General features: G+C 72.4%; 57 protein-coding genes and 1 riboswitch (1 of these 58 running past the window's edge). Of the genes, 25 read left to right on the forward strand and 32 right to left on the reverse strand.

Translation table 11 applies throughout. From position 1 onward, the window contains the following. Positions 1–103: 103 nt before the first annotated feature. From AC07F0_RS25925 to AC07F0_RS25935, 3 genes are all read right to left on the reverse strand, one after another. Positions 104–577 carry a C40 family peptidase gene (locus tag AC07F0_RS25925; RefSeq protein ID WP_307173870.1) on the reverse strand — a complete coding sequence of 158 codons (474 nt, stop codon included), beginning with the start codon at positions 575–577 and terminating at the stop codon, positions 104–106. Between the two features lie 3 nt (positions 578–580). Beyond that, positions 581–752, reverse strand: a riboswitch (cyclic di-AMP (ydaO/yuaA leader). Between the two features lie 376 nt (positions 753–1,128). Continuing rightward, positions 1,129–1,437, reverse strand: coding sequence for a hypothetical protein (locus tag AC07F0_RS25930; RefSeq protein ID WP_478982268.1), 309 nt, complete (start codon positions 1,435–1,437; stop codon positions 1,129–1,131). 7 nt (positions 1,438–1,444) lie between these two features. Continuing rightward, the gene (locus AC07F0_RS25935; protein WP_478982270.1) at positions 1,445–2,080 is read right to left on the reverse strand and encodes an ATP-dependent Clp protease proteolytic subunit; all 636 of its coding nucleotides are present in this window, start codon (positions 2,078–2,080) and stop codon (positions 1,445–1,447) included. A gap of 90 nt (positions 2,081–2,170) precedes the next feature. On the opposite strand from AC07F0_RS25935, the gene AC07F0_RS25940 reads away from it, so the two are divergent. After that, positions 2,171–2,458, forward strand: a complete 288-nt coding sequence (locus AC07F0_RS25940) for a type II toxin-antitoxin system Phd/YefM family antitoxin (RefSeq protein ID WP_436729379.1) — start codon at positions 2,171–2,173, stop codon at positions 2,456–2,458. Positions 2,459–2,535: 77 nt separating this feature from the next. Here the strand turns inward: AC07F0_RS25940 and AC07F0_RS25945 are convergent, their stop codons facing one another. Continuing rightward, positions 2,536–3,528 (reverse strand): ABC transporter permease, encoded by a 993-nt coding sequence (locus AC07F0_RS25945; RefSeq protein WP_478982272.1) that lies wholly within the window; start codon positions 3,526–3,528, stop codon positions 2,536–2,538. Between the two features lie 140 nt (positions 3,529–3,668). On the opposite strand from AC07F0_RS25945, the gene AC07F0_RS25950 reads away from it, so the two are divergent. The 7 genes from AC07F0_RS25950 to AC07F0_RS25980 all read left to right on the forward strand — a co-directional run bounded on the left by AC07F0_RS25950 (position 3,669) and on the right by AC07F0_RS25980 (position 8,956). After that, complete coding sequence (locus AC07F0_RS25950; protein ID WP_478982274.1) at positions 3,669–4,316, forward strand: TetR/AcrR family transcriptional regulator; 648 nt, start codon at positions 3,669–3,671, stop codon at positions 4,314–4,316. Positions 4,317–4,427: 111 nt separating this feature from the next. Beyond that, positions 4,428–4,730 (forward strand): urease subunit gamma, encoded by a 303-nt coding sequence (locus AC07F0_RS25955; protein WP_478982276.1) that lies wholly within the window; start codon positions 4,428–4,430, stop codon positions 4,728–4,730. Positions 4,731–4,743: 13 nt separating this feature from the next. Then, entirely contained in the window at positions 4,744–5,055 is a 312-nt protein-coding gene (locus tag AC07F0_RS25960) for an urease subunit beta (protein ID WP_190050893.1), read from the forward strand. Next, entirely contained in the window at positions 5,048–6,769 is a 1,722-nt protein-coding gene (locus AC07F0_RS25965) for an urease subunit alpha (protein WP_478982278.1), read from the forward strand. The genes AC07F0_RS25960 and AC07F0_RS25965 overlap by 8 nt, the downstream gene beginning before the upstream one ends. Before the next feature lie 9 nt (positions 6,770–6,778). Next, the gene (locus tag AC07F0_RS25970; protein WP_478982280.1) at positions 6,779–7,453 is read left to right on the forward strand and encodes an urease accessory protein UreF; all 675 of its coding nucleotides are present in this window, start codon (positions 6,779–6,781) and stop codon (positions 7,451–7,453) included. Between the two features lie 52 nt (positions 7,454–7,505). Continuing rightward, the gene (gene ureG / locus AC07F0_RS25975; protein ID WP_478982282.1) at positions 7,506–8,195 is read left to right on the forward strand and encodes an urease accessory protein UreG; all 690 of its coding nucleotides are present in this window, start codon (positions 7,506–7,508) and stop codon (positions 8,193–8,195) included. Beyond that, positions 8,177–8,956: an urease accessory protein UreD gene (locus AC07F0_RS25980; RefSeq protein WP_478982284.1), complete on the forward strand. Its 780-nt coding sequence runs from the start codon at positions 8,177–8,179 to the stop codon at positions 8,954–8,956. The genes ureG and AC07F0_RS25980 overlap by 19 nt, the downstream gene beginning before the upstream one ends. Positions 8,957–8,964: 8 nt before the next feature. Here AC07F0_RS25980 and AC07F0_RS25985 read toward each other — a convergent pair whose 3' ends face one another. Then, complete coding sequence (locus AC07F0_RS25985; RefSeq protein WP_478982286.1) at positions 8,965–9,990, reverse strand: NAD-dependent epimerase/dehydratase family protein; 1,026 nt, start codon at positions 9,988–9,990, stop codon at positions 8,965–8,967. A gap of 82 nt (positions 9,991–10,072) precedes the next feature. Next, entirely contained in the window at positions 10,073–10,795 is a 723-nt protein-coding gene (locus tag AC07F0_RS25990; RefSeq protein WP_356923763.1) for a lysophospholipid acyltransferase family protein, read from the reverse strand. Between the two features lie 319 nt (positions 10,796–11,114). Between AC07F0_RS25990 and AC07F0_RS25995 the strand changes: the two genes are divergently transcribed. Further along, on the forward strand, positions 11,115–11,570 hold the full coding sequence (locus tag AC07F0_RS25995; RefSeq protein ID WP_436729369.1) for an RpiB/LacA/LacB family sugar-phosphate isomerase: 456 nt from the start codon (positions 11,115–11,117) through the stop codon (positions 11,568–11,570). 7 nt (positions 11,571–11,577) lie between these two features. Here the strand turns inward: AC07F0_RS25995 and AC07F0_RS26000 are convergent, their stop codons facing one another. From AC07F0_RS26000 to AC07F0_RS26020, 5 genes are all read right to left on the reverse strand, one after another. Then, positions 11,578–12,819, reverse strand: a complete 1,242-nt coding sequence (locus AC07F0_RS26000; protein WP_478982288.1) for a PP2C family protein-serine/threonine phosphatase — start codon at positions 12,817–12,819, stop codon at positions 11,578–11,580. A 94-nt stretch (positions 12,820–12,913) separates the two neighbouring features. Then, on the reverse strand, positions 12,914–15,370 hold the full coding sequence (locus AC07F0_RS26005; RefSeq protein WP_478982290.1) for a SpoIIE family protein phosphatase: 2,457 nt from the start codon (positions 15,368–15,370) through the stop codon (positions 12,914–12,916). 169 nt (positions 15,371–15,539) lie between these two features. Beyond that, the gene (gene rocD / locus AC07F0_RS26010) at positions 15,540–16,775 is read right to left on the reverse strand and encodes an ornithine--oxo-acid transaminase (protein ID WP_478982291.1); all 1,236 of its coding nucleotides are present in this window, start codon (positions 16,773–16,775) and stop codon (positions 15,540–15,542) included. Further along, a complete protein-coding gene (gene ddaH, locus AC07F0_RS26015) occupies positions 16,772–17,593 on the reverse strand; it encodes a dimethylargininase (RefSeq protein WP_478982292.1) in 822 nt (273 codons plus the stop codon). Before ddaH ends, rocD begins: the two co-directional genes overlap by 4 nt. A gap of 126 nt (positions 17,594–17,719) precedes the next feature. Beyond that, positions 17,720–18,235: an Lrp/AsnC family transcriptional regulator gene (locus AC07F0_RS26020; protein ID WP_436729365.1), complete on the reverse strand. Its 516-nt coding sequence runs from the start codon at positions 18,233–18,235 to the stop codon at positions 17,720–17,722. Between the two features lie 122 nt (positions 18,236–18,357). Here AC07F0_RS26020 and AC07F0_RS26025 point away from each other — a divergent pair, with 122 nt between their 5' ends. The 4 genes from AC07F0_RS26025 (at position 18,358) to AC07F0_RS26040 (ending at position 22,490) form a co-directional block, all read left to right on the forward strand. Next, positions 18,358–19,107, forward strand: coding sequence for a LytR/AlgR family response regulator transcription factor (locus AC07F0_RS26025; protein WP_086558796.1), 750 nt, complete (start codon positions 18,358–18,360; stop codon positions 19,105–19,107). 2 nt (positions 19,108–19,109) lie between these two features. Next, the gene (locus AC07F0_RS26030) at positions 19,110–19,469 is read left to right on the forward strand and encodes a hypothetical protein (RefSeq protein WP_436729392.1); all 360 of its coding nucleotides are present in this window, start codon (positions 19,110–19,112) and stop codon (positions 19,467–19,469) included. 106 nt (positions 19,470–19,575) lie between these two features. After that, complete coding sequence (locus AC07F0_RS26035; protein ID WP_478982293.1) at positions 19,576–21,288, forward strand: sodium/solute symporter; 1,713 nt, start codon at positions 19,576–19,578, stop codon at positions 21,286–21,288. Next, positions 21,285–22,490, forward strand: a complete 1,206-nt coding sequence (locus AC07F0_RS26040; RefSeq protein WP_478982295.1) for a sensor histidine kinase — start codon at positions 21,285–21,287, stop codon at positions 22,488–22,490. Before AC07F0_RS26035 ends, AC07F0_RS26040 begins: the two co-directional genes overlap by 4 nt. A 3-nt stretch (positions 22,491–22,493) precedes the next feature. Here AC07F0_RS26040 and AC07F0_RS26045 read toward each other — a convergent pair whose 3' ends face one another. The 7 genes from AC07F0_RS26045 to AC07F0_RS26075 form a co-directional block, all read right to left on the reverse strand. Next, positions 22,494–22,673, reverse strand: coding sequence for a hypothetical protein (locus tag AC07F0_RS26045; protein WP_010041043.1), 180 nt, complete (start codon positions 22,671–22,673; stop codon positions 22,494–22,496). Between the two features lie 13 nt (positions 22,674–22,686). After that, positions 22,687–24,501: a serine/threonine-protein kinase gene (locus AC07F0_RS26050; RefSeq protein WP_478982297.1), complete on the reverse strand. Its 1,815-nt coding sequence runs from the start codon at positions 24,499–24,501 to the stop codon at positions 22,687–22,689. 43 nt (positions 24,502–24,544) lie between these two features. Beyond that, positions 24,545–25,810 (reverse strand): DUF6777 domain-containing protein, encoded by a 1,266-nt coding sequence (locus tag AC07F0_RS26055; RefSeq protein ID WP_478982299.1) that lies wholly within the window; start codon positions 25,808–25,810, stop codon positions 24,545–24,547. Positions 25,811–26,014: 204 nt separating this feature from the next. Further along, complete coding sequence (locus tag AC07F0_RS26060; protein WP_478982301.1) at positions 26,015–26,965, reverse strand: cytochrome c oxidase assembly protein; 951 nt, start codon at positions 26,963–26,965, stop codon at positions 26,015–26,017. A 166-nt stretch (positions 26,966–27,131) separates the two neighbouring features. Then, on the reverse strand, positions 27,132–28,157 hold the full coding sequence (locus tag AC07F0_RS26065; RefSeq protein WP_150479445.1) for a 6-phosphofructokinase: 1,026 nt from the start codon (positions 28,155–28,157) through the stop codon (positions 27,132–27,134). A 195-nt stretch (positions 28,158–28,352) separates the two neighbouring features. Beyond that, positions 28,353–29,081, reverse strand: a complete 729-nt coding sequence (locus tag AC07F0_RS26070; RefSeq protein ID WP_150479444.1) for a type 1 glutamine amidotransferase — start codon at positions 29,079–29,081, stop codon at positions 28,353–28,355. A 23-nt stretch (positions 29,082–29,104) separates the two neighbouring features. Beyond that, positions 29,105–30,343, reverse strand: coding sequence for a MurT ligase domain-containing protein (locus AC07F0_RS26075; protein ID WP_010041034.1), 1,239 nt, complete (start codon positions 30,341–30,343; stop codon positions 29,105–29,107). A 159-nt stretch (positions 30,344–30,502) separates the two neighbouring features. On the opposite strand from AC07F0_RS26075, the gene def reads away from it, so the two are divergent. Beyond that, on the forward strand, positions 30,503–31,042 hold the full coding sequence (def, locus tag AC07F0_RS26080) for a peptide deformylase (RefSeq protein ID WP_478982303.1): 540 nt from the start codon (positions 30,503–30,505) through the stop codon (positions 31,040–31,042). Between the two features lie 96 nt (positions 31,043–31,138). Here the strand turns inward: def and AC07F0_RS26085 are convergent, their stop codons facing one another. Next, a complete protein-coding gene (locus tag AC07F0_RS26085; protein WP_436731199.1) occupies positions 31,139–31,783 on the reverse strand; it encodes a TetR/AcrR family transcriptional regulator in 645 nt (214 codons plus the stop codon). Between the two features lie 173 nt (positions 31,784–31,956). Here AC07F0_RS26085 and AC07F0_RS26090 point away from each other — a divergent pair, with 173 nt between their 5' ends. The 3 genes from AC07F0_RS26090 to AC07F0_RS26100 all read left to right on the forward strand — a co-directional run bounded on the left by AC07F0_RS26090 (position 31,957) and on the right by AC07F0_RS26100 (position 34,447). After that, entirely contained in the window at positions 31,957–33,183 is a 1,227-nt protein-coding gene (locus AC07F0_RS26090; protein WP_478982537.1) for an acyl-CoA dehydrogenase family protein, read from the forward strand. 28 nt (positions 33,184–33,211) lie between these two features. Then, on the forward strand, positions 33,212–33,802 hold the full coding sequence (locus AC07F0_RS26095) for a DUF4352 domain-containing protein (protein WP_478982305.1): 591 nt from the start codon (positions 33,212–33,214) through the stop codon (positions 33,800–33,802). 183 nt (positions 33,803–33,985) lie between these two features. Then, positions 33,986–34,447 carry a hypothetical protein gene (locus AC07F0_RS26100; protein WP_478982553.1) on the forward strand — a complete coding sequence of 154 codons (462 nt, stop codon included), beginning with the start codon at positions 33,986–33,988 and terminating at the stop codon, positions 34,445–34,447. A gap of 135 nt (positions 34,448–34,582) precedes the next feature. Here AC07F0_RS26100 and AC07F0_RS26105 read toward each other — a convergent pair whose 3' ends face one another. From AC07F0_RS26105 to AC07F0_RS26125, 5 genes are all read right to left on the reverse strand, one after another. Beyond that, positions 34,583–34,819: a DUF6213 family protein gene (locus AC07F0_RS26105; protein ID WP_059417701.1), complete on the reverse strand. Its 237-nt coding sequence runs from the start codon at positions 34,817–34,819 to the stop codon at positions 34,583–34,585. A gap of 25 nt (positions 34,820–34,844) precedes the next feature. Next, entirely contained in the window at positions 34,845–36,230 is a 1,386-nt protein-coding gene (locus AC07F0_RS26110) for an NADP-dependent succinic semialdehyde dehydrogenase (protein ID WP_478982307.1), read from the reverse strand. Between the two features lie 76 nt (positions 36,231–36,306). Next, positions 36,307–36,765 (reverse strand): NUDIX hydrolase, encoded by a 459-nt coding sequence (locus AC07F0_RS26115; protein ID WP_478982309.1) that lies wholly within the window; start codon positions 36,763–36,765, stop codon positions 36,307–36,309. Then, on the reverse strand, positions 36,762–38,300 hold the full coding sequence (locus AC07F0_RS26120; protein ID WP_478982311.1) for an ATP-dependent DNA ligase: 1,539 nt from the start codon (positions 38,298–38,300) through the stop codon (positions 36,762–36,764). Before AC07F0_RS26120 ends, AC07F0_RS26115 begins: the two co-directional genes overlap by 4 nt. Positions 38,301–38,411: 111 nt before the next feature. Next, positions 38,412–39,359 carry an NAD(P)/FAD-dependent oxidoreductase gene (locus tag AC07F0_RS26125; RefSeq protein ID WP_478982313.1) on the reverse strand — a complete coding sequence of 316 codons (948 nt, stop codon included), beginning with the start codon at positions 39,357–39,359 and terminating at the stop codon, positions 38,412–38,414. Positions 39,360–39,437: 78 nt separating this feature from the next. On the opposite strand from AC07F0_RS26125, the gene AC07F0_RS26130 reads away from it, so the two are divergent. The 6 genes from AC07F0_RS26130 (at position 39,438) to AC07F0_RS26155 (ending at position 44,778) form a co-directional block, all read left to right on the forward strand. After that, positions 39,438–40,010 carry a helix-turn-helix domain-containing protein gene (locus tag AC07F0_RS26130; protein WP_478982315.1) on the forward strand — a complete coding sequence of 191 codons (573 nt, stop codon included), beginning with the start codon at positions 39,438–39,440 and terminating at the stop codon, positions 40,008–40,010. 116 nt (positions 40,011–40,126) lie between these two features. Continuing rightward, positions 40,127–41,092: an NADPH:quinone oxidoreductase family protein gene (locus tag AC07F0_RS26135; protein WP_478982317.1), complete on the forward strand. Its 966-nt coding sequence runs from the start codon at positions 40,127–40,129 to the stop codon at positions 41,090–41,092. Between the two features lie 20 nt (positions 41,093–41,112). Beyond that, positions 41,113–42,294, forward strand: coding sequence for an acyl-CoA dehydrogenase family protein (locus tag AC07F0_RS26140; RefSeq protein WP_436728291.1), 1,182 nt, complete (start codon positions 41,113–41,115; stop codon positions 42,292–42,294). Further along, a complete protein-coding gene (locus tag AC07F0_RS26145) occupies positions 42,291–43,391 on the forward strand; it encodes an acyl-CoA dehydrogenase family protein (RefSeq protein ID WP_478982319.1) in 1,101 nt (366 codons plus the stop codon). Before AC07F0_RS26140 ends, AC07F0_RS26145 begins: the two co-directional genes overlap by 4 nt. Positions 43,392–43,588: 197 nt before the next feature. Then, positions 43,589–44,512 (forward strand): phosphatidylinositol-specific phospholipase C/glycerophosphodiester phosphodiesterase family protein, encoded by a 924-nt coding sequence (locus AC07F0_RS26150; protein ID WP_478982321.1) that lies wholly within the window; start codon positions 43,589–43,591, stop codon positions 44,510–44,512. A 71-nt stretch (positions 44,513–44,583) separates the two neighbouring features. Beyond that, positions 44,584–44,778, forward strand: coding sequence for a hypothetical protein (locus tag AC07F0_RS26155; RefSeq protein ID WP_387837457.1), 195 nt, complete (start codon positions 44,584–44,586; stop codon positions 44,776–44,778). Between the two features lie 2 nt (positions 44,779–44,780). Here AC07F0_RS26155 and AC07F0_RS26160 read toward each other — a convergent pair whose 3' ends face one another. The 6 genes from AC07F0_RS26160 to xylB all read right to left on the reverse strand — a co-directional run bounded on the left by AC07F0_RS26160 (position 44,781) and on the right by xylB (position 51,320). Continuing rightward, on the reverse strand, positions 44,781–46,019 hold the full coding sequence (locus AC07F0_RS26160; protein WP_478982323.1) for a phosphodiester glycosidase family protein: 1,239 nt from the start codon (positions 46,017–46,019) through the stop codon (positions 44,781–44,783). A gap of 127 nt (positions 46,020–46,146) precedes the next feature. Then, on the reverse strand, positions 46,147–47,319 hold the full coding sequence (locus AC07F0_RS26165) for a bifunctional class I SAM-dependent methyltransferase/NUDIX hydrolase (protein WP_478982325.1): 1,173 nt from the start codon (positions 47,317–47,319) through the stop codon (positions 46,147–46,149). A gap of 3 nt (positions 47,320–47,322) precedes the next feature. Next, entirely contained in the window at positions 47,323–47,718 is a 396-nt protein-coding gene (locus AC07F0_RS26170) for a luciferase domain-containing protein (RefSeq protein WP_478982326.1), read from the reverse strand. 105 nt (positions 47,719–47,823) lie between these two features. Beyond that, on the reverse strand, positions 47,824–48,426 hold the full coding sequence (locus AC07F0_RS26175; RefSeq protein WP_478982328.1) for an N-acetylmuramoyl-L-alanine amidase: 603 nt from the start codon (positions 48,424–48,426) through the stop codon (positions 47,824–47,826). A gap of 224 nt (positions 48,427–48,650) precedes the next feature. Then, positions 48,651–49,859: an ROK family protein gene (locus tag AC07F0_RS26180; RefSeq protein ID WP_478982330.1), complete on the reverse strand. Its 1,209-nt coding sequence runs from the start codon at positions 49,857–49,859 to the stop codon at positions 48,651–48,653. A 15-nt stretch (positions 49,860–49,874) separates the two neighbouring features. After that, entirely contained in the window at positions 49,875–51,320 is a 1,446-nt protein-coding gene (gene xylB, locus AC07F0_RS26185; protein WP_478982332.1) for a xylulokinase, read from the reverse strand. Between the two features lie 116 nt (positions 51,321–51,436). Here xylB and xylA point away from each other — a divergent pair, with 116 nt between their 5' ends. After that, positions 51,437–52,603, forward strand: coding sequence for a xylose isomerase (gene xylA / locus AC07F0_RS26190; RefSeq protein ID WP_478982334.1), 1,167 nt, complete (start codon positions 51,437–51,439; stop codon positions 52,601–52,603). A gap of 198 nt (positions 52,604–52,801) precedes the next feature. Next, positions 52,802–53,140, forward strand: coding sequence for a hypothetical protein (locus AC07F0_RS26195; protein ID WP_478982336.1), 339 nt, complete (start codon positions 52,802–52,804; stop codon positions 53,138–53,140). Here the strand turns inward: AC07F0_RS26195 and AC07F0_RS26200 are convergent. Together AC07F0_RS26200 and AC07F0_RS26205 are read right to left on the reverse strand one after the other, a co-directional pair. Further along, positions 53,129–54,412, reverse strand: coding sequence for an SWIM zinc finger family protein (locus tag AC07F0_RS26200; RefSeq protein WP_478982338.1), 1,284 nt, complete (start codon positions 54,410–54,412; stop codon positions 53,129–53,131). The two genes, AC07F0_RS26195 and AC07F0_RS26200, sit on opposite strands and share 12 nt — an antisense overlap. After that, positions 54,409–55,520: the end of a DEAD/DEAH box helicase gene (locus AC07F0_RS26205; protein ID WP_478982340.1), read on the reverse strand. Its footprint extends 1,708 nt past the window's final position; the window shows 1,112 of its 2,820 coding nt (coding positions 1,709–2,820); its start codon lies beyond the right edge, outside the window; it ends in the stop codon at positions 54,409–54,411. Before AC07F0_RS26205 ends, AC07F0_RS26200 begins: the two co-directional genes overlap by 4 nt.

The raw sequence follows: 55,520 nt of genomic DNA on the forward strand, positions 1-55,520 counted from the left end.
CATCTCCCCCCCCCCCCCCCCCCCCCCCCCCCCCCCCCCCCCCCTCCCCCCCCCCCCCCCCCCCCCCCCCCCCCCCCCCCCCCCCCCCCCCACGCCGGGCGGATCACTTCACGCGCCCGTACCAGACGCTCTTGGTCCAGATCTTCTGCAACCGCACCACGTCCCCGCTCTTCGGGGCGTGCCAGAGCTTGTTTTTACCCGCGTAGATACCGACGTGGTACACGCTGCTGCCCGAGTGGAAGAACACCAGGTCTCCCGCCTTGCGGTTCTTGGCGGAGATGTGGCGCGTCTTGTTGTACTGCTGGGCGGCCGTGCGGGGCAGTTTCTTGCCCGCCTTCTTGAACGAGTACAGCGTGAGGCCGGAGCAGTCGAAACGGTGCGGGCCGGTGGCCCCGTACCGGTAGGGCGAACCCTTCTTCGAGGCCGCGATCTGGAGTGCCTTGGTCGCCGGTGTGGCTGCCGCTGCTTCGGAGGAGAAGCCGGGGGCCACGATCGAGCCGCCCACGGCGGCGATGGTGAGGGCCGAGGCCGTACCGGCCCGGACCATCAGCGACGGAACACGATTGAGCGCAGTCATGCGCAACCCTTCGTCAGCCGCCTGTGAAGGATGACCTGTCGGATTCGGGCTGGCGAAGTTGCCCGGCCGCTGACGCGGCTTCACCCCAAGGGCTGCTCGGGGGCGGTCATGGCGTGACCGTCCCGGCGACCCGTCGTGCTTGGGTCCTCCACTCCTGCCGATGCACTTCTGTCGACCGGTCATCCAGGCGGCGGCAGGACTCGGCGTCCGCCCGGACCGCCCCGCCGCTGTGGCGGGGGCTTGTCGTCAGACAGGGATCTTGGCTCATGCATGTCCGGAAATCCCAACCGAACCGGGGATTTGTGTTGTTACTCACCACTCACCCGTTCGGGTGGACACGTCTGTGTTCGAGCCACCGTCCACGGGGCCATGGACCGCCGGACCAGCGATGGAATGTCCCATTCCGCCCCTCGGCCACGCGCGTTGCGCAACTGTGAGGGCCCAAAAATAGGACTCCCGTCTACTCCGAACAGGGGTACGTCATTCGGTCCGTTTGGACTCAGGTCCGGACGCTCCGCCGGCGGAGCGGGCGTCCGGGCCGGTGCTCGGCGTCAACTGACGGACTGCGGGGGCAGGGTGACGCGTGCCGTGCGCCGCTCGCCGTCCAGCACCCGCAGTGCTCGGCCGAGGGTGCCGGCGTGCAGTTCCGTCTCGCCCCGCTGGTGCATCAGGGTCAATGCGTCACGCAGCGCGGTCGCCTTGCCCACCAGGGCCTGGGCGGCGCGCAGTCCGCGGTAGGTGTCGCCGGGCAGGGCCGGGTTGATCCGGCCGAGCAAGTCCACGACCTCCAGGTAACGGTCGATCAACTCCGCCTCGGCGCGGGTCAGTGCGGGCAGCGGCGGCAGTTCGGGCGGGAGCACCGGCGGCTCACTCTCCGGTCGGCGGGGCCAGGGTGGCGTCGCGGTGGGGGACGATCCGGTCCACCAGGCCGTATTCGACCGCCTCCTGGGCGGTGAGGACCTTGTCGCGCTCGATGTCCGCGCTCACCTGCTCCTGGGTGCGGCCGGTGTGCAGGGCGAGCATCTCTTCCATACGGGCCCGGATCCGCAGCAACTCGTCGGCCTGGATCGCCAGATCGCCGGCCTGCCCGCGGACCGGCTCGGGCAGCGCGGGCTGATGGAGCACCAGACGCGCGTCCGGCAGCACGGATCGCTTGCCGGCCGTGCCCGCCGCCAGCAGCACCGAGGCGGCCGCGCCGGCCTGCCCCAGGCAGACCGTCTCCACGTCACAGGCGACGTACTGCATCGTGTCGTAGAGGGCCGCCATGGCGTGGAAGGTGCCGCCGGGGGAGTTGATGTAGAGCGAGATGTCGCGGTCGGGGGCCTGATGCTCGAGGTGCATGAACTGGGCCATCACGTCGTTCGCCGAGGTCTCGTCCACCGGCGCCCCGAGGAAGACGATCCGCCCCTCCAGGAGCTTGGAGTACGGGTCCATCGTCCGTTGCCCGGACGCCGTGCGTTCGGTGAACTCGGGCAGCACGTAACGGGCGGACGGTCGGGTCATGGTGAACCCCTCCTCGCGGGCAGAGCCGTCTCCGGCGACAGCTGTCTCTGTAAAAAATGTACAGGACGTACGTGACGTTATGATGGGGACATGGCCTACGAGATTCCGGTGACGCAAGCCAGGGCTGAGCTCGCCGACCTGATCAACCGCGTGGTGTACGGCGGTGAACGCGTCGTCGTCACCCGGCACGGCAAGCCCCTCGTCGCCCTCGTCTCGGCCGATGACCTGCGGCGACTCGACGAGACCCAGGAACTCGCGGAGCCCGCGGAGGAGCAGGTGATCAGCGCGGTCTCCACGGTCCGCGAGGTCGCGTCCGCTCCTGGCGAACCCCAGCGGTTCGGTATCGCGGCGGAGCACCGGAGGGCCGGCCCGGCCTGATGAAAGACCGTGCCTCCCCGTCCGCTGGAGCGGGGACGCACGGTCGCTTTCTGTGACGCTGCCCGGCGGGGCGGTGGTCAGCCGACGGCCGACAGTTCCCGCCGGTCGGACGCGGGCTCACTGCCCGACTTCCGTGCCCTGAGCGAGCTGCCGAGCAGTACGGCACCCAGGCCCAGCGCCGCCCACCAGGTCAGGGTCAGTGCGGGGCCGGTCGCCGCCGCGCCGTCGAAGTACGACACCGAGCGCAGCAGTGTCGTACCCGCGCCGGGCGGCAGCCACTGTCCGATCGCGCCGGCCGGCTCCGGCAGCATCTGCGGGGCCGAGGTCGCGCCGGAGAAGGGGTTGCCCAGCAGCATCACCAGCGCGGCGCCGATGCCCGTGCCGGCGGGGCCGACCAGGGCGGCGAGGCCGGCGACGGCACCGCCGACGGCCACCGTGGACAGGCCGAGCGCCGCTGCCTCCGCCCACCAGTCGCCGCCGAGCGCCCCGAGCCAGCTGTGCGCGATCCCGGCCGCGACCACCCCCACCAGGGCGGACGCGCCGAGCAGCGCGAGCACGGCCCGGATGCCGCGCAGCCCCAGCAGGGTGACCAGCGCGCCCGCCGCTATGCCGGCCAGGGCGAGCGGCAGTACGGCGGCATTCAGCACCGCGCCGCGCGGATCGCTGGCGGGGGTGGGCACGACGTCGACCGTCTCGACCTGTGCGCCCCCGGCGGCGGCCTGCTGTGCCACGGCCTGCTGGAGGAACTGTGCGACAGCCGGTCCGGCCGCGGACGCGGTGAGCAGTTCGGGCCCCTGTGGCGTGGCCACGACGGCGCCGTAGACGCTCCGGTCCTCGATGGCGTCCCGGGCGGCGGCCTCGTCGGCGTAGCGGTGGATCTCGAAGGCGCCCTCGTGCCGCTCCAGCTGCCGCTCCACCTGGGCCGCCGCGGCGGGCGATCCGACCACACCCAGCGGCAGGTCGCGGGGTGCTGTGCGGGAGGCCGGCCAGGCGAAGGCCCACAAGGCGAGGGCCGCCAGGACGGGCACGAGGAAGACGACCGCGATCGGTCGGCGGTTGCGGGAAGGCATGAGGGTCTCCTGAAGCGAGCGGAACCGGAGTCGGAGCTGGAGCGGAAGCGCTAAAAGAAGGATCGTTCGTTTTACCTGCTCTCACCGTGCTCCACCGACCGTGGCTTGTCAAGAATGAATATTCGTTTTATGTTGGGATCATGGCCCGCGTGTCCCAGGAACATCTCGACGCCCGCCGCCGCCAGATCCTCGACGGTGCCGCGCTCTGCTTCGCCCGCAACGGCTTCCACGCCACGTCCATGCAGGACGTGCTGAAGGAGGTCGACCTCTCGGCGGGTGCGGTGTACCGCTACTTCAGCGGCAAGGAGGAGTTGATCGGCGCGATCGTCGCCGAGGTGCTCGGGTCGGTCCGCGGCGCCTTCGAGGAAGCGGCCCGGCACAGTCCGCCCCCGCCGCCCGACGAACTCGTGGCCTCCGTCCTCGGCAAGACCCTCGCCGCTCGTGAGTCCCTGGTCGTCGACGGCCGGCCCGCCTTTCCGCGGCTCGTCATCCAGGTGTGGACGGAGACGCTGCGCAACGAGGAACTCGCGGTCGTCCTGCGGGAGGGTTACGGCTCGGTCCGCGCGGCCTGGGGGAGGATCGTCGAGGGCTACCAGGAGGCCGGGATGATGCGGGCGGACGTGGCGCCGGACCATGTGGCCCGCACGATGATCGCCGCCGTGCTGGGGTTCATCGCACAGCAGTCCCTCTTCGGGCCGGCCCCGGTCGAGATCCTCCGGGACGGTCTGCGGGCACTGATGAGCATGGGGGGCGAGGAGACCACAACCGGTGGATCACAGCTCGGTTAACGTGCCCGAAACGCGGTCCAATTAGCCTGCCGCCACGCCACCAGGGCTTTCCCCCCGGGGCTGCGGCAGCCGGGCCCCGCACGGTCCGGAGCGAGGACTGTGAGGTGGGACGTGCAACTGACCCCGCACGAGCAAGAGAGGCTGCTGATCCATGTGGCGGCCGACGTGGCGGAGAAGCGCCGGGCCCGAGGGCTGAAGCTCAACCACCCCGAGGCGGTCGCGCTCATCACGTCGCACATCCTCGAAGGCGCGCGTGACGGCCGTACCGTCGCCGAGCTCATGGCCTCCGGGCGCGAGCTGCTCACCAGGGACGACGTCATGGAGGGCATCCCGGAGATGATCCACGACGTGCAGGTCGAGGCCACCTTCCCGGACGGCACCAAGCTCGTCACCGTTCACGATCCGATCGTCTGACGGGGAGGCCGCCGTGATTCCCGGAGAGATCCTGTTCGCCGACGGACCGATTGCGTACAACGAGGGCCGCGAGGTCACCCGGCTCACCGTCCTCAACGCCGCCGACCGGCCCGTGCAGGTCGGCTCCCACTACCACTTCGCCGAGGCCAACCCCGGTCTTGAGTTCGACCGCGCCGCCGCGCGCGGCAAGCGGCTGAATGTCGCCGCCGGCACGGCCGTGCGCTTCGAACCCGGGATCCCCGTCGACGTCGAACTCGTTCCGCTGACCGGCGCCCGCGTCGTGCCCGGTCTGCGCGGGGAGACCGGAGGTGCCCTCGATGCCTGAGATCTCCCGTGCCGCGTACGCCGACCTGTTCGGCCCGACGACCGGCGACCGGATCCGGCTCGCCGACACCGATCTGCTGGTCGAGATCGAGGAAGATCGTTCCGGCGGCCCCGGGCGGGCCGGTGACGAGGCCGTGTTCGGCGGCGGCAAGGTCATCCGCGAGTCCATGGGCCAGTCGCGTGCCACCCGTGCGGAGGGCACCCCGGACACCGTCATCACCGGCGCGGTGATCATCGACCACTGGGGCATCGTCAAGGCGGACGTCGGCATCCGGGACGGGCGGATCACCGGGATCGGCAAGGCCGGCAACCCCGACACCATGGACGGCGTCCACCCGGACCTGGTCATCGGTCCCGAGACCGAGATCATCGCCGGCAACGGGCGGATCCTCACGGCGGGCGCGATCGACGCCCACGTGCACTTCATCTGCCCGCAGATCGCCGACGAGGCGCTGTCCGCGGGCATCACGACCCTGGTCGGCGGCGGTACCGGCCCCGCCGAGGGCTCCAAGGCCACCACCGTGACCCCCGGGCCCTGGCATCTGGCGCGGATGCTGGAGGCCATGGAGGCCCACCCGCTCAACATCGGCCTGCTCGGCAAGGGCAACACCGTCTCCCACGAGGCGATGCTGTCGCAGATCCGGGGCGGCGCGCTCGGACTGAAGCTGCACGAGGACTGGGGCTCGACCCCGGCCGTCATCGACGCCTCGCTGACCGTCGCCGGACAGACCGGCATCCAGGTCGCCATCCACACGGACACCCTCAACGAGGCCGGATTCGTCGGCGACACGCTCGCCGCGATCGCCGGACGGGGCATCCACGCGTACCACACCGAGGGCGCGGGCGGCGGGCACGCGCCGGACATCATGACCGTGGTCTCCGAGCCGCACGTGCTGCCGAGCTCCACGAACCCGACCCGGCCGTTCACCGTCAACACCGCCGAGGAACACCTCGACATGCTGATGGTGTGCCACCACCTCAACCCGGCCGTCCCGGAGGACCTGGCCTTCGCCGAGTCCCGGATCCGGCCGTCGACGATCGGCGCCGAGGACATCCTGCACGACCTCGGCGCGATCTCGATCATCTCCTCCGACTCGCAGGCCATGGGGCGCGTGGGCGAGGTCGTCATGCGGACCTGGCAGACCGCCCATGTGATGAAGCGGCGCCGGGGCGCGCTGCCCGGGGACGGCCGCGCCGACAACCGCCGGGTACGCCGCTATGTCGCCAAGTACACGATCAACCCGGCGCTCGCCCAGGGCCTGGCCCGGGAGATCGGGTCGGTCGAGAGCGGCAAGCTGGCCGACCTGGTGCTGTGGGAGCCGGCGTTCTTCGGCGTCAAGCCGCAGCTCGTCCTCAAGGGCGGGCAGATCGCCTACGCGCAGATGGGCGACGCCAACGCCTCGATCCCCACACCGCAACCGGTCCTGCCGCGCCCGATGTTCGGGGCGATCGGGCGGGCACCCGCCGCCAACTCCCTCAACTTCGTCGCGCCTCTGGCTGTCGAGGACGGGCTGCCGGAGCGGCTGGGCCTCGGCAAGCGGTTCGTGGCGATCGAGTCGACGCGCGGGGTCACCAAGGCCGACATGCGGGAGAACGACGCCCGGCCCGAGGTCCGGGTCGATCCCGACAGCTTCGCCGTGCACATCGACGGCGAGCTGGTCGAGGCGGCGCCGGCGGCCGAGCTGCCGATGGCGCAGCGGTACTTCCTGTTCTGAGGATTCCTGATGTCACGTGCGGCACTTCTCGTCCTGGCCGACGGCCGCTTCCCCGCCGGTGGTCACGCCCACTCCGGCGGGGCGGAGGCGGCGGTCGAGGCCGGGCGGATCAGCGGGGCGGCGAGCCTGGCGGAGTTCTGCCGGGGGCGCCTGCACACGGCCGGCTTGGTGGCGGCCGCCCTTTCGGCGGCCGCCGCGCTGGGGATCGACCCCGTCACGCTGGACCGCGCCGCGGACGCCCGTACGCCCTCGCCCGCCCTGCGCGTCGCCGCGCGCAAGCTGGGGCGGCAGCTGATGCGGGCCGCCCGGACGACCTGGCCGTCCGCGGAACTGGACGCGCTGGCCCGGGAGTTCCCCAAGGGGGCCCACCAGCCGGTGGTGCTCGGGCTGGCGGCGCGGGCCGCCGGGCTGGGCCCGGTCGACGCGGCGTACTGCGCGGCGTACGAGAGCGTCAGCGGGCCGGCCACGGCGACGGTGCGGTTGCTGAGTCTGGACCCTTTCGACGCGACGGGGGTGCTGGCCCGGCTGGCGCCGGAGATGGACCGCGTCGTGGACCGGGCGGTGGAGGCGGCACGGAGAGTGGTCGACGAGGGGGTCGACGCGCTGCCGGCGCCGTCGGCGCCGTTGCTGGAGATCGGGGCGGAGATACACGCGGGCTGGCCCGTGCGGCTGTTCGCCTCCTAGGCAGATCATCCCTTTATTCGAATCAGTCGGACAAGAACGCAGGAGCCGCCCCATGCACCTCGGCCATGACCACACCCACGACGGCCCCGGCGCCGTGAGCGCCGACGCCCTCCGCCCCGACGGCGGACGCCGGGCCCTGCGGATCGGACTCGGCGGGCCCGTCGGGTCCGGGAAGACCGCCACCGTCGCGGCGCTGTGCCGCGCACTGCGGGACGAGCTGTCCCTCGCGGTCGTCACCAACGACATCTACACCCGCGAGGACGCCGAGTTCCTGCTCCGCGAGGCCGTGCTGCCGCCCGAGCGGATCACCGCGGTGGAGACGGGAGCCTGCCCGCACACCGCGATCCGGGACGACATCTCCGCCAACCTGGAAGCGGTGGAGGACCTGGAGGACGCGGTCGGGCCGCTGGACCTGGTCCTCGTGGAGTCCGGCGGGGACAACCTCACCGCGACCTTCTCCAAGGGGCTCGTCGACGCGCAGATCTTCGTGATCGACGTGGCGGGCGGCGACGACATTCCGCGCAAGGGCGGGCCGGGCGTGACAACCGCCGACCTGCTGGTCGTCAACAAGACCGACCTCGCCCCGTACGTCGGCTCCGACCTCGCGCGGATGGCGGCCGACGCCAAGGCGCAACGGGCCGAACTGCCGGTCGTCTTCCAGTCGTTGCGCAGCGAGCCCGGGGTGGCGGAGGTCGCCGCCTGGGTGCGTGCGCAGCTCGCCGCGTGGGCGGCACGAGCGTGAACAGTTCCGGCGTGCGGTCCGTCGCGAGGATCGTCGCCCGGGACGACGGCCGGGGTGGGACGGCCCTGCCCGTGCTGGAGAGTGACGGGCCGCTGGCGCTGCGGCGCACCCGGGGCAGTGGTGCCCAGGCGCGGGTCATGCTGGTCGGAGCGATGAGCGGGCCGCTCGGCGGCGACCACTTCACCGTGCGGGCCCGGGTGGAGGAGGGGGCACGGCTGTCCGTCGGCTCGGCCGCCGCGACCATCGCCTTGCCGGGGCAGGCCAAGGGGGAGGCCCGCTACGACGTCCGGCTCGACGTCGCGGACCGGGCCGAACTGCACTGGCTGCCCGAGCAGTTGATCTCCGCCCGCGGCAGCGACCTGCACGTCATGACCCGCGTCGAACTGGCCGCCACGGCCCGGCTGGTGCTGCGCGAGGAGCAGGTGCTCGGGCGTGCCGCTGAGGAACCCGGGCGGCTGACGAGCCGGCTGACCGTGCGGGTCGCCGGGCAGGCCGTGCTCGACCAGGAACTGGCGTGCGGGCCCGGCGCGCCGGGCGGCTGGGACGGCCCCGCGGTGCTCGCCGGTCATCGTGCGGTCGGGCAACTGATCGTCATACGACCGGAGTTCGCCGACGAACCGGTGACAGCCCGGGCACTCGGGGAAGGGGCCTCCCTCGTCCCGCTCGCCGGTCCCGCCGCCCTGGTGACCGCCGTGGCGCCGGATGCGCTGCGGCTGCGGAGGCTGCTCGATGAGGCACTGACGTCACTCGCGCGGTCGTAGGCTTCCGCTCACGCCTCGAACCAGGCGTCCTCCGCCGCGTAGTCGAACAGGTCCGGGTAGATCCGTGCGAGAGTCGGGAACGCGTCCTTCCAGTCCTGCCCGGACAGGCGGCGGGTGAGCCAGTCGACCGTCTCCGGCAGGCTCTCGGAGTAGGTCACGACCGGCCGGTAGCCCAACTCCCGTTCCGCTGCGGTCATGTCGAAGACCACCGGCAGCTCCACCGACCAGGGCGAGCTGCCCACGGACGGCGAGGGTGCCGCCCCGCCCACCAGGACGGTCCGCGTCTCCACTCCCATCACCGCGTCCACCGCCGCCCCGATCTCGGCCACCGTCGGCGGCTGCGGATCACAGGCGTTGAGCACCCGCGAGCCGGGCCGGGCGGCCGCCAGCCGGATGAGTTCGGCGATGTTGCGGGCGGCCGAAGGGTGGAAGCGGCTCTCGCCCCGGTGGGCGAGCACCCGCCTGCGCCGGCCGTCGAGGTTCCGCTTCACGAAGTACAGCTCGCGGGGGAGCGGGCTGTGGGGACCGTGGATCGCGCCCGCGCGCAGCAGGGTCGTGGGCAACCGGTCGCCCGCCGCAATGAGTTGCTTCTCCAGGGCGGCCTTGCCGGTGCTGTAGGTGGCGTCCCCCGGCGGGACCGTGGGCTGGTCCTCCCGTACGGGCACGGGGTACCGCGGGAAACCGCCCGGCTCGCTCATCGTGTCGAAGCCGCGGCCCGTGCCGTCCTCGTACACCGACACCGTCGACACGACCACGGCCGAGCCGATGCGGCCGGCCAGATCGGTCAACTGCCGTGCGTGCCGGGCCCCGTAGGCGACGATGTCGACCACGAGATCGCAGCCGTCACCGACCAGCGCGCCCAGCGCCGCGTCGTCCTCGCGGTCCAGTCGCACCGCCCGCACCTCGCCGGGCCAGCTCTCGTCCCGGGCCCCGCCGCGCGACGCGGCCGTCACCTCCCAGCCGTCCCGCGCCAGCGCCTCCACGGCAGGCCTGCCTATCTGCCCGGCCGCCCCGATCACCACAGCACGTCTCATGACGCGACCGTAGACGGTAAAGGCGGCCGGGGAGTCGGCTTCTGCCGACGGCAGAGACCTCACGTGGCCGGCAGCAGACGCCTCAAGTCAGCGGCAGACGCGGGAACTTACGCTCCTTCGCGGCGGCGGCGGCCTCCTCGGCCTTCACGACGGCCGCGTACTGGTCGACGTACTCCTGCTCGGACAGGGAGAGAATTGCGTACATGATCTCGTCGGTGACGGCGCGCAGGATGGCCTTCTCGTTCTCCATGCCCTCGTAACGGGAGAAGTCGAGGGGCTTGCCGAAGCGGATCACGACGGGGTGGACGTTGGGGATGACCTTGCCGGGCGGCTGGGCCTCGAAGGTGCCGATCATCGCGCACGGGATGACCGGGACACCGGCCTTGAGGGCCATGACCGCGACGCCCACCTTGCCCTTGTAGAGCCTGCCGTCGTGCGAGCGCGTGCCCTCCGGGTAGATGCCGAGCAACTCGTCCTTGCTCAGGACGCCGAGGCCCTCGCGGATCGCGGCCTGCCCGGCGTCCTTGCCCGAGCGGTCCACCGGGATCTGCCCCGCGCTGCGGAAGAACGAAGCCGTCAGACGGCCCTTGATGCCCGGGCCCGTGAAGTACTCGGCCTTCGCGAGGAAGGTGATGCGCCGCTTGAGGACCGCCGGCATCAGGAAGTGGTCCGAGAACGACAGGTGATTGCCGGCGATGATGGCGGCGCCCTCCGAAGGAACGTGCTCCAGCCCTTCGATCCGAGGCCGGAAGACCAGTCTCAGCAGCGGCCCCAGCAGCACGTATTTCAGCAGGTAGTAGAACAAAGCGGGCGCTCCTCGACTCTTGCGGTGGACTCAACCGCCGCGTTCCAGCAGGTCAACCGGCATGTCGTGGGGTGCCAGTGTAGGTGCAGGCGCGGCCACCGGGCACCTCGTGCGACCGGACCGGGCCGATCCTTTGCCGATTGGCTGATGGTCAGTCAGGGAGATGCGTCCGGTGGTGCTCCTGCGGCTGGGGAGAACCGCGGGACCAGCGTGCTGCGCCACACGGGTGACCGGCAAGCCGAACGGGTGGCGTGGCGGGATCCGAGGGGTGCCTGGCCAAGCGCTGGTTCTTGCGGCCCCGCCGAGTACTCTGCGAAGCATGCGGATCTCTGTTTCGTCGGACATGGACGAGCCCGTCGCCCGCTCCCTCGTGGCCGCGCTGCGCGAGCGAGGGCACGAGGTGCGCCCGCACGGCGCGCTGCGTCCCGGGGACGACCCCCAGTGGGCGGTGTGCTCCGAGGCCGCGGCCCGCGAGGTCGCCGACGGGACGGCCGACCAGGCGGTGGTGTGCTGCTGGACCGGCACGGGCGCCTCGATCGCCGCGAACAAGGTGCCGGGTGTCCGGGCCGCCCTGTGCACGGACGCCTACACGGCCGACGGGGCCCGCCGCTGGAACGACGCCAACGTCCTCGCGCTCAGTCTGCGGCTCACCTCCGAGCCGCTGCTGAAGGAGATCCTCGACGCGTGGTTCGCCGGCGAGCCCAGCGCGGACGCCGAGGACCGGCAGAACGTGGACCGCGTCCGGCTGCTCGACCACGGCAACAACCGCCGGTAGGCCACAGTCACAGCCGCACGATGATCAGCGCGGTGTCGTCGGTGGCGCCGCCGGGCGGCAGCAGTTCCAGCAGGACGGTGTCGGCGAGACGCTCGGGATCCTGCTCCCGGTTCCGGTGCAGCGCGTCGGCGAGACGGGCCAGGCCGGTGTCGATGTCCTCGCCCCGCCGCTCGACCAGGCCGTCGGTGTAGAGCACGAGCGTGGCACCCGGCGTGAAGGCCGTCTGAGCCTGGGGTCTGGGGATCGGGTCGGGGCGGGCGTCGAGCGGGGTGTCCGTGGCCCCGTCGAGGAACTCGGCGCGGCCATCGGGGTGGACCAGCAGGGGCGGGAGATGGCCGGCGCTGCTGTAGGTGATGGTGTGCCGGTCGAAGTCGATGAAGGTCGTCACGGCGGTCGCCGACTCGGCGCCTTCGACCACGTGGGCGTAGCGCCCGAGTACGTCCAGGGCCTGGGCCGGGCCCTCGGCGACCCGGGAGGCAGCGCTGAGCGCGCTGCGCAGCTGGCCCATGACGCCGGCGGCCTCCAGCCCGTGCCCCACCACGTCGCCCACGGACACGCCGACGCGGTGGCCGTCGACCAGGTCGACCAGGTCGTACCAGTCCCCGCACACGTTGAGCGCGCCCACGGCGGGCCGGTACCGGACGGCGGCGCGGTGGTGGGGGCTGACCTGACGGCGGTCGGGCAGCATCGCCTCCTGGAGGGCCAGCGCCACCTCCCGTTCCCGGGAGTGGGCCTGCCGCAACCGCTCGTTGAGCTCCTGGAGCTCACGGGCGCGCGTGTACAGCTCGGCTTCCAGGACCCGGGACCGGCCGCCCGGACCTTCCCCCGACCGGCCGCGGGCCCGGATCAGCTCCGTGACCTCCTCGACCCGGTGCAGGATGAGCACCACCTTGCCGTCGGGGCCGAGCAGTGGCGCGTTCACCGGACTCCAGTAGCGCTCCTGCCACTCCCCGGGACGCTCGGCATCCTCGACGTCGTAGCGCTGGAGGGCCATGGCGTCGCGCTCCCCGGTCGCCAGGACCCGGTACAGCGAGGCCTCAAGGTTGCGCATGCCCGTCGAGGCCGGGTCGTTGGGGTTGTCGGGGAAGACGTCGAACAGGTAGTGCCCGACGAGCTGCTCGCGGGAGCGGCCGGACGCCCGGACGAACTCCTCGTTGACGTCCGCGTACACCAGCTCGGGCGTCAGCAGCGCCACCATGCCGGGCAGGGCCTGGAACACCGCCGCGTAGTCGATCACCGAATCGGTCATGGCCGCCGCCTCACCAGTGCCGGGGTCAGACCAGTTTCCCACGGTATGGGGGAATCCGGCTTCGGCTTCACTCCCCGAGCGCCGCCACGGGCAGCTAGGGGGTGTGGTGGCGCTCCGTCAGGGACTGCTCCGCCCAGATGATCTTCCCGTCCTGGACGAACCGCGTGCCCCACCGCTGGGTCAGCTGGGAGACCAGCAGCAGACCGCGCCCGCCCTCGTCCGTCGTACGGGGATGGCGCAGGTGGGGAGCGGTCGCGCCGGTGTCGAAGACCTCGCAGACCAGGGCGCGCTCCCGGATCAGGCGGAGCCGGATGGGTCCGGGGGCGTGCCGGATGGCGTTGGTGACCAGCTCGCTCACCACCAGTTCCGTGGTGAACGCCAGCTCCTCCAGCCCCCAGCGGGCCAGCTGCCGGGTGGCCCTGTGGCGCGCGTCGGCGACGAGGGCCGGGTCGGGGTCCAGATCCCAGGCCGCGACCTGCTCGGTGCCGAGACGTTTCGTCCGGGCCATCAGCAGCGCCACGTCGTCGTACGGGCGCGCCGGGACCAGCGCGTCGACGACGTGCCGGCAGTGCGCCTCCAGCGGGCCCGCCCCTTCCAGCGCCCCGCGCAGCCGTTCCCGGCCGGCGTCGACGGCCCAGGTCTCGGACCGGGCCAGCAGCCCGTCCGTGTGCAGGGCGAGGGTGCTGCCCTCCTCGAGGCACAGCTCGACCGCCTCGAAGGGCGGACCGCCCACGCCGAGCGGCGGCCCCTGCGGAAGATCGACGAAGCTGACCGAGCTGTCGGGCAGGACCACGGCCGGCACCGGATGGCCCGCGGCGGCCATCGCGCACCCGCCGTCGACCGGGTCGTAGACGACGTACACGCAGCCGGAGCCCACGCACTGCGTGCCCGCGGACCCCGCCGCGCCCGGTTCGGCGCCCTCTTCCCGGGCCGACCGCGCCACCAGGTCGTCGAGGTGCGCCAGGACCTCCTCGGGCGGCAGGTCCTGAGCGGCGAGCGTCCGTACGGCCGTCCGCAACTGCCCCATGGCCGCGGCGGCGTCGATGCCGTGCCCGGGCACCTCGCCCACGACGAGCGCAACGCGTGCCCCCGACAGCGGGATGAGGTCGTACCAGTCGCCGCCCAGGCCGGTCAGCTCGTCGGCCGGCCGGTAGCACGCGGCCACCTCGACCGCGTCCAGCTCGGGCAGCCGGTGGGGGAGCAGACTGCGCTGGAGGACGAGCGCGGCGTCGCGCTCGCGCGTGTAGCGCCGGGCGTTGTCCACGCAGACGGCCGCACGGGAGACGAGGTCCTCGGCCAGCCGCAGGTCCTCCTCGTCGAAGGGCTCCCGGCCGTGGCGCCGGAAGAAGGTGGTGATGCCCAGAGTGGTGCCGCGAGCCCGGACCGGCACGACCATCACGCTGTGCAGACCCAGCTCCGAGAACGTGCGCCGCGGGCCGCCCGGGACGTCCGTGACCCACACCCGGTCCCGCGGATCGAGCCGCTCCGCGTGCCAGGTCCGTCCCGTGGCCAGACAGCGGACCGGGGGCGACCCTGCCGGATACGTCGCGGTCTCGCCGATCTCGACGACGGCCTGCGGGACGCCCTCCTCCGTGGACCGGTGGCCCGTCCGGCGCAGCGTCACCGGGTCGGTGTCCGCGAGCGGCCCGGGCGTCACCTCGGCGCCCCGCAGCACCGTCTCCAGCAGGTCCACGGTGACGAGGTCGGCCAGTCCCGGCACGGCCACGTCGGCCAGTTCCTGTGCGGTGCGCGTGAGGTCCAGGCTGCGGCCGATGGTCTCGTTGGCGCGGTCGAGGAGCGCCAGCCGCTGCCGGGCGCGGTGCCGCTCGGTCATGTCGACGACCGTGTAGTACACCCCCATCGGGCGGCCCCGGTCGTCCTCGAGCCGGGTGAACGACAGCATGTGCGCCGTCTCGCGCAGCGGCGCCGACACCACACGGCCCACGTGCTCGTACCCGACCACCGCCTCGCCGGTCTCCAGCACGTGCCGCATCTGCGCCTCGACCGCCTGGGCGTCCAGACCCGGCTGGACGTCCGCGAAGCGCAGGCCGAGCCGCCGGGCCGGCGGTCCGCCGCCGAACTGCTCCAGGGCGGCGTTCGACCACACAAAACGCAGGTCCGTGTCCACGATGGCGATACCGACCGGGGCGTCGGACACCATCCGTTCCAGCACCGAGCGGCTCATGTCCCAGCCGGGCGCGTCGGCCAGCTCCGACAGCAGCACCAGCCAGCGCGCGCCGCCGTGCGTCTCCTCGGCCGGGGTGATCCGGGCCGCGACCCTCACGGGCTGCCCGTCCCTGTGGCGGGCCGTCAGCAGCCCCGTCCAGCCGCCGTCCCTGCGGCACCGCTCGACCAGGTCCGGCACGCGCTGCGCGTCCTCGGCCGTCAGCAGATCCGCCAGCTTCCTGCCGACCGCCTCGGCGGCCGGGTACGCCAGCAGCCGCCTGGCCTCGCCGGTCCAGCCCGTCACCACGCCCTGCGGATCGAGCAACAGGGGCACGGCGTCGGCCACGTCGAACCGCCGCCGACCGTACTCCTCGTGTGCACCCACGGCCGACCTCTCTGTCGCTGAGAGTGGTCTACCACCTCTTGCCTCAATCTTCACCCTTCCGGCATGCGGGGGCGGCTTGTACGGGGCCGGTCGGGATGGCTGGTGGAGCGCCCGGCCCGGCGGAGGCCGTCCCGCTGCCGGGCGGCCTCCTCCGTAACCCCCTGTCCTCCTACCGCAGCACCTTCTCCAGCGTCCCCAGCGCCCCTTCGAGTTCCTCGTCCGTGATGGTGAGCGGTGGGGCCAGGCGGATCGTGGAGCCGTGGGTGTCCTTGACCAGGATTCCCTCGCGCATGAGGCGTTCGCTGATCTCGCGGCCCGTGCCGAGCGTGGGGTCGATGTCGACGCCCGCCCACAGGCCTCGCGAGCGGAAGCCGACGACGCCCTTGCCGACCAGGCCCGTCAGACCGTCCCGCAGCACCGCCCCCAGCTCGGTCGCGCGGCGCTGGAAGTCGCCCGTCTCCAGCAGCTCGACCACCGCCGTGCCGACCGCGGCCGCCAGCGGGTTGCCGCCGAAGGTCGACCCGTGCTCCCCGGGGTGCAGCACCCCGAGGACCTCCCGCCGGGCGACCACCGCGGACACCGGCACGATGCCGCCGCCCAGCGCCTTGCCCAGCAGTACCACGTCCGGCACGACCGACTCGTGCTCGACCGCCAGCGTGCTGCCCGTACGGCCGAGCCCGGACTGGATCTCGTCCGCGATGAACAGGCAGCCCTTGCGGCGGGTGAGCTCCCGCACACCGGCCAGATAGCCGTCGTCCGGGATGATCACGCCCGCCTCGCCCTGGATCGGCTCGATCAGCACCGCCGCCGTCGTCTCGTCGACCGCCGCCTCCAGTGCGGCCAGGTCGTTGTACGGCACGATCCGGAAGCCCGGCGTGAAGGGCCCGAAGCCCGCCCGGGCGGTCTCGTCGGTGGAGAAGCTGACGATCGTCGTCGTACGGCCGTGGAAGTTGTCCGCCGCGACCACGATCGTGGCCCGGTCGGCCGGGACGCCCTTGACGTCGTAGGCCCACTTGCGGGCCACCTTCACCGCGCTCTCCACCGCCTCCGCACCGGTGTTCATGGGCAGCACCATGTCCATCCCGGTCAGCGCCGCCAGCCGCTCCGCGAACTCGGCGAGCCGGTCGTTGTGGAAGGCGCGGGACGTCAGCGTCAGCCGGTCGAGCTGGCGGTGGGCGGCCTCGATCAGCGCCGGGTGCCGGTGCCCGAAGTTGAGCGCAGAGTAGCCCGCCAGCATGTCGAGGTAGCGCCGCCCCTCCACGTCCTCCACCCAGGTGCCCTCGGCGCGGGCGACGACCACGGGCAGCGGGTGGTAGTTGTGCGCGAGGACCGGCTCCTCCGCGCGGATGAGCTCCTCGGAGCCGCGAGTGTCCTGCGAGTCCTGGGTACGGACGGGTGCGGTCATGAGCGGATCTCCCGGATCTCCTGGGTGCAGCACTTGATGCCGCCACCGGCCTTCTGGAACTCGGACAGGTCGACGGGGACGGGGACGTAGCCACGGTCGGCGAGCCGGCCGGCCAGAGCCGTCGCACCCGGTGAGATGAACACGTGCCGCCCGTCGGAGACGGAGTTGAGCCCGAACGCCATCGCGTCCTCGCGGTCGGCGAGCACCGCGTCGGGGTACAGCCGGGCCAGCACCTCGCGGCTGCCCGGCGAGAACGCCTCGGGGTAGTAGGCGATGTTGTCGTCGTCGAGGACGAAGAGCGCCGTGTCCAGGTGGTAGAAGTACGGATCCACCAGCGTCAGGCTGATCACCGGCACCCCGAAGTACTCCTGCACCTCGCTGTGCGCCTCCCGGGTCGTTCGGAAGCCCGTCCCGGCCAGGATCCAGCGGCCGGCCGGTACCAGGTCGCCCTCGCCCTCGCACACCGACTCGGGGTGGTAGACCTCGTAGCCCTCCGACTTGAACCACGCCTCGTACGGCACGGTCTCGGGGCGGCGCTCGGGCGCGTGGAAGAGGGAGCCGAAGACGCGGCCGTCGACGACGACCGCCGCGTTCGCGGCGAAGACCATGTCGGGCAGACCGGGAACGGGTTTCACAGTGTCCACGGTATGGCCGTGGGCACGGTAGGTGTCGACCAGCGCCTGCCACTGGTCCAGGGCGCGGATGACGTCGACGGGTTCGTCGGGACGCATCCACGGGTTGATCGCGTACTGCACGGCGAAGTGTCTGGGTTCGCAGACGAGGTAGCGCCGCCGGCGCGGCACACGGGAGTCGGGCACAGAGGGGTCCCTCCGCTTCCTCACGGTGTGTGACTGATGGTTGACACAACGGTAGGAACTTGCGGAGGTGGCCGACAAGGAACAAAGGTTGCGTGTTGGCGCAGGAACGCTGCGTCTTGAGGCCGGTCAGCGCACGTCTGCTGCGTCGCCCGGGACCGCCTCCGGCGCCGGCTGGCTGGCGCCCGCCTCCGGGCTCTCGGGAAGCAGGTGGGACAGCACCATCACGCTGATCGTCTTCCGGATGAACGGCTCCTGGCGGATCCGCTCCAGCACCTCCTCGAAGTGCTCCACGTCCCGCGCCCGCACGTGCAGCAGCGCGTCCGCGCCGCCGGTCACGGTCATCGCCGCGGTGATCTCCGGGTGGTTGCGCACCACCTCCGCGAGCCGTCGCGGCGGGGCGGCGCCCTCGCAGTACACCTCGACGTAGGCCTCGGTCCGCCAGCCCAGCGCCGACGGCTTCACCGTGGCCGTGAACCCGGTGATCACGCCCGTCTCCCGCAGCCGGTCGACCCGTCGCTTGACCGCCGTGGCCGACAACCCGATCGCCGTACCGATCTCGGCGAAGGATGTCCGGGCGTTCGTCATCAACGCGGTGATGATCTTCCGGTCGAGTTCGTCGAACGGCGTGGACCTGCTGTTCATGCGGGCACTGTATCCACCGGCACCCTGTCCCGCGCCCGGCCCGACGCGGCCACCGCGTCCCGCGCGGATGCCCGCCCCCGGCACATGTCCAGCCGTGCCGATCGCCCCTACACTCCGGGTTCATGCTGCGCGCCCTCGCTGTCGACGACGAACGCCCCTCGCTGGAGGAGTTGCTCTATCTGCTGCACGCGGACCCCCGCATCGGCAGCGCGGAGGGCGCCGGCGACGCGACCGAGGCGCTGCGCCGCATCAACCGGGCCCTGGAGTCCGGTCCGGGCGGGCCCGAGGCGATCGACGTCGTCTTCCTCGACATCCAGATGCCCGGTCTCGACGGGCTCGACCTGGCCCGGCTGCTCACCGGATTCGCCCGGCCGCCGCTCGTCGTGTTCGTCACCGCGCACGAGGACTTCGCCGTCCAGGCCTTCGACCTCAAGGCCGTCGACTACGTCCTCAAGCCCGTCCGCAAGGAACGGCTCGCCGAGGCCGTACGACGTGCCGCCGAGCTCCGTGGCGCCGCGCCCCGCATCCCCGTGAGCGAGCCCGACCCCGACCACATACCCGTCGAGCTCGGCGGCGTGACCCGCTTCGTGGCCGTCGACGACATCACCCACGTCGAGGCGCAGGGCGACTACGCCCGGCTGCACACCGACAAGGGCAGCCACCTGGTCCGCATCCCGCTGTCCACCCTGGAGGAGCGCTGGCGCTCCCGCGGCTTCGTCCGCATCCACCGCCGCCACCTCGTCGCCCTGCGCCACATCGGCGAACTCCGCCTCGACGCGGGCACCGTCAGCGTCCTGGTCGGCTCCGAGGAGCTCCAGGTCAGCCGGCGCCACACCCGCGAACTGCGCGACCTGCTCATGAGGAGGACGTGACGGTGCCCCAGGACCACACCGAGCGCCGCGTCGTCGTCACCGGCCCGCCCCGCCAGAACCGCAGGGCCTCCGGCTACTACCGCCCGCGCACCGAGATCGACGAGCAGACCACCCTCGGCCACACCTACGTCCGCTCCCTGATGCGCACCCAGCTGCGCGCCGCCCTCATCGTCTTCGCGATCCTCGGGCTGCTCATCGGCCCGCTCCCGCTGCTCTTCGCGGCGATGCCCGACACCCGCCGCCTGGAGTGGGCCGTCCTCGGCTTCGGCCTCTACGCCCCGCTGGTCCTCCTCGCCCGCTGGTACGTCCGCCGCGCCGAGCGTAACGAGCGCGACTTCGTACGCCTCGTCGAAGACCGATGACCGATGACCGATGAACAACGACCGATGAACAACGACCGATGACCGGCGACCGATGACCGGCGACCGATGACCGACGACCGATGAACAACGATCGAACTGGCGCCCGATGAACTCCAACTACGTCGTCCCCGCCGTCGCCCTGGTCGTCGTCGCGACGGTCCTGGTCGGCGCCTTCGGTCTGCGCATCTCCCGCACCACCTCCGACTTCTACGTCGCCTCCCGCACCGTCGGCCCCCGCCTCAACGCCGCCGCCATCAGCGGCGAGTACCTCTCCGCCGCCTCCTTCCTGGGCATAGCCGGCCTGGTCCTGGTCCAGGGCCCCGACATGCTCTGGTACCCGGTCGGCTACACCGCCGGCTACCTGGTCCTGCTCCTCTTCGTCGCCGCCCCGCTGCGCCGCTCCGGCGCCTACACGCTCCCCGACTTCGCCGAGGCCCGCCTCGCCTCCCAGGCCGTGCGGCGGCTGGCCGGAGCCTTCGTCGTCGGCGTCGGCTGGCTGTATCTGCTGCCCCAGCTCCAGGGGGCCGGACTGACCCTGACCGTGCTGACCGGGGCGCCCGACTGGGTCGGCGGAGTGATCGTCGCCGTCGTCGTGACCGCCACCGTCGCCGCCGGCGGCATGCGCAGCATCACCTTCGTCCAGGCCTTCCAGTACTGGCTGAAACTCACCGCCCTGCTCGTCCCCGCCCTGTTCCTGGTCGTGGCCTGGCAGAACGACGGAGCCCCCCGTCACGCCTTCGACGAACCGGCCACCTTCCGCGAGCAGCGCGTCGTCCGCGTCGGCGACAGCATCGACCTGAAACTGGACCGGCCCCTCACCGTCACGGTGACCGGCACCGTGGACGGCCGCACCCACACCGACACCCGCCTCGAACTCCCCGCCGGCACCCACCGCGTCGAACGCGGCACCCGGCTCACCTTCGCCGAGGGGGCGGCCGTCCCCGAGGCGCAGCGCAGCGGCGGCGGCGACCTGTCGCCCGCACAGGCCGAGAGCCGCGAGGAACGCCCGCTGTACGCCACGTACGGGCTGATCCTCGCCACGTTCTTCGGCACCATGGGCCTGCCGCACGTCGTGGTCCGCTTCTACACCAGCCCGCACGGCGTCGCCGCCCGCCGCACCACCGTCGCGGTCCTCGGCCTGATCGGCGCCTTCTACCTCCTGCCGCCCCTCTACGGCGCCCTCGGCCGCCTCTACGCCCCCGAACTCACCCTCACCGGCGACACGGACGCCGCCGTCCTGCTCCTGCCCGAGCGCATCATCGGGGGAGTGGGCGGCGATCTGCTGGGCGCGCTGGTGGCGGGCGGCGCCTTCGCCGCGTTCCTGTCCACGGCCTCGGGACTCACCATGGCGGTCGCGGGCGTGCTCACCCAGGACGTCCTGCCCGCGCGGGGCGTACGGCACTTCCGGCTCGGGACCGTGCTCGCGATGGCCATGCCCCTCGCGGCGAGCGTCCTGGTCGGCGGGCTCCCGGTCGCCGACGCGGTGGGGCTCGCCTTCGCCGTGTCCGCGTCGTCGTTCTGCCCGCTGCTCGTCCTCGGCATCTGGTGGCGGCGGCTCACCCCGCCCGGCGCGGCCGCCGGCATGCTGGTCGGCGGCGGCTCGGCCCTGCTCGCCGTCGCCGCGACCATGGCGGGCTACCCGGGCGAGGGCGCGCTGCACGCCCTGCTCGCCTGGCCCGCGCTCTGGTCGGTGCCGCTGGGTTTCCTCACCATGATCCTGGTGTCCCTGGCCACCCCCGGCCGGGTGCCACCGGGCACGGCGGCGGTCCTGGCCCGGTTCCACCTGCCCGAGGAACTGCGTACGGAGGTGACGGCATGAGCGGATTCCTGGCGGGCCTGTGCGTCGCCGTGCTCCCGGTGCTGGCCCTGGGCGTCTGGCTCGGCCGGCGCACGGCACGCCCTCAGAGCCTCGGAGGCCTGGGCACCCCCGTCGAACACGCCACCTTCGAGACCCTGCACACCGCCACTCTCGCCGCGCCCCCGCTGCGGGCCGGGCTGACGGAGGAGACCGCCCGCAAGTCCGCCCGCAAACTGCGCTCCCTGCTCGGCACGGACGCCCTGTGCCTGACCGACACGAAACAGGTCCTGGTCTGGGACGGCGACGGCGCCCACCACCGCACCGAGATCATGGAACGCCTCGCCGGCCCTCTGGAGACCGGCCGCGGCGAGGCCTTCGAGCTGACCTGCGACCTCCTCGACTGCCCGGTGCGCTGGGCGGTCGTCGCCCCGCTCACGGTCGACGACCGGGTGCACGGCGCCCTCGTCACCTGCGCGCCCCGCGAGTCCGCGGTCCTCGTCCGGGCGGCCGGCGAGGTGGCCCGCTGGGTGTCCGTACAACTGGAGCTCGCGGACCTGGACCAGTCCCGCACCCGCCTCATCGAGGCCGAGATCAAGGCGCTGCGGGCGCAGATATCCCCGCACTTCATCTTCAACTCGCTCGCGGTGATCGCCTCGTTCGTCCGCACCGACCCCGAGCGCGCCCGCGAACTGCTCCTGGAATTCGCCGACTTCACCCGCTACTCGTTCCGCCGGCACGGCGACTTCACCACCCTCGCCGACGAACTCCACGCCATCGACCACTATCTGGCGCTCGTACGGGCACGCTTCGGCGACCGCCTCTCCGTCACCCTCCAGATCGCCCCGGAGGTGCTGCCCGTCGCCCTGCCCTTCCTGTGCCTCCAGCCGCTCGTCGAGAACGCCGTCAAGCACGGCCTGGAGGGCAAGGCCGACAAGTGCCACATCCAGATCACCGCCCAGGACGCGGGCGCGGAGGCCCTGGTCGTGATCGAGGACGACGGCGCGGGCATGGACCCCGGCCTGCTCCGCCGTATCCTCGCCCGCGAGGTCAGCCCCTCGGGCGGCATCGGGCTCTCCAACGTCGACGACCGGCTCCGCCAGGTCTACGGCGACGACCACGGCCTCGTCATCGAGACCGCCACGGGCGCGGGCATGAAGATCACCGTCCGGCTCCCGAAGTACCAGCCGGGCGTGCATTCGGCCGGACGGCTGGCCCCGGAGTGAGCCTCAGGTGCTCTTCGTGGTGACCACCATTCCGAGGGTGATCAGGCCCAGGACGACCCAGCCGAACCATAGCCAGCCGTTGCTGCCGAGCGCCACCGTGTAGGCCGTCACCAGGACGAGACCGCCGACGGTGACGACTCCCATGGTCTTCGTCGCGTTCGAACCGTTCGTGGAACCGGGCATCGCAACACCCTCCTCATGGTTCTGTTCCCCCCATGGTGCCCCCGTTCTGCCTCCTGACGGTGCAGACGACGACATGAGTACCGGATTTCCAGGGTCCGTCACTGGTCCACGAACCGGCTTCGTAGACGGACGGATCGAAGCCGTAGTCTCGCGGTGCCACGTCCCGGGCGCATGCCGCGTCCGACGAGGTCCGCGCCTCGGCGAGCGTCACCTCGGCGCCCAGTCGGGTGAACCCGAGGACCTGCTGGTCGTACCGCCCGCCGCACGGCACCAGCCGCGCCTCCCGGTTCGAACGGACGTCCAGGCAGTCACGCTTCTGCATGGTGGCGGTGTCGGCGAACGCCGTACCGAACCTACGTCGCTCCGCGAGCGGCCCGTACAGCGGCCCGTGCGCGCCGAGCACCAGGCAGGCGGTGCGCCGCCCCGCCGCCTCGAACCCGGTGCCGGTCGGCACGACGGCGTGGCCGCGGACATCGGCGAGCCGCTCCCGCAGCTCCCGGGTCCGCTCCTGGCACCGGGCCGGCCCCAGCGTCCGCGCCTCCTCCGCCGAGGCCGCCTCGACGAACGCCACCACCTGCCCGTCGGGCACCTTGTCCCGGCAGGTCGGGTCCAGGGAGAGCCGGGGCGTACCGGCGAACCGGGTCCCGCCCGGCCAGTCGGCGAGCACACAGTCCCCGTCCGCGAGCGGCTTCCCCAGCCCGACGGCATCGCCGTACGGCGGCGCCGTCCCGCCGCCCGGCACCCGGTCGGCCAGCGCGTACCAGACGCCGCCGAGCGCGAGGAGCAGCCCGAGTCCGCAGGCGGCGACGGCCCGGAGGGCGGGGGAGCGCCGGCGACGCCGGGCGCCGGGTGGGGCGACGGCGGGACCGATGCCGCCCGGCCCGGGTGAGGGCACGGGCGGGGTCTCCCACGGGGACGGCGAGCCGGGGTCCGTCCGGGTCCGCTCGTACGCCTCCGCATGGGGCGTGACGAGCGCCGACAGCCCGGCCTCCGCCTCCCGGGCGGTCATCCGCAGCTCCGGATCCTTGGCGAGCAGCCCGTGCAGCACGGGCTCCAGGGCCCCGGCCCGTACCGGCGGATCCGGCTCCTCCATGACCACCGCCGTGAGTGCCGCCAGGTGCGACTCCCGCTCGAAGGGGCCGCGGCCCTCGACACCGAAGTACAGCGTGCAGCCCAGTGAGAACAGATCGGCGGCCGGCGTCGGTGTACCGCCGGACGCCCGCTCCGGCGCCAGGTACCCCGCCGTGCCGACCAGCACGGACGCCATCGTGTACCGCGTCTCACCGGCGTCCGGCTGCACGGAGATGCCGTAGTCGGTGAGCAGGACCCGCCCGTACGGCGAGCCCGCGCGGTCCGGCGCGAGCAGGATGTTGGCCGGCTTCACGTCCCGGTGCATCACGCCCCGCTCGTGCCCGGCGGTCAGCGCGTCCAGTACGGCGAGACCGACGCGGGCACACTCGGCCGGGGCGAGCGGCCCGCGCCGGGCCACCAGCTCCCGCAGGTCCACGGCGCCCGTCACGTACTCCATGACGATCCACGGCAGCCCCTCGTGCTCCAGCACGTCGTGCACCGTGACGACGTGCGGGTGTCCGCGCAGCCCGGCCGCGTGCCGGGCCTCCGCCCGGGCCCGGGCGACCCGCGCCTCCCGTTCGTTTCCGGCCTCGGCCGGGTCGCGGAACACGATCTCCTTCAGCGCGACCTCGCAGGCGAGTGCCTGGTCGTGGGCGAGCCAGACGTGCCCCATGCCGCCGCTGCCGAGCCGGCGCAGCAGCAGATAACGGCCGGCGATGACCCGGCCCGCTCCCGACGTCGGTGATCCTGAGGACATCCGGTGACTCCAGGGTTCTCCAGGGTTCGGCGGGGGTGCGGTGCTAGACGGTGGTGCTGGGGGTGGGTGGGGCGGCCGGCGGAGCGCTGGACGCGGGGGCCGTCGTCGCGGGGACGGTCCTCACAGGGGTGGCCGCCGGAGCGCTGGACGCGGGCGGACTGATCGTCGTCGGCGGCGGGCCGCTCGTGGCCGGTTCACCGGTGGGAGGCGAGCTGGTGACCTGCCGGGGAGGCGAGCTGGTGACCTGTGGTGGTGAGCTGGTCGCCGGGGGCGGTGCACTGCTCCTGGGCGCGGCGCTCGACGCAGGCGGCGGCACGGAGCTGGGCGGCGCCTTCGACGGGGACTGACGGGGCGGCGTCGGCCCGGCACTCGTAGGAGGCCTGGAACCGGCAGGGGGAGCGGAGGACTCCGAGGGCGAAGGCGTCGCCGTACTTGCCGCACTCGCCGTGCTCGGCTTACGCCCCTCCGCCTCCGACTCCGCCGCCACGCTCAGCGTCACCTGCGCCCCGAACCGCAACTCGGCCCCCGCCCCCGGGTCGGACGCGATGACGCGGGCATCGTCCGCAGGCGGCTCCGCACCCCTGAACGCGACCGCAAGTCCCGCATCGGCGAGCCGCCGGCCGGCCTCCCCGAACGTCGTCCCGGCGACGCGCGGCACGGCCCGCCGCTCCGTCGCGTCGAAGCCGGCGTCGGCCTCACCCGTCGTGCCGACGGGCCGCTCGATGCCCCGGCCCGGGTCCTGGACGTCGACGAGGGCGATGCGCTCCAGCTTCCGGGGAGCGGGCCGTACGACCACCACCTCGGCATGGTCGTACCCCTGCCACTTCTCGTTGCCGTCCCCGAAGGTGACGGTTATCCGGCTCGTGTCGCCCTCGAAAGGTCGCAGCGGATTCCCGCACGAACATTTGACCGACGGAAGTCCGTGCCGATCGACGAGAAGCGCGATTCCCGCCTGGAGCAAGGCGCGGAAGGGAACAGCCTTTCCCTTTTTGTAGTCGTGGTTCATAGCGAGGGTGTCGTGACGCAGGAGAACCGGTGTGAGCCGGTCCAGATATCCAGGAATCTCGTCCTTGCGAAGGTCGAGGGCGGCCGCCCACGCCCGCGCCTTGCGGTCGTTGCGCGGCGCGGTGAGGAACCGCTTCAGCCTTTCGACATCACAGGTCCCCGGCTGCTTCGTCCCGCCGTACAGCCCCGGCGTGTCCCCCTGCTGGAGGCCATCCGGCACGGCCCGCGACCGCACCCGGGCATCCCGGCCGAGCCCGCTGTCCTCGGCGAAGAAAGGCGCCAGGGACGGAACTCCCGCTGCCACGGCCTTCACCTCGGACAAAGAACCGCCCGCATCACACCCCCCGAGAGCCAGCAGAAAAGCGACCAGGACAGCGATCCTCCGCATCACCGCTCCCCCCTGCGGTTCCCCGACGCGTTTCATGCTACTGAAGGAAAATGCTGTTCAGTCGCGTTGTGGAGAAAGAGCAGAACGAGGAGAAACAGGCGGCCCGGGGCGTGGGAAAAGTCAGTTCCCGCGTGCGTGCAGCGAGCTCAAATAGGCGTTGTACGCCTCGAGTTCCTTGTCCCCGTCGCGGTCGGCGGCCCGGTCCTCGCGCTTGGCCTGACGCTGGTCCGAGGCGTACCACTGGAACAGCAGCGCGACCAGCACCAGCACGGACGGGATCTCGCTGAACGCCCAGGCGATGCCGCCCGCCGCGTTCTGGTCGGAGAGCGCTTCGATGCCGAGCGAGGCGGGCGGGTTCTTGAACGTCTCGACCATCGGCTCGGACGCCATCATCAGGGCGATCCCGAAGAACGCGTGGAACGGCATGCCCGCGAACAGCTCCAGCATCCGCATCAGATAGCCCGGCCGGTGCGGGCCCGGGTCCACGCCCATGATCGGCCAGAAGAACACCAGGCCCACGGCGAGGAAGTGCACCATCATCGCGACGTGCCCCGTCGTGGAGCCCATCAGGAAGTCGAACAGTGGTGTGAAGTACAGCCCGTACAGGCTGGCGATGAACAGCGGGATCGTGAACGCCGGGTGGGTGACGATCCGCATGTAGTGGCTGTGCAGGAACATCTGCAGCAGCTCACGCGGCCCCTTGCGGCCCCGCCCCGCCGTCGGCAGCGCCCGCAGCGCCAGCGTGATCGGCGCCCCGAGCAGGATCAGGATCGGCGACACCATGCTGATCACCATGTGCTGCACCATGTGCACGCTGAACATGACCATGCCGTAGTCGTTCAGCCGGGTGCACATCATGAGCACGATGCTCAGCACGCCGATGACGAAGGCGACGGTCCGCCCCACCGGCCACTTGTCCCCGCGCCGCACCAGCCGCACGACCCCCCACCCGTACAGCGCCAGCCCGGCCAGGCAGGCGACGAGGAAGAACGGGTCCGCCGACCACTCCAGCCCTCGTCCCAGCGTGAACGGCGGCAGATCCATGGTCATGCCGTGCCCGCTGTGATCCATACCGCCGGCTCCTGTTTCGTGGGGGTGTGCAGCAAGTTGTCCGCCCACAAGAGTAGAACCGCCCCCGGTCAGAACTACGACCGGGGGCGGTTCGGCGTCCCTATGGGGCGCGGGGAACTGCGCGACCAGCCACACACAGCCCCGCACCCGGCAACCGAGCACTACCTCAGAGAACGCACTCCGCCTCGGCGTACCGGTCCTCCGGCACGGTCTTCAGCGTCTCCACGGCCTCGGCCAACGACACCATCACGATGTCGGTGCCCCGCAGCGCGGTCATCTGCCCGAACTCGCCCCGGTGCACGGCCTCCACCGCGTGCCACCCGAACCGCGTGGCCAGCACCCGGTCGTACGCGGTGGGCGTCCCACCCCGCTGCACATGCCCGAGGATCACCGGCCGGGCTTCCTTACCCAGCCGCCCCTCCAGCTCGACGGACAGCTGACGGGCGATCCCGGCGAACCGCTCGTGCCCGTAGATGTCCTTGCCGCCCTCGTCGAACTCCATGGTCCCGGCCCGGGGCTTGGCCCCCTCCGCCGCCACCACGATCGCGAAGCGCTTGCCCGCCTCGAACCGCTCGCCGACCCGCCGGGTCAGTTCCTCTATATCGAAGGGGCGTTCGGGTACGACGATGGCGTGCGCGCCGGCCGCCATCCCGGAGTGCAGCGCGATCCAGCCGGTGTGCCGGCCCATGACCTCGACCACCAGGACCCGCTGGTGGGACTCGGCGGTGGTCTTCAGCCGGTCCAGGGCCTCGGTCGCCACCCCGACGGCCGTGTCGAAGCCGAACGTGACGTCCGTGACCGCGATGTCGTTGTCGATGGTCTTCGGCACACCCACGACGGGCAGACCGCTGTCCGACATCAGCCGCGCGGCCTTGAGCGTGCCCTCGCCGCCGATGGGGATGATCGCGTCGAGGCCGAGCTCCTCGACATGGCCCTTGGCCCGCTCCACACCGTCCCGCAGATGGGAGGGCTGGACCCGGGAGGACCCCAGAATCGTGCCGCCGCGGGCGAGGATGCCACCCACCGCGTCAAGGTCGAGCTTGAGGTAGTCGCACTCCAGAAGGCCCTTCCAGCCGTCCCGAAAGCCGATGACCTCGTCGCCGTGGTCGACGACGGCGCGGTGCACGACGGACCGGATGACGGCGTTCAGGCCGGGGCAGTCGCCGCCGGACGTGAGGACACCAATGCGCATAGCCCGAAAACCTTCTCAACGTGGGCCGGGACCGGACCACGTTGTCCGGCTCGAATCCCCGCCACCCTAGCGGCATCGAGGGGCCGGACCGAAGCACGCGTCCGCCTGCTGGACGACCCCGCTCACCTGTGCGGATGCGCCGTCATACGGGCTGTTGACCAGCAGGTTGACGCGTGCTGAACGCACCCTGTCGGTCTAGGCAGGCTGCTGCGCGGCCGCGATGCGCTCGTTGCGAAGCGCCTCGTACCAGCGGTCGTCCGTCGGCGGCAGCGCGTTGACGTCGAGGGCCAGCTTCAGCAGCAGGTCCGCGATCAGCGGGTTGCGCGCCAGCACCGGGCCGTGCATGTACGTGCCGAAGACGGTGTCGTTGAACGCGCCCTCCGTGCCGTCGCCCGTGCCGTTGCCGTTGCCGAACCGCACCCGGGCGAGCGGGCGGGCGGTGGGGCCGAGGTGGGTGACGCCCTGGTGGTTCTCGAAGCCGGTCAGCGGGGGCAGGCCGAGGCGCGGGTCGATGTCGCCCAGCACGTCACCGACGCACCGCGCGCCCTCGCCGCGCACAGAGACCACGTCCAGCAGGCCGAGGCCGGGCTCGCGCTGGCCGAGGTCGTTGATGAACTCGTGCCCGAGGATCTGGTAGCCGGCGCACACGGAGAAGACGATGGCGCCGTTCTCCACGGCCCGGGTCAGTCCGCCGTCCCGGCGCAGCCGCTCGGCCGCGAGCCGCTGCGGCCGGTCCTCGCCGCCGCCGATCAGGTAGATGTCGCCGGAGGTCGGGATCGCCTGGTCGCTGCGCACGTCCAGCCGCGCCACGTCCAGGCCGCGCTGCTGGGCCCGGCGCTGAACGACGAGGACGTTGCCCTGGTCGCCGTAGGTGCTGAGCAGGTCGGGATAGATCCAGACGACCCGCAGTTGGTTGTCGCTCACAAAAGTCCCCTGACGTCTCGTGCTCAGTTGCCGACCCGGCGCCGCAGGTCCTGGAACGCCGTGTAGTTGGCGATGACCTCGATCCGTCCCGGCGGGCACGCCTGCACCGCCTGGTCGAGGTTCTCGTACACCTGGAAGTGCTGGTCGGCGACCTCCAGGCGCACCGCGAGGTCCAGCCGCCGGTCGCCGACGACGCAGATCGGGTGGCCGGTCAGACGCGTGTAGTCGACGTCCCACAGCCAGGAGGTGTCGGTGCCGTCGGCGGAGCGCGCGTTCACGGACAGGATGACCGGGGCGGGCGGCGGATCGATCAGGGAGAACGTCTCCAGCCAGCCGGCCGGGTTCTTCGCCAGGAGGAGCCTGAGGTCACGGCCCTGGAACTGGACGACGTCGTACCGGCCGGCCACCGCCTGCACCTGGTACATGCGTTCCAGCGCGACCTGCGGCGGCACACCGAACACGGCGGCGACGGCGGCGGAGGAGGCGGCGTTGGCCTTGTTGGCGCGGCCGGGCAGCTGGAGGTGGATCGGCCAGGCGGAGCCGTGCGGGTCCAGGACGTGGTCGCCGGAGAGCGCCCAGCTCGGCGTCGGACGGCGGAATCCGCACTCGCCGCAGTACCAGTCGTCGCCCGGGCGCTGCATCACGCCACCGCACGACGGGCAGGACCAGGCGTCGTCCTTCCACATCTGCCCGGCGGCGACCCAGATCACATTGGGGGAGGAGGACGCCGCCCACACCACCAGCGGGTCGTCGCAGTTGGCCACCACCACGGCCTTGGAACCGGCGAGCCCCTCCCGCCAGTTCTCGGCGAGCATGCGGGTCTCGGCGGCGCGGTCGAGCTGGTCGCGGGAGAGGTTGAGCAGGGCGATGCACTTCGGCGCGGTGTCCCGGGCGACGCCGGCGAGGTACTTCTCGTCGACCTCGATCACGCCGTACCGGGCGTCCGAGCTGCCCGCGAGCGCCGAGGTGATGCCGGCCGGCATGTTGGCGCCGAGCGCGTTGGAGACGACCGGTCCCGCCGCGCGCAGGGCCTCGGCGATGAGCCGGGTGGTCGTGGTCTTGCCGTTCGTCGCCGAGACCAGGATCACGTCCAGGTTCTGCGCGAGCCGGGCGAGGAGGTCGGGGTCGAGCTTGAGCGCCACCCGGCCGCCGATCACCGAACCGCTGCCGCGCCCCGCGGCGCGGGATGCCGCCGCGACCGCCTTGCCCGCGGTCACGGCCAGCTTGGCCCGCGGCGAGAGCGGGTCCGAGTTGCCTGCCATCAGTTCTCGATCCTCCTTGCGTACGCGCCGCGCCTTGAAGCCTGACGGCCACGTGGTGTGGACCTCAGCCTATCGAGATCCATTAGCACTCCCGAACCGAGGCACTGTGGTGAACTCGTGTGGGAGGCGCGGAATGACAGGGACCTTACTCTTGCCGCCATGCGAAACAGCTCCATCCCCGGCGCCCACGGCCACGTGAGACCCCTCACCCTGCACGGCGACCCGCTCCTGCACACACCCTGCGCGGAGGTCACCGACTTCGGCCCCGAACTGGCCCGCCTCGTGGAGGACTTGTTCGCAACCATGTACGCGGCCCAGGGCGTCGGCCTCGCCGCCAACCAGATCGGCGAGCCGCTGCGGGTCTTCGTCTACGACTGCCCCGACGACGAGGATGTCCGGCACCTGGGGCATGTGGTCAACCCGCGCCTGGCCGAGGCGGACGGCGTGGTGATCCGGGGCCCGGAGGGCTGCCTGTCCCTGCCGGGCCTGGAAGCGGCCACGGAACGTTACGACCACGCGGTGGTCGAGGGTTTCACGATGACCGGCGACCCGATCACGGTCCACGGCACGGGCTTCTTCGCCCGCTGCCTCCAGCACGAGTACGACCACGTGGAGGGCCGCATCTACGCGGACCGTCTGAGCGGCCGGCGCCACCGCAAGCTGATGCGCCAGGTGGCCCGGGCCTCCTGGAATGCCTGAGTGCTGGTGCCCCGAGGGCGCGGGGCTGTGTCCAATGTGCGGCTCCGCCGCGTGGGCGCGGCCGGCCCCCACCGGCCCGCACACGACACACGACGTTCAGAACCCGGGGCCGCCCACCCGATCCCCCGCGGCCGCAAGGCGCCCCCACAGCAGATCAGCCAGACTCCGCACCAACTCCGCACGAGAACAAGGCCGTTCCCCCAGCCACCAATCCCCGGCCGCATGCATCATGCCGACGATGCCATGCCCCCACACCCGCGCCAGCTGCTGCCCACCCGGCCCGAGATCCAGCCGCTCCTCGATGACCTGGGCCAGCTCCTCGCCCATCCGCCGCAACAGGGGCGCACTGTGCTTGCCGACGTCGAACCCCTGATCCCCCGGCTGGCTCCCCTCCGCCGGATGCATCAGGAACCGGTACACCTGCGGGCGCGCCTCGATCGCCGTGAGGTACGTGTCCAGCGTCGCCTCGACCCGCTCCCGCCGCTCCGCGGGAGCGTCCAGCGCCGCCCGGAGCGAGTCGAGCAGCGCGTCCGTGTGCCGTTTGGCGAGGGCGGCGTACAGTCCGCCCTTGTCGCCGAAGTGCCGGTAGAGGATCGGCTTGGTGATGCCGGCCTCCGCCGCGATCGCGTTCATCGAGGCTTGCGGACCGTCGCGCAGCACCACTCGGTCGGCGGCTTCCAGCAGCTCACGCCGTCGGCGGTCGGCGGACCGTTGCTGATCGGTCCGCTGCGTGGTGTCCATGTGCTCTCCCCACCCGTGCTGTTTCGATGACGCCTGCGCAAACTAACACTCAAAGATGCCCCAGACATCGAACGAGTGCCGACCGGTCGGTAGGAGTTGACGCGGACTACCCACCGGTAACAGACTGGTGTTACCGCAAGTAACATGTATGTGTGCCGCTGGAGGGGACCGACATGGCCGAGTTCACCATGGAGCTCAACGACGAACAGAAGGAGGTCCGGGACTGGCTGCACGGCTTCGCGGCCGACGTGATCCGCCCCGCGGCCGCCGAATGGGACGAGCGTGAGGAGACTCCCTGGCCGGTCATCCAGGAGGCCGCCAAGGTCGGCATCTACTCCCTGGACTTCTACGCCCAGCAGTACTTCGACCCCACCGGTCTCGGCATCCCCATGGCGATGGAGGAGCTGTTCTGGGGCGACGCGGGCATAGCCCTGTCCATCGTCGGCACCGGTCTCGCCGCCGTCGGCGTCCTCGCCAACGGCACCGAGGAGCAGATCGGCACCTGGATCCCGCAGATGTACGGCGACGCCAACGACGTCAAGGTCGCCGCCTTCTGCTCCTCCGAGCCCGATGCCGGCTCCGATGTGGCCTCCATGCGCACCCGGGCGGTCTACGACGAGGCCAAGGACGAGTGGGTGATCAACGGCACCAAGACCTGGGCGACCAACGGCGGCATCGCCAACGTCCATGTCGTGGTCGCGGTGGTCGACGCGGAGCTCGGCTCCAAGGGCCATGCCTCCTTCATCATCCCGCCGGGCACCGAGGGCCTGTCCCAGGGGCAGAAGTTCAAGAAGCACGGCATCCGGGCCTCGCACACCGCCGAGGTCATCCTGGACGATGTGCGTGTCCCCGGCTCCTGTCTGCTCGGCGGCAAGGAGAAGCTGGACGAGCGGCTCGCCCGGGCGCGGGAGAAGGCCAAGCAGGGCGGGGAGCGCGTGAAGAACGCGGCGATGGCCACGTTCGAGGCGTCCCGCCCGGCGGTCGGCGCCATGGCGGTCGGCACCGCCCGGGCCGCGTACGAGGTCGCCCTCGACTACGCCAAGACCCGGGAGCAGTTCGGACGGCCGATCATCGACAACCAGGGCGTGGCCTTCCAGCTCGCGGACATGCGCACGTCCATCGACGCGGCCCGGCTCCTCGTCTGGCGCGCCTCCTGGATGGCCGTCAACGGCAAGCCGTTCACGGCGGCCGAGGGTTCGATGTCCAAGCTGTTCGCCAGCGAGACGGCCAAGAAGGTAACGGCCCAGGCGATCCAGATCCTCGGCGGCAACGGCTACACGCGGGAGTACCCGGTGGAGCGGATGCACCGGGACGCCGCGATCTACACGATCTTCGAAGGCACCAGCGAGATCCAGCGCCTGGTGATCGCGCGGACGCTGTCGGGCCTGACGATCCGGTAACCGGCGTTCTCCTCGGGGGGCCGTCGCGTTGTGGGGCGGACGCGACAAGGCCCTCGGAGGCTGCCCGCGACCCCGAAGGGTCACCGCGTGCAGCTCCGGCGCCACGGTCGTCGACAAGCCCAAGGCCAAGGCGTCCGCCAAGGCCGACAGCGGGCAGCAGGCCGCGAAGAAGCCCGCCGCCAAGGCGAGCGCCGCACCGGAGGCCGCCAAGCCCGGCGACACTCTCGCCCTGAAGGGCATGGAGGCCGGCAGCAAGCTGGACGTCACCGTCGTCAAGGTCGTCGACAACGCCAAGTCCGGCGACGAGTTCACCGCTCCCGAGTCGGGCAACCGCTGGATCGCCGTCCAGTTCCAGCTCGTCGACACGGGGACCAAGACCTACTCGGACAGCCCGCGGAACGGCCCCCAGGTCGCCGACGACCAGGGCCAGCAGTTCCAGTCCACCTTCGCCGACGTCACCGCCGGCCCGTCCATGTCCTCCGACGTCCGCCTGAAGCCCGGCGCGAAGGCGCTCGGCTGGGTCGTGTTCGAGGTGCCGAAGGCGTCGAAGATGGCGACGGTCCAGTTCGCGATGGACTCCGGCTTCGCCGACGAGACGGGGGAGTGGAAGCTGACCTGACCCGCGGTGAGCCCGGCCCGGACGCGGCCAGGTGGTACGAGCGGTCCTCGCATCGTCGTCGCCGGCTCACCACGTCACGGGCAGGGCCTCGGGGCCGCGGACGAGCGCGCCCCTCTTGAACGGCACCTCCTCGGCGGGGACGGCGAGCCGCAGTCCGGGCACACCGCCGAGGAGCGGTCCTGGGTGATCCCCGCCGACCGCCGGGCCTTCGGGTATCTGGCGGAGCGCTCCCTCGTGAGGGACCCGGAGGCCGCGGTCTTCTTCGGGACGCTCGCGGAGGGCGAGGCGTCGGCGGAGGAGCGGTTGCCGTCGTTCGCCCGGGCGTGCGGCGTGCACGAGACACGGACGGCAGCGTACGAGCCGCTCCCGGGATGCCAGGAGTACCCCGCGTACGTGGCCTGGCTGGCTCTCAACGCCGCACCGGCGGACGTCGTCCTGGCCCTGACCGCCAACTTCTCCGCGTGGGGAGGCTATTGCGCGACCATCGCCCGGGCCCTGCGCACGCAGTACGGCTTCACGGACGAGGCGTGCGGCTTCTTCGACTTCTTCGCGGAGCCGTCCCCGGAGCTGGAGGAGCTGGCGGCGGCGGCGGTGCAGGCGGCTGTGAACGCCGGGCGCCTCGACGAGACACGAGCTCACGCATAGGGCCGCCTGCTTCAGGTGTACGAGGCGAGCTTCTGGTCGACGCTGGGACAGCTGACCCAGGGGCGCGGCGCTGTGTCGACGTGCGGCTCCGCCGCGTGGGCGCGAGAAGCCACAACCCACCCGCAGCCGCCTCTGCTACGTCGCACCCCCACTGCTGTGCGCGATACAAGCCACATCAATACGGTCGGCCAACTTCGCCAGCTCGATCGTCAACGCGGCGACCGTGTCCTCGTCGAGCCCCGACTCCCCGGCCTCGACAAGCCGCACCCACCGACCCCCCACCGTCCGCAACAGCTTGCTGACATCGGCCGCAGCCACCTGCAAGGTCCCGCGGTCGTCGACGATCAGAGGCAGAGTCACTTCGCGGTTCACAGACGGGATCGTAGCCCCGCAACACTCACGCACCGTGCCAAACGGTCGTGATGTTGCAGAACTCCCGGATTCCGTGCCCGGACAGCTCACGCCCGTACCCGGACCGCTTCACTCCGCCGAACGGGAACGCCGGATGGGAGGCCGTCATGCCGTTGACGTACACACCACCCGCCTCCAGGTCCCGCACGAACCGGTCCACCTCGGCTTCGTCCCGCGTCCACACGTTCGAACTCAGTCCGAACGGCGAGTCGTTCGCGATCAGCACGGCCTCGTCCAGGTCGGCCGCCCGGTACAGCGTCGCGACCGGACCGAACGCCTCCTCCCGGTGGATGCGCATCTCCCGGTCGATGCCGGCGAGGATGGTCGGCGTGTAGTACCAGCCCGGCCCGTCGGGCCGTTCGCCACCGCACAGAACCTCCGCACCGCCGCGCACCGCGTCGTCGACCAGCTCCTCCAGATCGCGCAGTCCCTGCTCGCTGGAGAGCGGCCCGACCTCGGTGTCCTCGGCCATCGGGTCGCCGACCTTCAGCGCCTTCATGCCCTCGGCGAAACGCTCCGCGAAGGCGTCGTAGACGTCCGTGTGCACGATGAACCGCTTCGCGGCGATGCAGGACTGCCCGGTGTTCTGCACCCGCGCGGTCACCGCGACCTTCGCGGCCCGGTCGATGTCGGCGGAGGGCATGACGACGAAGGGGTCGCTGCCGCCCAGCTCCAGCACCGTCTTCTTGACCATCTCCCCGGCGGTGGAGGCGACCGCGCGGCCCGCGGGCTCGCTGCCGGTGAGGGTGGCCGCCTTGACCCGCTCGTCGCGCAGGATGTCGTCGACGGCGGCGGAGCCGATCAGCAGGGTCTGGAAGCAGCCCTCCGTGAAGCCCGCCCGGTGGAACAGGTCCTCCAGGTAGAGGGCGGTCTGGGGGACGTTCGAGGCGTGTTTGAGCAGGCCCACGTTCCCCGCCATCAGGGCCGGCGCGGCGAAGCGGACCACCTGCCACAGCGGGAAGTTCCACGGCATGACCGCCAGCACCGGTCCCAGCGGCCGATAGCGCACCCGCACCCGCGAGGCGCCGGAGTCCTTCACGTCGGCGTCGGAGGGCTCCTCGTCGGCGAGCAGCTCCTCGGCGTGGTCGGCGTACCAGCGCATCGCCTTGGCGCACTTCGCCGCCTCGGCCCGGGCCTGCTGGATCGGCTTGCCCATCTCGGTGGTCATCACCCGGGCGATGTCCTGTTGATCCTCTTCGAGGAGGTCGGCGGCCTTCCTCATCAGCCGGGCGCGCTCGTCGAACGTCGTCGTCCGGTACGTGCGGAACGTGGCCTCCGCGAGCTGGAGCCGGCGCTCGATCTCCTCCTCGCCCATGGCCTCGTACGTCTTGAGCGTCTCGCCGTTCGCCGGGTTCACCGTTGCGATGGGCATGGCTGACCTCCCTCGGAGCGGGCTTAGTCCGACCTTCCCGCGCGGCGGAGCGGACCGCAAACGCGGGAGCGTCTCCTCAGAGCGAGTGCTCCGCCAGGCGGTCGAGAAACGCCGCCTGCGCCTTGACGATCACCTCGCGGGCCCGGTCGAGGCCGAACCACGCCACCCGGTCCAGCTCGGGGAACTCCTGGAGCTGTCCCGACCTCGGCGGCCATTCCATCCGGAACGTGCCGGGCGCGATCGTCGCCGGGTCGAGGTCCGCCTCGATCGCCCAGGCTGTGACGATCTTGCCGCCCGTCTGCCGGACCTCGCCCAGGGCGAGGGCCTGCCCGTCGGGCGGGGGGAGCCCCAGTTCCTCCTCGAACTCGCGGCGGGCCGCGGCCCAGGCGGACTCGTCGGGCTCGTACTCGCCCTTGGGGATGCTCCACGCGCCGGCGTCGCGCCGGGCGAAGAACGGGCCGCCCATGTGGCCGAGCAGCACGTCGAGACCGTTGTCGCTGTGGTGGAAGAGCAGCAGGCCGGCACTGCGGTTCACGGGCTCACCTCCGGGTGCGCGGCCAGCAGCGTCTCCACCGTGTCGGCGTCCTCGGGGCGCTTGTCCTCCCGGTAGCGGACCACGCGGGCGAAGCGCAGGGTGACGCCGGCCGGGTAGCGGGTGGAGCGCTGGAGGCCGTCGTAGGCGATCTCGACGACGAGTTCCGGGCGTACGGTCACGACGTGGCCGTTGTCGTCGACGGCGAGCTGCTGAAGCCGTTCGGTCTGCCAGGTGAGCATCGCGTCGGTCATCCCCTTGAAGGTCTTGCCGAGCATGGCGAGGCCGCCGTCGGCGGTGCGGGCGCCCAGGTGGAGGTTGGAGAGCTTGCCGGTGCGGCGGCCGTGGCCCCACTCGGCGGCCAGGACGACCAGGTCGAGGGTGTGGACGGGCTTGACCTTGAGCCAGGAGGCGCCGCGCCGGCCCGCGCTGTAGGGGGCGTCCAGCGCCTTGGCGACGACGCCCTCGTGGCCGCGCTTCAGGGTCTCGGCGAGGAACTCCTCCGCCGTGTGCAGGTCGTCCGGGCCGGACACCGTGGTGCGGCGCACCCGCATCGGCTCGGGGACCAGCCGGGCCAGCGCGGCGTGCCGCTCGGCGAACGGCAGGTCGAGCAGGTCGTGGCCGTCCACGGACAGCGCGTCGAAGAAGACGGGGGAGACCGGCACCGCGCGTGCCGCCGTCGCCACGTCCGTGCGCGAGCCGACGCGGCCGGCGGTCTCCTGGAACGAGCGGGGGCGGCCGCCCGCGTCGAAGGAGATCACCTCGCCGTCGAGGACGAACCGCTCACCCCGCAACTCCAGCGCGGCGGCCGTCACTTCCGGCAGGCGGTCGGTGATGTCGTCGAGGGTGCGGGTGTAGAGCCGTACCGTGTCGCCGTCCCGGTGCACCTGGACGCGGATGCCGTCCAGCTTCTCCTCGACCGCGCAGGCGCCGAGCTTGTCCACCGCCTCGGCGACCGAGGAGGCACTGTGCGCCAGCATCGGCCAGACCGGGCGGCCGACGGTGAGGCGGAAGTGGTCCAGGGCGGCGGGGCCGTCCGCGAGCAGCGCCTCGGCCACCGTCTGGAGGGAGCCGGCGAGCATCACGGCCCGCCGTACGTCGGCCGGGGGCGCCCCGGTCGCCTGGGCCAGTCCCTCGACCGCGACGGCGTCCAGCGCGCCCTGCCGCACCTCGCCGGTGAGCAGCCCGATCAGGAACCGCTGCTCGTCCTCGGTGGCCGCGCCCATCAACTCCCCGACCAGCCGGGCCCGTTCCGCCTGGGAGCCGGGGCCCGACACCTCGGCCAGCTCCGACAGCCGGGCGTCCACGTCCCGCACGGTCAGGCCCGGCTCGGCGGCGGGGGCGACCGGGCGGCTCAGCACCTTCCAGCCGACGCCGATCCGGCCCTGCGGCAGCCGTCCGGCCAGGTACGGGATGACGATCGGCACGTCGTCGGCCTCGGCGTCCCGGAAGAGCTCCGCGAGCAGGGCCGTCTTGCGGGACCGCGCCGAGGTGGCGGCGACCTCCTGGGACACTCGGGCCAGCCGGTGCAGCAGCATGCAGCCATGGTGCACCGGAGGGGCCGCCTCTACACCCGGACGGCTGGGGATCCGGTCCGCCGTCCGGCCGCCGGCGATCGCGGAGGCGGCACCTCCACTCCTGGACGGCCGCTACTCCTGGACAGCCGCGTCGAGGTCGGTCATCAGCAGATCCCCGACGATCGCGGCTGCCGCCCGGTAGCCGCCGCTCGCCGCGTGCACGACCTGCTCGGCGAAGCCGATCGCGTTGCCCGCGGCCCACACGCCGGGGACGGTCGTCAGCCCGGTCGGGTCGACCACCGGGTACGCGCCGAACGGCGTCTCGTGCAGCTCGGCGCCGAGCCGCTCCAGCAGGCCGGTCTGCGGGACGGGGCGCGGGCTGACGAACAGCACGGAGCGGGCGTGCGTCGTCCCTCCCGCAGAGGGGGCGTCCCCAGCGAGCCGGACACCGGTGAGCCGGTCGTCCTCGACCACCAGCCCCGCGACCTCGCCGGGCACCACGTCCACCCCGGCCGCGGCCAGCCGGCGCAGGTCCTGGTCGGACAGCTCCTCCTCGGCGACCGTGTGCAGGAAGAACCGCACGTCCTTCGACCACTGGGACACGATCAGCGCCTGGTGCACGCTCGCCGGGCTGGACGCCAGCACCCCGAACGGCTGGTCGCGCACCTCCCAGCCGTGGCAGAACGGGCAGTGCAGCACGTCCCGGCCGAACCGCTCGGCGACCCCGGGGACCGCCGGCAGCTCGTCCTTCAGCCCGGTGGCGACCACCAGCCGCCGGGCCCGCACGGTCCGCCCGTCGGCCAGCACCACCGCGAAGTCCTCGCCCTTGTCCACCTCCACCACCCGGTCCCGCACGAGCTCGACGCCGTAGCGCGCGATCTCCTCCCGGCCGACGTCGAGGAACTCTCCGGGCGGCATCCCGTCACGCGACAGATAGCCCTGCATGTGCGCGGCGGGCGCGTTGCGCGGCTCGCCCGCGTCGACGACCAGCGTGCGGTGCCGGGCCCGGCCCAGCACCAGAGCCGCGGACAGGCCCGCCGTACCACCGCCGACGACTACGACTGCGTACCTCTCGGTCATGGTGACCACCTCCACTGCCGAGGGTCGCCCCACTGCCACGGTATTGACAAACCCGTTTGCCGAACCTGCAATACGACCATGACCACGGACGAGGTACTCGCGGGCGTCGGCCCCCGGCTGCGGCAGCTGCGCAAGGAGCGGGAGGTGACACTGGCGGCGCTCTCCGAGACCACCGGCATCTCCGTCAGCACCCTGTCGCGCCTGGAGTCCGGCCTGCGCAAACCCAGTTTGGAGCTGCTGCTGCCGATCGCACGGGCCCACCAGGTGGCCCTGGACGAACTGGTCGGATCGCCGTCGGCCGGTGATCCGCGGGTGCGGTCCACGCCGATCGAGATGTTCGGCCGCACGCACTGGCCGCTCACCCGACAGCCCGGCGGCCTCCAGGCCTACAAGGTGCGGGAACCTCAGCGCAGACAGGAACCCGACCCGCGCACGCACGAGGGCTACGAGTGGCTGTACGTGCTGTCCGGCAAGCTGCGCCTGGTGCTGGGCGAGCACGATGTGGTGCTCACGGCGGGGGAGGCCGCGGAGTTCGACACCCGGGTGCCGCACTGGTTCGGGTCGACAGGGGAGGGGCCCGTGGAGTTCCTCAGCCTGTTCGGGCCGCAGGGGGAGCGGATGCATGTGCGGGCACGGCCGAAGCGGAAGTGACGCGTCCGACGGTTTCCCGGGTCCTCCGACGGTTCCCAGATCGTCAAGCGACCGCTTAGTATGCGAACCGACCCCGGTCAGACGACGCAGTCGACGCAGTCCCGTGGAGGCCCCGCATGCAGGCATGGCAAGTGCACGAGAACGGCGAGCCGGGTGAGGTGATGCGGCTGGAAGACGTGGCACCGCCCACGCCCGCCGACGGCCAGGTCCTGTTGAAGGTGCGCGCCGCGAACATCAACTTCCCCGACGCCCTCCTGTGCCGGGGTCAGTACCAGGTCAGGCCGCCGCTGCCCTTCACCCCGGGCGTGGAGATCTGCGGCGAGACCGAGGACGGCCGCCGGGTGATCGCCAACCCGGCGCTGCCGTACGGCGGCTTCGCCGAGTACGCCGTCGCGGACTCCGCCGCCCTCCTGCCCGCGCCGGACGCCCTGGACGACGCGGAGGCCGCGGCCCTGCACATCGGCTACCAGACCGGCTGGTTCGGTCTGCACCGCCGGGCCGGTCTGGAGGCCGGTGAGACCCTGCTCGTCCACGCTGCCGCTGGAGGGGTCGGCAGCGCGGCCGTGCAGCTCGGGAAGGCCGCCGGCGCCACCGTCATCGGTGTCGTCGGCGGCTCCGGGAAGGCGGCCGTCGCCCGCGAGCTGGGCTGCGACGTCGTGGTCGACCGGCGCTCCGAGGACGTCGTCGCCGCGGTCAAGGAGGCCACCGGCGGCCGGGGCGCCGACGTGATCTACGACCCGGTCGGCGGCGAGGCCTACGCCCAGTCCGCCAAGGCCGTCGCCTTCGAGGGGCGCATCGTGGTCGTCGGCTTCGCCAGCGGCACGATCCCCAGCCCGGGGCTGAACCACGCCCTGGTGAAGAACTACTCGATCCTCGGCCTGCACTGGGGCCTGTACAACACCAAGAACCCGAAGCTGGTCCAGCACTGCCACGAGCAGCTCACCGAGCTGGCCGCCCGGGGCGCGATCAAGCCACTGGTGAGCGAACGCGTGCCGCTCGGCGGGGCCGCCGCAGCCGTGCAGAAGGTCGCGGACGGCCTGACCACCGGCCGGATCGCCGTCGTCGTGGAGGAGGCAGCATGAGCAACGGAGAGCGGCGCGGGGTGCCCGGGGCCGAGGAACTGCGGTCCCGTACGCGGGAGTTGCTGGCCGCGCATCCGCCGGCCTCGACCGACCGCCTGGACTTCCTGCGGGCCCGCTTCGACGCCGGACTGGCGTGGGTGCACTACCCGGAGGGCCTCGGCGGACTCGGCGCTCCCCGTTCCCTCCAGGCCGTCGTGGACGCCGAACTGGAGGCGGCCGGGGCGCCCGACAACGACCCGCGGCGCATCGGCATCGGCCTCGGCATGGCCGCGCCGACCATCCTGGGCTACGGCACCGAGGAGCAGAAGCGGCGGTACCTGAGGCCCCTGTGGACGGGGGAGGAGGTCTGGTGCCAGCTGTTCAGCGAGCCGGGCGCCGGATCCGACCTCGCCGCCCTGGGCACCAGGGCCGTGCGGGAGGGCGATGACTGGGTCGTCAACGGACAGAAGGTCTGGACGTCCAGCGCCCACGTGGCGCGCTGGGCGATCCTCATCGCCCGCACCGACCCGGACGTGCCCAAGCACCGGGGCATCACGTACTTCGTCTGCGACATGACCGACCCGGGTGTCGAGGTCCGGCCGCTGCGGCAGATCACCGGCGAGGCCGAGTTCAACGAGGTGTTCCTCACCGACGTCCGCATCCCGGACTCCCGCCGCCTCGGCGAGGTGGGTGACGGCTGGCGGGTCGCGCAGATGACCCTGAACAACGAGCGCGTGGCCATCGGCGGCATGCGGCTGCCCCGCGAGGGCGGCATGATCGGCCCGGTATCCACGACCTGGCGCGAGCGCCCGGAGCTGCGCACCCACGACCTGCACCAGCGCCTGCTGAAGCTCTGGGTCGACGCCGAGGTCGCCCGGCTCACCGGCGAGCGGCTGCGCCAGCAGCTCGTGGCCGGCCAGCCCGGCCCCGAGGGCGCCGGCATGAAGCTCGCCTTCGCCCGCCTCAACCAGGAGATCAGCGGCCTGGAAGTGGAACTCCTCGGTGAAGAGGGTCTGCTGTACGACGACTGGACCATGCGCCGACCGGAGCTGGTCGACTTCACCGGCCGCGAGGCCGGCTACCGCTACCTGCGCTCCAAGGGCAACAGCATCGAGGGCGGGACCAGCGAGGTCCTGCTGAACATCGTCGCCGAGCGCGTCCTCGGCCTGCCCGCCGAACCGCGCACCGACAAGGACGTCGCCTGGAAGGACCTCGCCCGATGAGCGACCTGTTGTACTCGGAAGAGGAGGAGGCGCTGCGCGCCGCCGTCCGCGGCCTGCTCGCCGACCACTGCGACGCCCCGGGCGTCATCGCCCGCGTCGAGTCGGACACCCCGCACCACCTGGCGCTGTGGAAGGCCCTCACCGACGGCATGGGTCTCGCGGGCCTGCTGGTGCCCGAGGAACTGGACGGCCAGGGCGCCACGCACCGGGAAGCCGCCGTGGTGCTGGAGGAGCTGGGGCGTGCGGTCGCGCCCGTCCCGTACCTCACGAGCGCGGTCGTCGCCACCGAGGCGCTGCTGGCCTGCGGTACCGACGACCTGCTCACCGAGCTCGCCTCCGGGACCTCGATCGGAGCCCTCGCGGTCGCCCTCAACGTCGCACCGAGCACCGCCTACAAGGTCGTCCGGCACGAGAACGGCCTGCTGTACGGCGACCTGACCGGCATCGCGGACGCGGCCGTCGCCGACGTGCTGCTCGTGCCCGCCGACGACGGCGGCCTCTACGCGGTCGACGCCACCGCCGCGACCGTCACACCCCAGATCTCCCTGGACCTGACCCGGCCGCTCGCGACCGTCACCCTCGACGGAGCGCCGGGCCGCCTGCTGGGCGACGCCGAACCCGCCGTGCGCCGGGCCCTGCGCGCCGGAGCCGGGCTGCTCGCCTCCGAACAGCTCGGACTGGCCGACTGGACACTGACGGAGACTGTCCGCTACCTCAAGGACCGCAAGCAGTTCAACCGGCCCGTCGGCGGCTTCCAGGCGCTCAAGCACCGGCTGGCCCAGCTGTGGCTGGAAGTCGCCAACCTCCGCGCGGCCGCCCGCAATGCCGCCGACGCCCTGTCGACCGGCCAGGACGTCGACGTGGCGGTCACCGTCGCCCAGGCCTACGCGGCGCCCGTGGCCGTCCACGCCGCCGAGGAGGCACTGCAACTGCACGGCGGCATCGGCATGACGTGGGAGCACCCGGTGCACCTGTACCTGAAGCGTGCGAAGGCCGACTCGATCGCCTACGGCACGGCCGGCGCCCACCGGGAGGCACTGGCCGCACTGGTCGACCTCCAGGCCCCCCTGACAGACGGACCTGATAGGCAGACCTGACAGGCAGACCTGACAGACATCCGGCCGACGCCGGTGAGAAGCCCGTCCCACCCGGGGCGGGCTTTTCGTGTGCCCCGCCCCGGTGAAGTGAACGCACGACGGCACTCTCGCCAACTCCCCGCAAGGCGCTGCTCCTTGGCCCTGCGCGAACCCCATACTCGCAGGGTTCCCGTACGGCACTCCCAGGGAGGCAGAGCATGGACCTCACCACCCGTCGCAGAGCCCTCACCACCCTCGGCGCCGCCCTCGCGGGCTCGGTCGCCCTCCCCGCCACCGACGCCCTCGCCGGTGAACGGCGGCACGGGCCCCGCCCGTTGTGGCGGGCCCACGCCCACAACGACTACGAGCATCCGCGACCCCTGCTCGACGCCCTCGACCACCGCTTCGGCAGCGTCGAGGCCGACATCTACCTGGTCGGCGACCAACTCCTCGTCGGCCACGACCCGGAGGACCTCGACCCGGCCCGCACGCTGGAGTCCCTCTACCTCGACCCGCTCGCCGCGCGTGTGCGGGCCAACCGCGGCCGCGTGTACCGGGGGTACCGCGGGTCGCTGCAACTGCTCGTCGACATCAAGACCGAGGGCTCGTCGACGTACCTCGAACTCGACCGCCGGCTCAGGCGCTACCGGCACCTGTTCACGACCTACGCCCACGGCCGGGTCCTCCCCGGCCCGGTCACCGCCGTCGTCTCCGGCGACCGCGCGGCCCGTGCCCCGATGGAGGCCCAGACCGTCCGGCGTGCCTTCTACGACGGCCGGCTCGCCGACCTCGGCGGCGGGGCGCCGGCCTCCCTCATCCCGCTGATCAGCGACAACTGGACGCTCCACTTCACCTGGCAGGGCGTGGGCGCGTTCCCGGACGCCGAGCGGGAGAAGCTGCGGAGTATCGTCCGGGCCGCGCACCGGCGGGGGCAGAAGCTACGGTTCTGGGCGACCCCGGACCTGGCCGGACCAGCCCGGGAGGCGCTGTGGGCCGAACTGCTCGCCGCCGATGTCGACCACCTCAACACCGACGACCTCGCCGGACTGGAGGCCTTCCTGGACGCCCGGGCGGGCGGCGTAGGGCCGTCGGGCCCGCAGGGGACATCACACGTTCGGCGGACAGGTCAGCGGCCCGGATGAACCCTCCGCTACGCCACACTTACGGCCGAACGCCGTGAACCAGACATGGCGGCGTGGCGGAGGAGTTGACGATGGCCATTTCCATCTCTGTGGTGCTGCTGCTCTCGGTCCTGGCGGTGATCTTCCTGCGCAACGGCGGGCTGAAGGTCTCCCATGCCCTGGTCTGCCTGCTCCTCGGCTTCTACCTGGCCAGCACCAGCATCGCCCCGACCATCCACAGCGGCCTCACGGCGACGGCGGACATCGTCAGCAGTCTGCGGCCCTGACGTCACGGCCCGGAGAACACGCCGATGCCGTTCGCGACGGCGCGTTCGGCACCGCCGCTGGGGTGGTTGCGGACCGAGACGCCGCTCGCGCCCGCCTTCCGGGCGACCAGCGTCGACGACCCGCCGCCGTCCAGGCTGAAGGCGGCGTCCGAGCCCAGCTTCCGCATGACGTCGGCCACTTCGGCGATCGTCAGGCCACTGCGGTAGGCGGCGGCGCCGTCCAGCGCGAACAGCAGCACGCGCCGTCCGCCGTCGGTGATGCCCACGGCCGTACGAACGGCCGACGTCGTGTCGTCCAGCCCCGGCAGCGGCCGGCCGCCCGTGAGAACCGGGTAGCCGCCGAGGGCGAGGCGGTAGGCGGCGCCGTGCGTGGCCGCCACGAGACGGTGCTCGACCTCGGCCGCTTCACCGGCGGACAGTTTCCGCAACTGCTGGGCGCCCGCCTCCCGGCCGACCAGCACGGTGGTGCCCGCGGCGATGGGTCCGCTGCCGGGTGTGTCGGCGGCCGACACGACCTTGCCGTCGCGGACCGTCACCTCGTACGTGTCGGTGCTGCACGGCGCGGCCCGGTCCGTGTCCGTGCCGCACGTGGCGCGCACGCGGGAGACGCTGCCCCAGTCGGAGGTGAACGCGCCGACGGAACCCACCGGCAGCGCGTACTGGTTGAGCCCGCCCAGCGGCAGTTGCGCCTCGGCCGTACGGACCGAGCCGTCCAGGGCCAGCCGGTCCAGCCGCGCCACTCCGTCCCTGCCGACACCGAACACGTCCTCGGTGCTCGTGCCGGGCGGCAGCGCCGGGCCGAAACGCTGGCCGTTCGGCACGGCCGCCTTGAGCGCCCGCCCGGCCGCGATCGCCGGGCCCACGCTCGCGCCGGTGACCTCGACCCCCGGATGCTGCGTCTCGGTGATGTTGAAGAAGTCGCCGTTGACACCGGCGACCGCCCCCTGGGCGTCGGCCATCCGCGAGACCTGCGCGCGCGAGGCCATGGCCCCGGGATACAGCAGATCGACCCGTACCCGCGGGTGGCGCAGGTCGACCTTCAGCACATGCGCGTGCGTCACCCCCTTGGCGGCCTTGATGTCGAACTCCTCGTATCTGACCCCCGGCGCGATCCGTACGCCCTTGTGGACGGCGCCGGCCGGAGCCGCCCCCGCCAGGGCCGCCCCGGTCAGCGCGCCGAACGCCGTGAGAAACGCCAGTACCGCTCTGCCTGCTCCCCGCCGTCTGCGACGACCTGCCACCGTGCCCCCTGATGCCTCGTCAACTCACCGGATCCTCAGGGGCAGTGCACCAGACCACGAGGGCCGGCGGGGCGGCCGGGCGCCGACTCCACGGGAACGGCTGAAAACACGCACCCCTCCGGGTGCTTCAGCCATCGCTCGTTCCGGTGCCGTACGGCGTGAAGTGGGCGGGCGCGTGGTCGATCGGCAGCCCCGGCCGCCAGGCGGTGAGGGCCTGCGCGCTGCACACGAACAGCTCCTCCGGCAGCCGATCCAGGGCGAACCAGCGCCAGTGGCCCACGCTCTCCCCGGGCTGGTCCGCCGGCTCTCCCCGCCAGGCGGTGACCCGGGCGGCCACGGTCACCCGTACGAGACCCCCGGCGTCGTCGAGGAGTGTCCCGAGGAGCCGGACGTCCTCGGCGCGGGCGGCCAGGCCCGTCTCCTCGCCCAGTTCGCGCACGACCGTCTCCTGCAGTGACTCCCCGGGCTCCACCGTCCCGCCGGGCAGCTCCCACGTCCCGTGCCGGTGCCGGCCCAGGAGCAGGCCCCGGGGCCCGTACACGATGGCGCCGACCCCGATCGCGGCGTGGGCCCTCGGCGGCTTGGCGGTGCGCGGCCGGGACGAGACCCGGACGGGCCGCGTCACCCGGAAGAGCCGGTACGACGCGTGGTTGCCGGCCTGCGGCGTGTCGAGGACGTCGACCTGCTCCACGCGCAGCCCGTGCTCGGCGAGCAGTGCCGTCCAGAGTTCCGGGGCGAGGACCCACATCCGGACGGTGACGTCTCCGCCCCCGGCCAGCCGCAGGATCTCCGGCCGGGCGATGACCTCGTCCGACGGTCCGTCACCGTGCGAGTTGGTGTGCAGCACGGTGAAGCAGAGCCTGCCGCCCGGCTTGAGCGCCGCGGCCAGGGCGGGCAGCAGCCGGTGCGGGTCGATGTACGGCACGGCGTTGACCGAGTAGATGACGTCGTACGGCTCCACCGAGCGCAGATGCTCCACCGCGTCGCCCAGGACCAGGCGCAGCCCCGGCAGGGAGCCGTAGCGGGCGCGCGCCCGCTCCAACTGCCCGGCGGAGGAGTCGACGGCGTCCACCAGCGCGCCGTGAGCACGGACCAGATGGGCGGCGTGCCGCGCCGGACCGCACCCGAGGTCCAGCACGCGCCGGCCTGTCAGCTCCCCGAGCACCTCGATCCCCGGCCCGGCGCCCTCGAACCCCCAGTCGATCCGCGCCGCCTCGGGCAGCACCGTGCCCCGCCTCAGGTGGTGTGCTCCGTACGTGCGCCAGGCCTCGGCGTTGACGGCCTCCGGTCGGGTCGCCACGGCTCAGCCGCCCGCCGCGGCGCCGCGCGGAAGGACCGTGACACGGTGGAAGTTGCACCCGGCGAGCCGCTGCTCCTGCCCGGTGGGCCGGGTCTGGTGGGTCTTGAGGGCGATGCTCACCAGGCTCAGCAGCAGGTCGATGTCCGCCTCGCAGTCGAGGTGGACCGTCACCCAGCCCGATCCGGGAACCAGGTGGATGGCGCTCGAACCGGCGAGGTCGTAGTGGAAGCGCTGGATGGCCGTGCGGGTGAGGTGGAGGTCCACGTCCCGCGTCGAGTGGAAGTGGACGATCTCGTCCCGGACGGAACGAAGCGCCCGTCCGGTACCGCAACTCGCCGGGCCCGCCATCAGGTCGGGCCAGGCCTGCAAACGCTCCAGGGCGCGCTGGGCCAGGGTCATGGCCCCATCGTCGCGTGCTTACCGTGCCGCAACCAGAGGTTGAGTGTTTTGTAACCGGGACGTGAGGTGGGGTGCCGGGCGCCCGGGTGGGGAAACGGACGGGTCTCAGGGGGAGTTGTCGACCAGTCTCATGTAGCGCTTCCAGTCCCAGTGGCGGCCCGGATCGGTGTGGTCGCTGCCCGGTACCTCGTGGTGGCCGATGATGTGCGCCCGGTTCCTGGGGATGTCGTACCTGGCGCAGATCGCCGCGGTGAGCCGGGCCGACCGCTCGTACATGGCGTCGGTGAAGTATTTGGGCTGGTCCACCCAGCCCTCGTGCTCGATGCCGATGCTGCGGGTGTTGTAGTCCCAGTTCCCCGCGTGCCACGCGATGTCCGCCTCGCGCACGCACTGCGCCACGTGCCCGTCGGACGAGCGCACCACGTAGTGCGCGGACACCTTCTTCCTGGGGTTCCGGAAGACGGACAGGGTGCCGGCGTAGGTCGTCTGCGCGACGTGGATGACCACGTAGTGCAGCGGATGGGTGCGGGGGCGGTTCGACGGCGTGTAGTTGTGGCGGCTCGCCGGATGCCACGCGGCTCCGGGGTGGTCGACGACCTGGGGCCGGGCGCCGGCCCGTGTGTCGGGGAACAGGGCGGAGGGGACGGAGATGAGGGCGGCGCCCTTGAGGATGCCTCGCCTGCTGGGGAAGGGGGTCGTCCGTTCCATGTGTGGGTGCCTCCCGGGCTCGACGGCGGGTGTCTCTTGCTCGACTGCTGGGGGCGGCGGCCGTTGCGGTCGCGGCCCGCGTGATCAAGTTACGGCGCCTGCCGTTCGGTCCGAAGGACGCGAGGCTTTTCGGTGGAGGGTCGCGAAGATGTGGACAACTCGCTCACCCGGCCGGGTGATTGACAGGGTCCTGAACCGGCCTCGCGTGGGGGGCAAGGGCCCTTTCAGGCCCGCTCGGCAACGGTGGCCGGATCGTCCAGCACCGCCCGCACGACCGAGTGCGCCGCGCCCAGCAGCGGACCCTGCGGCCCCAGCCGGGACACGGAGACGGGACAGGCCGGACCCGCCGTCCGGCGCGCCAGCTCGTCCCGCAACGACGGCAGCAGCCACGGCGCCAGCCCGGAGAGTTCCCCGCCCAGCACCACGCTCTCCGGGTCGAGCAGATTGACCGCCCCGGTCAGGGCGACCCCGAGCGCGATGCCCGCGTCGCGCAGGGCGCGGCGTACGTCTTCGTCGCCCTCCGCCGCGCGCCCCGCCAGCAGCCCGACCCGGTCCTCGTCCGGCTCCAGGCCGGCCGCGCGCAGCACCGCCTCCTCGCCGGCGTACTGCTCCAGGCACCCGCGCCCGCCGCACGCGCACTCCGGGCCGTCCGGCTGGACCGGCACGTGCCCCAACTCGCCCGCGAAACCGCGGGTTCCGCGCAGGAGTCCGCCGTCCACGACGACGGCCGCGCCGATGCCGATCTCCGCCGACACGTGCAGGAAGTCGCGCGGTGTGGCGTCGCCCAGCCAGAGTTCGGCGAGCGCGCCGAAGTTGGCCTCGTTGTCCACCGTCAGCGGGAGGTCCGCCGGCAGCAGGTCACCGAGGTCCGTGTCGTGCCAGTCGAGGTTCGGGGCGCGTACGACGGTCCGGGCGTCACGCGCCACCAGACCGGGCACGGCCACGGCGAGACCGGCCGGCCACAGGCCCTCGCCCTCCGCCTCGGCGACGACCCGGCGGATGAGTTCGGTGAGCTCGGCGAGCACGGGCCCGGGGGAGCGGCCGCGGTTCGCGCCCTGGCGTATCGCCCGCGACCGGGTCTGGCCGCGCAGGTCCACGGCACAGACCGCGAGATGGTCGACGCCGACCTCCGCGCCGATGCCCGCCGGGCCGCGTCCGCTCAGCGCGAGCGCGGAACCGGGGCGGCCCACCCGGCCGGGCCGCTCGGGCCCCAGCTCCTCCAGCAGCCCCGAGCGGATAAGTTCGTCGACGAGCGTCGAGACCGCCGCCCGGGTCAGGCCGATACGTGAGGCGACAGCGGCCCGGGACAGCGGCCCCTCGGCCCGGACGGCGTGCAGGACCCGGGCGAGGTTGCGGCGGCGCATGCCCTGCTGGGTGTCCGGCAGGGCGCGTCCCGGCCCGGCCGGACGGGCCTCGTGCAGTGGTGCGGTCATGCCTGACGCCAGTCCTCAGTGGGTGTCCGTGGGCCGCTCCAGCAGCGGGGCCGCGTCGGAGAGTACCCCGGCGATCCTGGCCAGCGTCTCGTCGTCCCGCTCGACGGGGTCGAACACCGGTCCGGCCGCCGTGTTCCAGCGCCGGGCGACCGCCGCCGGGTCCTCCCCGGTCAGCACCCCGGCCGCCTGCGCGGCGGCGCCGAGCGCCACCAGTTCCTTCGCCTCGGGCACCTGCACGGGACGCCCCGAGAGCCGCCGTACGGTCTGCTGCCAGGCCGTGCCCCGGGCACCGCCGCCGATCAGCAGCAGGGGCGCCGAGGGGTCCGCGTCCTCGTCGAGGACCAGGTCGAGCGCGCCGAGCAGGGAGTGCACGGCACCGTCGTAGGCGGCCTGGAGCAGCTGGCCGGCGGTCGTGTCGTGGCGCAGGCCGTGCAGCAGCCCGGAGGCGTTCGGCAGGTTCGGGGTGCGTTCGCCGTCCAGGAAGGGCAGCAGCGTGACGGCCGTGCCGGGTTCGACGGCCTCGCGGTCCAGGCCCAGCAGCGTCGCCACGCGGTCCACGGCGAGGGTGCAGTTCAGGGTGCAGGCCAGCGGCAGCCAGTCACCGCGGGCGTCGGCGAAGCCGGCCACCGTGCCGCTCGGGTCGGCGGGCCGCCGCTGCGACACCGCGTACACCGTGCCCGAGGTGCCGAGGCTCATCACCGGCGTGCCCGGACGCACCCCGAGGCCCAGCGCCGCCGCGGCGTTGTCGCCGGTGCCGGGCGCGACCAGGGTGCCCTTGGAGAACGGCAGATCATGGCTGTCGCGCACCGTGCCCGCCACCTCGCCGGGCCGGACCACACGGGGCAGCAGGGCCGGGTCGAGCCCCACGTGCGCCAGGATCTCCTCGTCGTAGCCTTCCGTCCCGGAGGCCCACCAGCCCGTCCCCGAGACGTCGCCGCGGTCGGTCGTGCCCTGCCCGGTGAGCCGCTCGGTCAGGTAGTCGTGAGGGAGGCGCACGGCCTTCGTGGCGCGCGCCGCCTCCGGCTCGTGCTCGGCCAGCCAGGCCCACTTGGTGACGGTGAAGGAGGCGGCGGGCACGCTTCCGGTGCGCTCGGCCCAGAACTTCGCGCCGCCCAGCTCCTCCGTAAGCCTGCGGGCCTGCGGCGCCGAGCGCACGTCGTTCCACAGCAGGGCGGGCCGCACCGGCACACCCCGGTCGTCCAGCGTGACCAGGCCGTGCTGCTGGCCACCGACCGACACCGCGGCGGCCTCGTGCGCCGCGTCGCCGCACTGGCGCAGGGCCTCGCACAACGCGTCCCACCACTGACGCGGATCGCTCTCGCGCCCGGCCCCCGAGGAAACCGTGTGCGGCGCCTGGCCGCTCGCGACGACCCGGCCGGTCGCAGCGTCGACGACCAGCGCCTTGGTGGACTGGGTGGACGAGTCCACGCCGACGACGAGCGGACCCTCGGCTGCTGACATCGGGTTTCTCCCTCTGCTCTCGTCCCGAGACACCTTGTCTCTTCCCAGGAAGGTGCTCGCATACTAATTTGTAAATCGGCATGACGAAATAGCCTCAGCGAGCAAGGAGCCGCGGCATGAGCTACCAGCCCACCCCCGAGGACAGGTTCACCTTCGGCTTGTGGACCGTCGGCTGGCAGGGACGGGATCCCTTCGGCGACGCCACGCGGCGTGCCCTCGACCCGGTCGAGACGGTGCAGCGACTGGCCGAGCTCGGCGCCCACGGCGTCACCTTCCACGACGACGACCTGATCCCGTTCGGCTCGAGCGACACCGAGCGCGAGACCCACATCAAGCGCTTCCGGCAGGCGCTGGACGCCACGGGCATGAAGGTCCCGATGGCCACCACCAACCTCTTCACGCACCCGGTCTTCAAGGACGGCGCCTTCACGGCCAACGACCGCGACGTGCGCCGTTACGCGCTGCGCAAGACCATCCGCAACATCGACCTCGCCGTCGAGCTCGGCGCTCAGGTGTACGTGGCCTGGGGCGGCCGGGAAGGTGCCGAGTCGGGCGCCGCCAAGGACGTCCGCGCCGCCCTGGACCGGATGAAGGAGGCCTTCGACCTGCTCGGCGAGTACGTCACCTCCCAGGGCTACGACCTGCGCTTCGCGATCGAGCCCAAGCCGAACGAGCCGCGCGGCGACATCCTGCTGCCCACGGTCGGCCACGCCCTGGCGTTCATCGAGCGCCTGGAGCGTCCGGAGCTGTACGGCGTCAACCCCGAGGTCGGGCACGAGCAGATGGCCGGGCTGAACTTCCCGCACGGCATCGCGCAGGCCCTGTGGGCGGGCAAGCTCTTCCACATCGACCTCAACGGCCAGTCCGGCATCAAGTACGACCAGGACCTGCGCTTCGGCGCCGGCGACCTGCGCGCCGCGTTCTGGCTGGTCGACCTGCTGGAGTCGGCCGGCTACAGCGGCCCGCGGCACTTCGACTTCAAGCCCCCGCGGACCGAGGACCTGGACGGGGTCTGGGCCTCGGCGGCCGGCTGCATGCGCAACTACCTCATCCTCAAGGAGCGCGCCGCCGCCTTCCGCGCCGACCCGGAGGTCCAGGAGGCCCTGAGCGCGGCCCGCCTGGACGAGCTGGCCCAGCCCACCGCCGCGGACGGCCTCCAGGCCCTGCTCGCCGACCGCTCGGCCTTCGAGGCCTTCGACGTCGAGGCGGCCGCCGCCCGCGGCATGGCCTTCGAGCGTTTGGACCAGCTGGCGATGGACCACCTGCTGGGGGCGCGTGGCTGAGCGCACGCGCGCGTGGGGGTCCGTTGGCCGGTCACGGGGTGTGTGACCGGCCAACGGGGCCGTAATGCTCCGAAATCGCCGTAATGCTCCGGGATCACGGTCCGTAATGCTCCGGAATCATGCGATCCACGCCATGAGCCGGTACCAACTTCCGGGCGCCCCTCCCGCCTTGGGCGGTGCGCGGCGACGCTGGGCGGTATGGCCATGCCGCCCGTACCGCCGCATCCGCCCGGGCCTCCCCGGCGCCGGAATCCCCTGCTCCTCCTGCTCGCTGTGCTCGTGGCCGTCGCAGCCGTGTCCGTCGTGGTGCTGATGGCCAGGGGAAGCGACGACTCGCCGGACCGGGAGCCGCCCGCCGGGAGCACGAGCAGTACCCCCGATCCGTCCTTCGGTATCCCCACGAAGCTGCCCACCGAGTTGCCCGGCAAGCTGCCGACCCGGCTGCCGTCGGGCTTTCCCAGCGGGCTGCCGAGCGATCTGCCCAGCGACCTCGAGTCGCTCCTGCCTTCCCTGGACACCGGCGGGCTACTGCCCTGAGCTCGCAGCGGCTCCCTCTGCGGCGGCGAGTTCCGCCGACGTCAGTGCCGTCGCCGGATCCTGTGCGGCCCCTGCCGAGGGCAGCCAGCGGCCGCGCTCCTTGTGGTACGGCCACCACCGGCCGTCCCGGCCGAGGCGGAGCTGGACCGGTGCGCCGACGACCGTCCAGCGGTTGCCGCGCACCCGCAGCTCCGGCCGCTCGTCCGCGTCCCAGGCCGACTCCAGGGCGGCACGCGCGCGTGCGAGCGCCTCGCCCTGCGCCTTCCACTCCTCATCGAGCACGGCCAACGCGGCCGTACCGCCGTGGCGCCAGGCACGGACCGCCGCCGCCATACCCTCCCGGCCGCGTCCCGACCCGGCGGCGAGACGGTCCGCCACCTCCTGCCCGGGGTCGCCCGCGGCCAGCCGTACGGCGTCTTCCGAGACGGTCGACTCCGCACCCGAAGGGTGCCCTTCGGCCGTTCCCCGGAATGACTCGGCGAGCATGCGGTGGGCCTGTACGGCGGTCCGCGCGGCCAGGAACTCCAGCGCGGCCGGGTCGATGCCCGGGGCGGGCGGTGTCTCGGTGTCCAGGGACGGCGGCACTCCCGGCTCGTCGGGGAGTTCGGGAAGGGGCGGCAGCGGAGGCAGGATGCCTCCGGCCGCGTACGCCTCGGCCGCGTCCACCCCTTCCTGGTCGGAACGCCCCGTGGCGGAGGCGTCGCCGCGCGACTGGAGAGCGTTCAGCAGGGTGGCTTCGCCGCGTCCGCGCATCAGGAGCAGGACGAAGGGGTCCTGGTCCAGCAGACGCGCCACCTGGTAGCAGAGCGCCGCCGTGTGCCCGCAGTGGTCCCAGGCTCCGCAGTCGCACTCCGGCTCCAGATCGCCCAGGCCCGGCAGCAGTTCCATGCCCGCGGCCGCCGCGTCCTCGACCAGGTGCGGCGGCATCTCACGGTCCAGCAGCGCCGCTACATGCCCGGCCCGCTCCGCCGCCATGTCCAGGAAGCGGTCCCACTGGTCGGGCGACAACTCCTCCAGCAGGACGTCGGCCCGGTGCGCCGTACGGTCACGGTCCTGGACGACGGCCGTGAGCCGCCCCGGGCGCACCGACACGGCGCCGACCGCTCCCGCGCGCGCGAGCCGGCGGCCCGTCCTGAGCTGCGCCGAGTCCAGTGCCGTGTCCTCCAGCGCCTTCAGCCACGCCTGACCCCACCAGGTCTGTGCGAAGCCCCGCCCGTGCGCGGGCGGCAGCGCGGCGAACGTGCGCTCCGTGTCACTGTCGTGCCGAGTCATCGCAGGCCCCCTCGCAGTTCGACCAGGTTCGCCAGTTCCGCGTCCGTCAGCTCCGTGAGGGCGGCCTCTCCGGAGCCGAGGACCGCGTCGGCCAGCTCCCGTTTGCGGGCCAGCAGTTCGGCGATGCGGTCCTCGATGGTTCCCTCGGCGACGATCCGGTGCACCTGCACGGGCCGGGTCTGGCCGATGCGGTAGGCGCGGTCGGTCGCCTGGGCCTCCACGGCCGGGTTCCACCAGCGGTCGTAGTGCACGACGTGCTCGGCCCGGGTGAGGTTCAGACCGGTGCCCGCCGCCTTCAACGACAGGAGGAACACCGGCACTTCACCGTCCTGGAAGCGCCGCACCATGGCCTCGCGCTCGGCGACGGGCGTCCCTCCGTGCAGGAACTGCGAGGGCGTGCCGCGGGCGGCGAGGTGGCGTTCGAGGAGGCGGGCCATCTGCACGTACTGCGTGAAGACGAGCACACCCGCCTCCTCGGCGAGGATCGTGTCGAGCAGTTCGTCCAGCAGGTCCAGCTTCCCGGAGCGTCCGGCGATCACCGGCCGCTCCTCCTTGAGGTACTGCGCCGGGTGGTTGCAGACCTGCTTGAGGCCGGTCAGCAGCTTCACGATCAGTCCGCGCCGCGCCATGCTGTCCGCGCCGGCGATCTCCGCGAGCGCCTCGCGCACCACGGCCTCGTACAGGCCCGCCTGCTCCTGGGTGAGCGACACGGCGTGATCGGTCTCCGTCTTCGGCGGCAACTCGGGCGCGATCCCCGGGTCCGACTTGCGGCGACGGAGCAGGAACGGCCGCACGAGCCGGGCCAGCCGGTCCGCGGCGGCCGGGTCCTGACCGCCCTCGACGTCCTCCGCGTACCGCCTGCGGAAGGTGCCGAGGCGGCCCAGCAGCCCTGGAGTGGTCCAGTCGAGGATCGCCCACAGCTCCGACAGGTTGTTCTCCACCGGGGTGCCGGTGAGCGCCACACGCGCGCGTGCGCCGATCGAACGCAGTGCCCGCGCGGTCGAGGAGTGCGGGTTCTTCACGTGCTGGGCCTCGTCCGCCACGAGCATGCCCCACGGCACTCCGGCGAGCCGGCGCGCGTCCAGGCGCATCGTGCCGTACGTGGTGA

Source organism: Streptomyces sp. NPDC045955 (assembly GCF_056430805.1).

What these genes read in the sequence shown, in the direction of transcription:
- rocD (WP_478982291.1), bottom strand. Translation starts at nt 16,775, where the DNA reads ATGACCGCACCCGTCCGTACCCAGGACTCGCAGGACACTCGCGGCTCC.
- AC07F0_RS26170 (WP_478982326.1), bottom strand. Translation starts at nt 47,718, where the DNA reads ATGACCCTGGCCCAGCGCGCCCTGGAGCGTTTGCAGGCCTGGCCCGAC.
- AC07F0_RS25935 (WP_478982270.1), bottom strand. Translation starts at nt 2,080, where the DNA reads ATGACCCGACCGTCCGCCCGTTACGTGCTGCCCGAGTTCACCGAACGC.
- AC07F0_RS25965 (WP_478982278.1), top strand. Translation starts at nt 5,048, where the DNA reads ATGCCTGAGATCTCCCGTGCCGCGTACGCCGACCTGTTCGGCCCGACG.
- AC07F0_RS25995 (WP_436729369.1), top strand. Translation starts at nt 11,115, where the DNA reads ATGCGGATCTCTGTTTCGTCGGACATGGACGAGCCCGTCGCCCGCTCC.
- AC07F0_RS25985 (WP_478982286.1), bottom strand. Translation starts at nt 9,990, where the DNA reads ATGAGACGTGCTGTGGTGATCGGGGCGGCCGGGCAGATAGGCAGGCCT.
- AC07F0_RS26050 (WP_478982297.1), bottom strand. Translation starts at nt 24,501, where the DNA reads ATGTCCTCAGGATCACCGACGTCGGGAGCGGGCCGGGTCATCGCCGGC.
- AC07F0_RS26125 (WP_478982313.1), bottom strand. Translation starts at nt 39,359, where the DNA reads ATGACCGAGAGGTACGCAGTCGTAGTCGTCGGCGGTGGTACGGCGGGC.
- AC07F0_RS26040 (WP_478982295.1), top strand. Translation starts at nt 21,285, where the DNA reads ATGAGCGGATTCCTGGCGGGCCTGTGCGTCGCCGTGCTCCCGGTGCTG.
- AC07F0_RS26060 (WP_478982301.1), bottom strand. Translation starts at nt 26,965, where the DNA reads ATGGATCACAGCGGGCACGGCATGACCATGGATCTGCCGCCGTTCACG.
- AC07F0_RS26020 (WP_436729365.1), bottom strand. Translation starts at nt 18,235, where the DNA reads ATGAACAGCAGGTCCACGCCGTTCGACGAACTCGACCGGAAGATCATC.
- AC07F0_RS26075 (WP_010041034.1), bottom strand. Translation starts at nt 30,343, where the DNA reads ATGGCAGGCAACTCGGACCCGCTCTCGCCGCGGGCCAAGCTGGCCGTG.
- AC07F0_RS26200 (WP_478982338.1), bottom strand. Translation starts at nt 54,412, where the DNA reads ATGACTCGGCACGACAGTGACACGGAGCGCACGTTCGCCGCGCTGCCG.
- AC07F0_RS26110 (WP_478982307.1), bottom strand. Translation starts at nt 36,230, where the DNA reads ATGCCCATCGCAACGGTGAACCCGGCGAACGGCGAGACGCTCAAGACG.
- AC07F0_RS25925 (WP_307173870.1), bottom strand. Translation starts at nt 577, where the DNA reads ATGACTGCGCTCAATCGTGTTCCGTCGCTGATGGTCCGGGCCGGTACG.
- AC07F0_RS26135 (WP_478982317.1), top strand. Translation starts at nt 40,127, where the DNA reads ATGCAGGCATGGCAAGTGCACGAGAACGGCGAGCCGGGTGAGGTGATG.
- AC07F0_RS26145 (WP_478982319.1), top strand. Translation starts at nt 42,291, where the DNA reads ATGAGCGACCTGTTGTACTCGGAAGAGGAGGAGGCGCTGCGCGCCGCC.
- AC07F0_RS25940 (WP_436729379.1), top strand. Translation starts at nt 2,171, where the DNA reads ATGGCCTACGAGATTCCGGTGACGCAAGCCAGGGCTGAGCTCGCCGAC.
- AC07F0_RS26120 (WP_478982311.1), bottom strand. Translation starts at nt 38,300, where the DNA reads ATGCTGCTGCACCGGCTGGCCCGAGTGTCCCAGGAGGTCGCCGCCACC.
- def (WP_478982303.1), top strand. Translation starts at nt 30,503, where the DNA reads ATGCGAAACAGCTCCATCCCCGGCGCCCACGGCCACGTGAGACCCCTC.
- xylB (WP_478982332.1), bottom strand. Translation starts at nt 51,320, where the DNA reads ATGTCAGCAGCCGAGGGTCCGCTCGTCGTCGGCGTGGACTCGTCCACC.
- AC07F0_RS25950 (WP_478982274.1), top strand. Translation starts at nt 3,669, where the DNA reads ATGGCCCGCGTGTCCCAGGAACATCTCGACGCCCGCCGCCGCCAGATC.
- AC07F0_RS26025 (WP_086558796.1), top strand. Translation starts at nt 18,358, where the DNA reads ATGCTGCGCGCCCTCGCTGTCGACGACGAACGCCCCTCGCTGGAGGAG.
- AC07F0_RS25945 (WP_478982272.1), bottom strand. Translation starts at nt 3,528, where the DNA reads ATGCCTTCCCGCAACCGCCGACCGATCGCGGTCGTCTTCCTCGTGCCC.
- AC07F0_RS26130 (WP_478982315.1), top strand. Translation starts at nt 39,438, where the DNA reads ATGACCACGGACGAGGTACTCGCGGGCGTCGGCCCCCGGCTGCGGCAG.
- AC07F0_RS26045 (WP_010041043.1), bottom strand. Translation starts at nt 22,673, where the DNA reads ATGCCCGGTTCCACGAACGGTTCGAACGCGACGAAGACCATGGGAGTC.
- AC07F0_RS26090 (WP_478982537.1), top strand. Translation starts at nt 31,957, where the DNA reads ATGGCCGAGTTCACCATGGAGCTCAACGACGAACAGAAGGAGGTCCGG.
- AC07F0_RS26175 (WP_478982328.1), bottom strand. Translation starts at nt 48,426, where the DNA reads ATGGAACGGACGACCCCCTTCCCCAGCAGGCGAGGCATCCTCAAGGGC.
- AC07F0_RS26065 (WP_150479445.1), bottom strand. Translation starts at nt 28,157, where the DNA reads ATGCGCATTGGTGTCCTCACGTCCGGCGGCGACTGCCCCGGCCTGAAC.
- AC07F0_RS26085 (WP_436731199.1), bottom strand. Translation starts at nt 31,783, where the DNA reads ATGGACACCACGCAGCGGACCGATCAGCAACGGTCCGCCGACCGCCGA.
- AC07F0_RS26150 (WP_478982321.1), top strand. Translation starts at nt 43,589, where the DNA reads ATGGACCTCACCACCCGTCGCAGAGCCCTCACCACCCTCGGCGCCGCC.
- AC07F0_RS26180 (WP_478982330.1), bottom strand. Translation starts at nt 49,859, where the DNA reads ATGACCGCACCACTGCACGAGGCCCGTCCGGCCGGGCCGGGACGCGCC.
- xylA (WP_478982334.1), top strand. Translation starts at nt 51,437, where the DNA reads ATGAGCTACCAGCCCACCCCCGAGGACAGGTTCACCTTCGGCTTGTGG.
- AC07F0_RS25970 (WP_478982280.1), top strand. Translation starts at nt 6,779, where the DNA reads ATGTCACGTGCGGCACTTCTCGTCCTGGCCGACGGCCGCTTCCCCGCC.
- AC07F0_RS26195 (WP_478982336.1), top strand. Translation starts at nt 52,802, where the DNA reads ATGGCCATGCCGCCCGTACCGCCGCATCCGCCCGGGCCTCCCCGGCGC.
- AC07F0_RS26035 (WP_478982293.1), top strand. Translation starts at nt 19,576, where the DNA reads ATGAACTCCAACTACGTCGTCCCCGCCGTCGCCCTGGTCGTCGTCGCG.
- AC07F0_RS26000 (WP_478982288.1), bottom strand. Translation starts at nt 12,819, where the DNA reads ATGACCGATTCGGTGATCGACTACGCGGCGGTGTTCCAGGCCCTGCCC.
- AC07F0_RS26155 (WP_387837457.1), top strand. Translation starts at nt 44,584, where the DNA reads ATGGCCATTTCCATCTCTGTGGTGCTGCTGCTCTCGGTCCTGGCGGTG.
- ureG (WP_478982282.1), top strand. Translation starts at nt 7,506, where the DNA reads ATGCACCTCGGCCATGACCACACCCACGACGGCCCCGGCGCCGTGAGC.